Origin of the sequence: Collinsella aerofaciens (assembly GCF_039062365.1) — a bacterium.
In the GTDB taxonomy this organism is placed as follows: domain Bacteria; phylum Actinomycetota; class Coriobacteriia; order Coriobacteriales; family Coriobacteriaceae; genus Collinsella.
Genome location: NZ_JBCJBI010000001.1, coordinates 229,346 through 287,016, shown reverse-complemented (window position 1 = coordinate 287,016; position 57,671 = coordinate 229,346). Strand labels below are relative to the sequence as shown.

The window sequence follows — 57,671 nt, the reverse complement described above, 5'->3', positions numbered from 1 at the left end:
CGCCACCGACCCCAAGCCGCTCTACCACCAGTACTCCATCACCTGGGGCTCCCAGGCCATGCGCGAGGCGCTTGCCGCCAAGCAGGAGCACTTTATGGGCATATCGATCAACCCCAACGAGAACATCGTGGTCACCTGCGGCTCCACCGAGGCCATGATGGCCGCCATGATGACGGTCACAAACCCCGGCGACAAGGTCGTCATCTTCTCGCCGTTCTACGAGAACTACGGCGCCGACACGATCCTTTCGGGAGCGGAGCCCATCTACGTGCCGCTCAACCCGCCCACCTTTGACTTCGACCGTGAGGTCCTCGAGGCGGCCTTCCGCGACAACGATCCCAAGGCGATCGTCCTGTGCAACCCGTCCAACCCCTGCGGCAAGGTCTTTACCCGCGAGGAGCTCACCTTTATCGCCGACCTGTGCAAAAAGTACGACGCCTACTGCATCACCGACGAGGTATACGAGCATATCGTCTATGCGCCCCACGAGCACGTCTACATGGCCACGCTGCCTGGCATGTTCGAGCGCACCATCAGCTGCAGCTCGCTGTCCAAGACCTACTCCGTCACCGGCTGGCGCCTGGGTTACACCATCGCCCCGGCCCAGATCACCGAGCGCATCAAGAAGGTCCACGACTTCCTCACCGTGGGTGCCGCCGCTCCCCTGCAGGAAGCCGTCGTCACCGCCCTCAACTTCGACGACAGCTATTACGAGGAGGTGCTCGACCTCTACACCGCTAAGCGCGATCTGTTCTGCAAGGGACTCGATAGCATCGGACTTGAGCATAACGTACCGCAGGGCGCCTACTACGTCATGATGGATATCTCCGAGTTTGGTTATGACAGCGACCTCGACTTTTGCGAGGACCTCGCGTCCAAGGTGGGCGTGGGCGCCGTACCCGGCTCGAGCTTCTTCCGCGAGCCCGTCAATCATCTGATTCGCTTCCACTTTGCCAAGCGAGACGAGACGCTGAACGCGGCGCTGGAGAACCTCAAGTCGCTACGTGATAAAATCAAGCCGCGCGGGTAAGGACGGCCCGGCAACTAATGCAACCAAAGAAGCCCCGCACCGCCCGCCGCGTTGCGAGGCTTCTTTCTATAGCGCTTTCTTAAATGGTTTAGAGCTCTATACTTTAGTCACGGAGCAACTCGTCCCAGAGAGAGGAATACTATGGCAGAGCAGCAGCTTATCGGAGCGCTCGAGGCCGGTGGCACCAAGATGGTCTGCGCCACGGGCTATGCAGACGGTACGGTCCTGGAGCGTGAGCAGATCGCGACCACGACCCCGCAGGAGACCGTTGAGGCCGTCAACGCATGGTTTGCCGACAAGGGCATCGCCGCACTGGGCATCGGCGCCTTTGGCCCCACCGCAGTCAACCCTGCCTCGCCCCAATACGGCAAGATCCTGGAGACGCCCAAAACGGCATGGCGCTACTTCGACCTGCTGGGCACCATCCAAAACGAGCTCAATATTCCCTGCGGCTACGACACCGACGTCAACGTTGCCTGCTTGGGCGAAGTCACCTTTGGTTGCGCCCAGGGCCTCACTGACGTTGTGTATCTGACCATCGGCACCGGCGTAGGCGCCGGCGTGCTCTCGAGCGGTAAGCTCGTGCACGGCATGATGCATCCCGAGGCCGGCCACATCCTGGTCACGCGCGACCCGCGCGACACCATCGGCGAGCATAGCGCTTGCCCCTTCCATGACAACTGCCTCGAGGGTCTCATCGCCGGCCCCGGCGTTAAAAAGCGCTGGGATGGCAAGAGCGCCGGAGACATGGCCGATGACCCGGAGGCCATGGATCTGCTCGCCGGTTATCTGGCACAGGCGCTCATGACCTACACGCTGTGCTACGCACCGCAAAAGATCATCATCGGCGGCGGTGTGGCCGACCACACCCCCATCGTGCCGCTCGCACGCAAAAAGTGTGCCGAGATGCTCAACGGCTATATCGTCACGCCCGAGGTCAACGACATCGATAACTACATCGTCAACAACAGCCTCGAGGGCAAGCAGGGCATTATGGGCTGCCTGGCCCTGGGCGCACAGGCGCTTCAGTAGCAGACGCACCCACAGGGCGTGGCGCGCCCGGCAAATCCGACCAATGGAACGACGCCACCACGCCTCATATAAGCCCTCAAATAAAAAAGGCCGCCTAGGACCAAACAATACGTCCTAGGCGGCCTTTTTGGCGCGCATCAGCGACCGTAAGAGATATCGGAGCACAACGCCCGTTGCCGCTCCACAGCAGTCGATCATCACATCGGTGATCATGCCGGCGCGTCCCGGCACAAAGAGCTGAATCGTCTCGTCGATCGAGGGAATCAGCAGCAGGAACACCGCCGTGGGCAGCAGCACGTCAAAGGTGCGCCGGCCCTCAAAATCAAAGGCGTGCGTTGCCAAGATGCCGAGCACCATATACTCGGTAAAATGCGCGCACTTGCGAACAACAAAGTTGGTCACCCATTCATATGGAAGTCCCACGCCGTGCAGGAAACCGCGGACCGCTTCCATGACCGTTAGGCTCAGCGAGCCCGAGCCCGAGCCGGGAACCAGCGAATTGCCCCAGATCAAGAGCGCCATCAGGCAGGTTACAACCGCCCATTTTCGATTGATCTTAACCATGCAGAAGTTATGCCTCCGCGCGGAGCGGCGCGAAGCTGGCGGTACCGCCCTCGATAACGCTCAGATAGGCACGGCCCGTACGCTTGGCGGTAGAGGACTGCAGGCGCTCGATCTCTTCCTCGAGGATCTGATTGACGCGCTCGTGACGACGGTTTTCCATAATGCCGGCGGCAATAGCCTCGGCCCGCTCGATGCTCTCGCGTGAGATACGGGCAGTATCCTCGGGGAAAACAGCACTGTGACGGCCGACATAGGCGGGGGCAGCAGGCTGAGGGGCAGCGACGGGAGCGGGGGCTGCAACAGGAGCAGGCTCGTCAATCTCATCCAGAATCGCGGTGGCGGCGGCCCACATGTCCTCGTGGCCCGAGTAATCGGCCATGGGAACATCAACCTCGAGCGAGGCGTCCGGAAGGTCGCCGGTGTCGATGCGATCTTGGGCATCAATCGATGCGGTGATGGCTGCAGGCTCATCGAGGTCATCGAGATCGATGTCCACGGCACCGGAGATGATAGGCATGCTGGCGAGGTTTGCATTGTACGGCGCAGCCTCAGCCGCCTGCTGCTGGGCAGGAGCGCCCCAAAGCGAGCTTTCGGCGGCACGGCGGGCAGCAACGGCCTCCTCGTCCGCAGTCATGGCTTCATCAACGTACGAATTGTCGGCAGAAGCGTTCGCGTCCGCCGAGGTAGCGTTGTAGGCGTTATTGGCTGCCGCGTTGGCAACGAGTGCCACGAAAGCCGCCGTGCTGCCCGCAGGGGCGGCCTGGGAGCCAGACACGGCGCGTGCCGCGGCGGCGATGTCGTCGCGATTGAAGGAGCCGGTCTGCCCGCCGTTGGTGAGCTCGTCGATGGCGACTTGATAGACGTCGCGCGAGTGTGCAGGGTCGCAGCTCACCGGCGAATCGTCGTCGAGCATACTGTCGATCATGGACCAAGCCTCGTCCTCGTCCATAGCATCTGCGGCTCGAGCGATGGTAGGGACACCATCATCGGCATGACGGCGCTGGAACGCACCAGTCAGGCCGGAAAGGAATGCCGAGGTAGACTGCTCCGCCTGAGCCTGAGAAGCAGAAGCCGCAACGTAAGGAGTCGCATCCTGCTGCTGAGCTGGAATCGAGGCGGTCTTGAACTCGCTTTGATGCTGATTGAGATTGGCGGCACCGCCCATGGCATCAGGCTGGAATAGACGCTCTTCACGCTGCGCACGGTACTCGGAAATACCCAGCGAGGCGGCATAGATACCCACGCCCGCCACCGCGCCCACGGCGAAGGGAACCGCACCCGCCACGACCGTCTCGTTCACAGACGAAAACGGCAGCGTCGCGGCATACATAACCACGGGAGCGGCAAGGCCGATCCCGCACGAAAGTCCGGCAAGGACTGCTCGTTGTGTTGCATCAGAAGAAGCCATGAGCTCTCCCCATCTTCCAGCACCCAAATCGCATCATTCAGTTGGCTGCGCGAGAGAAGATGAAGCGGGGCTATGCCCCAAAGCAACGGTATATGGTTCGTTTCATCTGCGTTATCCGTCGCGAAGCTTAAAAGCTATTATGCGAAACCGCCCTGTCGATTGCAAGCGACGATGTCGGATTGAAACGGGAAACCTGCTGCTTGCCAGTCTTATGGTCAAAAAAGCGCGGAGCGGCAATATAGAAAAGGGCCGAGGCTCAAAGCCCCGACCCTTTATTGCACTGATGACTATCGCTGCGCGTGGATGACAACCTAGAACGTCTGCTCGTAGTCGCTGTGCTTTTTGGCCGAACGCACCAGGAACTCCTGGTTGGTGTTGGTGCCCTTAAGACCCTTGATAAACGATGCGGCCGCGCGCTCGGTGTTGTTCATGCCGGCAAGAATGCGACGCAGGCCAAAGACAAACGGACGCATCTGCTCGTCAACCAACAGGTCCTCGTTACGCGTACCGGAGGCAACGGGGTCGATAGCCGGGAAGATGCGGCGGTCGGCCAGGTCGCGGTCGAGCTTAAGCTCCATGTTGCCGGTGCCCTTGAACTCCTCAAAGATGACCTCGTCCATCTTGGAACCGGTGTCGATGAGGGCAGAGGCCAGGATGGTGAGCGAGCCACCGTTCTCGATATTGCGGGCTGCGCCCAGGAAGCGCTTGGGCGGATACAGCGCCGCCGAATCGACGCCGCCCGAAAGGATGCGGCCCGAGGCGGGCGCCGCCAAGTTGTAGGCGCGGGCAAGACGCGTGATGGAGTCGAGCACCACCACGACATCGCCGCCCAGCTCCACGATGCGCTTGGCGCGCTCGATGACGAGCTCGGCCACGCGGGTGTGGTTGTCGGCGGGCATATCGAAGGTCGACGCCACAACCTCGCCCTTGATGGAACGCTGCATATCGGTGACCTCTTCGGGGCGCTCGTCGACGAGCAGGCAGATGAGGTGCACCTCGGGGTTGTTAATCGAGATAGACTGGCAGATCTTCTTGAGGATCGTGGTCTTGCCGGCCTTGGGCGGGGACACGATCAAGCCACGCTGACCCTTGCCGATCGGCGACACGATGTCGATGGCGCGACCGGTAATGGAGTCCTTGCCATGCTCCATGCGCAGCGGCTCGTTGGGATAGACCGGGGTGAGGTCACCGAACTTGGGGCGGTTGCGAATCTGCTCGGGGTCTAGACCGTTGACGGTCGTGATTTTGGCGAGGCCGGCGCGCTTGTCGCCGCCGCGCGAAGGACGAAGCGAGCCCTCGATGACGTCGCCCGTGCGCAGACGCGCGGAGCGGATGAGGTAGGCGGGCACGAAGGCGTCGTCGTTGGACTTCATGTAGCCATGGGCATGGATGATACCGGAGCTGTCCGGACGAATCTGCAGGATGCCCTTGATGTCGCGGAAGCCCTCGGCCTTCGCGGCGGTGACGTAGATCTCCTCGACGAGCTCGGCTTTCTTCTTGCCGGTCGTCTCAATCTCGAACTCCTTGGCCTTCTCGCGCAGCTCGGCGACCTTCATGGCCGCGAGCTCCTCGCGCGAAAGCGTGGGCTCGGTGGGAGCGGCATTACGCTCCTTGTTGCGCTGCTTGCGATCGCGCTGGCGGTTGCGGCGGTCGTTGTTGCGCTCGTCCTTGCGCTCGTTGCGCTCGTCGTTGCGCTTGTGCTGGCGACGGTTGGGGCGAGCGCCGTCTTCGGCCTCGGCGGGCGCGGCGCCATCGGTTGCGGCGGCATCGGCATTGGCCGCAGCGGCGTCATTGCCCTCGGCGCCGGAATCGACTTGCGCTTCGACATCAGCCTGCTGCTCGGACGCCTTGGCCTTAGCGGACTTCTTACGACCGCGCTTGGGCTTCTCGGACGCAGGCCGTTCGACGTCCTGGGGCTCGGCGGCATCAATCGATGCATCGACGGTCGTCTCGGCGGAATCCTCGGACGCACCCTTCTTGGCAGCCTTTGCCTTGGACGTGCGCTTAGCAGCAGTACGATGGCTGCGACCAGGACGGACGTCGGCGGGCTCGACATCGGCGGGAGCGGCCTCGGAAGTCGTAGCATCCTGGACGGGTGCATCGGCAGTGGTTGCAGACTCGGCGGTCGCCGCAGCATCCCGAGCGGCGGCGGCTGCGGCTGCGGCCTTCTCTGCCTCGACGAAGGCCTTGGGCTTGCGACCGCGACGGTGCGGGCGCAAAGCCGGATCGACAACGAGAACTTCGCTGGCCTCGACAGGCGCAGCGGGCTCAGCAGGCGATGTGCCCTCCCCTGCCGCGGAACGGACCGAAGCCTCAGTGAGCTCGGGGGTTGCCTGTTCAGCAACCTGCTCGGCCTTAGCAGCCGTGCGACGGCGTGTGCGCGGTGCCGGCTTCTCGGTCGGCTGGTCGGCGGCAGGCGTCTCGGTGGCGGCAGGCGTCTCGGGCACAGACGGAGCTGCGAGCTCGGTCAGAGCCGCGGCCTCACGCTCGGCAGCACGACGGCGGGCGCGCACCACCTGAGCCTCGCTAATCTGCGCCAACGCACGTGCCTGCGCGACCTCATCGGAAATCGGCGCCGAGGAGTCAGCTACAACGGTGCGCTTGGCACGCGTCGTGCGCGTGGTACGGCGCTTGGGCTTGGTGGCTTCCTCGCCGTCAGCGGCAGGCTTGGCCGTACGGCGCGTGCGCTTGGGCTTTGCCGGAGCAGCCTCCTCACCAGTTGCAGGCACGGCCTTCCCAGCCGTTGCAGGCGTAGGCGTCGAAGCAGCCTTAGGCGTCTCAGGAGCCGAGGTTTGCGCGGGCGCCGCGACCTGGTCCGACGCAACCGGTGCAGCGGGAGCGGCTTGCGTCGTCGTTATTTCGTTTTCTTGCTGTTGATCAGACACAGTGTTTGCTCAACTTTCTTTTCAAGCCCTGTGATCACATGCTCCCTGCATAAACCTTCAGGGCGGCTAAACAGTCTAGTTCCGTTCAAAACGACGGACATCATTGATCTGTATCGAGATGATTGCGTCATATAATCAGCGTTAGTGTAACACAACCGCAACCACCTGCAACTTAGTCATTGGGAACGCTCTTAAACGACTAGTCAAAAGGGGCACTTTTTGGTTTAACACCCACAAATCTGACTGCCTCCGCCAAAACTATGGCGGTTTACTACGATGAATCGCTCAACCGCGACCACTCCGAAACTTGTTGAACTAAAACCGCAGGTAGATGCCTTGCACTTTTTTGCGAAAAGCCGGCGTGGTTGGAATTTCTCATTTCATCGTAGTAAACTGGCATAGTTTCGTATTTCCAGCAGTTCCAAATTCGTCAATACGTCGGCGTTTGCAAAAAGCCCGACCTCCGCATGGAGATCGGGCTTATAGGGCTCAGCAAAGCCGAACCTACACGGTCAAATGACCCGTAGCTTACATCTGCTCGGGAGCGGAAACGCCAACGAGGGTGAGCACTAGGGCGAGCGTCACGCGGACGGCGTCGCAAGCAGCCAGACGGGCGCGCGAAAGCTCGGGATCGACGGGACGGCCCTCGCTCGGCAGAACCTGGCAGGCAGCGTAGAAGCTGTGGAAGTCGCCGGCGAGTTCCTCAGCAAAGTGCGTCAGACGGAACGGGGCGCGGTCGCGAGCGCAGCTGGCGATGAGGTCGGTGAGCTCGTTGAGCTTGCGCGAAAGGGCGAGCTCGGTCGGGTCGGTCAGCAGCGAGTAATCGACGTTCTCACCGATGGCCTTAGCGGCAACGGCCTTCATGCCCATCTCGTCAGCCTGCTCAGGCGTAACGTCAGCGGCACGGCGCAGGATGGAGCACACGCGGGCGTGAGCATACTGCACGTAATAGACCGGGTTGGAGTTGTCGCGCTTCTTGACGGCCTCGATATCGAAGTCGACCATCTGGTTGGAGCTCTTGGAGATGAGCGTGTAGCGGGCGGCGTCGGAACCGACCTCGTCGACGAGCTCCTGCAGGGTCACCATGGTGCCCTTGCGCTTGGACATACGGACGGGCTTGCCGTTGCGCAGCAGGTTGACGAGCTGGCCCAGCAGAACCTCAAACTTGCCGGGATAGCCAAGAGCGTCGCAAACGCAGCGGACGCGCTCGATGTAGCCGTGGTGGTCGGCGCCCCAGATGTCGATGACGTGGTCGACGCGCTGGAACTTATCCCAGTGATAGGCAACGTCGGAGGCGAAGTAGGTGTACTCGCCGTCGGACTTGATCAGGACGCGGTCCTTGTCATCGCCCAGGTCGGTGGAGCGGAACCACAGGGCGCCGTCCTTGGTGTAGAGGTAGCCCATCTTGTCGAGCTTCTCAAAAGCGCGGTCGACGGCGGAGGTGCCGGCGGTCTCGCCCTCGGTGTCCTTCACATACAGTGAGCGCTCGGAGAACCAACGATCGAAGTCGCAGTTAACGGCATGGCAAAGGTCGCGCATGTTGTCGACCATCTTTACATAGCCGCGCTCGCGGAAGCTCTCCATGCGCTCCTGAGGATCGGCGTTGACCCACTTATCGCCGTCAGTGCGCCAGAACTCGGCGGCCTCGTCGATGATGTAGTCGCCGCCATAGGAGTCCTTGCCAAGGGTCTCGGCAAAGTTATCCTGGTACGGATGAGTCTCGGGATGCTCGTCATTCTCGTCGGCAACGAAGGCGTCGCGGTCGGCGATCAGCAGCTTGTGAGCCTCGTCGATATCCACGCCCTGCTTGGCGATGATGTCGGCAAGCTGCATATAGCGCGTGCTGATGGAGTTGCCGAAGGTGTTCATCTGAGAGCCGTGGTCGTTGATGTAGAACTCACGCTGGATGTCGTAACCGGCGTGGTCCATAACACGGCAGAGGGAGTCGCCCAGAGCGGCCCAGCGGCCGTGACCAATGTGCATGGGGCCGACAGGGTTGGCAGAGACGAACTCGACCTGGGTCTTCAGGCCACCACCGACGTTGGACTTAGCGAAGTCCATACCCTTCTCGCGAGCCTCGCCAAAGATGGCATTCTTGACGGCAACGGAGAGGTAGAAGTTGATGAAGCCGGGGCCTGCGATCTCGACCTTCTCGATCGCGGGGTCCTCGGGCATATGGGCAACGATGGCCTCGGCGATCTTGCGCGGGGCGCAGTGGGCCAGCTTGGCGGACTTCAGGGCCATGGTAGAGGTCCACTCGCCATGAGAAGTGTCAGCCGGTCGCTCGATAGCGCAATCGTCAAGTTCAAATGCGGAAAGGTCGCCGGCCTCCTGGGCCGCAGCAAGCGCAGCGCGTACCAGCTCTTCAATCTTCTCGGGCATAGATCCTCCTTGTGTTAAAGCCCCCGAGCTCTTGGTCACTCGTAGGGCAAAAGCCAGAGTTTGTAGCACTCTATCACAAGCGACGGGCACTGTCGCAGGGTAAAGCTAATAGATATTGCATATGCACAAAAATGACTACAGCTTGTATGGAGTCACTCAAAGATGCCGGTCTGCCTGCAGATTATGCAAGCGTTGAAAATGCATAAAGGTGTGAATGAGCTGCGTCTTCTATCGAATACTCTTACCTATCAGAGTTGTGTGCTTTTCCTGCATAAAGTGAGGATTCGCGCACGTCAGCGTGTTATTCTAGACATACGTAAATTCGTATAAGTTGGAGGTAGCATGTTCTCAATCGGTCAACACGTCATTCATCCGGGCCAGGGAGTCTGCACCGTCGTCGGTTTTAGGGACGACACACCGCAGCCCATGCTGCTGCTCGAGACCAAGCAGGGACATGCGCAGACGATCCTCATGTACCCCGTGGCGCAGGCCGACCGTTTGCACGCCGCCATCTCGCAGCAAGATGCCGAGCATCTACTGAGCCACTATGACGAGCTGGAGTGCGACACCTTTACCGAGCGCAACAGCTCGCTTGAGGAGACACACTTTAAGCAGCAGCTCAAGCTGGGCGCGCCCGAGACGGTCCGCGTGGCAAAGACCATGATGCACCGCATTCGCCAGGCCGAGGAAGCTGATAAAAAACCCAGCTCCTACTACATGCGCGTACTCAAGGAGGCCAAGCGCCGCTCCATCGAGGAGTTCGCCGTGGCCCTGGGCGTCACCGAGGAGGCCGCCGAAGCCCGCCTAGCCCAAGCCGCCCTCAACTAACCCATCCGCGCCAAAAACCACCACAAAGGGGACAGGCACCTTTGTGGTGGTTTTCTTGTTCTAGTAGTATTCATTCTTATCGATACCCACGAGCACAAGGAGTCTCTTATGGCAGAGCCGCTTACCGCCGGAATCACCCGCGACCGCGCGTTCGAACTGCTCAACGAGCATAACAAGGACCCGTTCCACATCACCCATGGCGAGACGGTCGAGGGCACTATGCGCTACTTTGCGCGCGAGTTCGACCCCGAGAACGAGGAGTTTTGGGGCATCGTCGGTCTGCTGCACGACCTGGATTGGGAGGAGCATGAGGACGACCCCATGAACCACACCATCTATGCTGCCGAGATTCTTGAGGGTGAAGGTGCGTCTCCCGAGCTCATTCGCGCCATCCAGACGCACACGTCGGACTTCAACACCTCGCTGCCCAAACCCGAGCTGCAGATGGAAAAGATCCTGTTTGCCTGCGATGAGCTCACCGGCCTGATCGGCGCTGCAGTCATCATGCGCCCGAGCAAGAGCGTTATGGACTTTACGACCAAGTCGCTCAAGAAGAAGTTCAAGGACAAGCGCTTTGCCGCCGGCTGCTCGCGCGACGTGATTTCGCAGGGCGCCGAGATGTTGGGCTGGGAGCTCCCCGAGCTCTTTGACCGCACCATCGCGGCCATGCAGTCCTTCGCCCCCGACCGCGATACCTTCCAGGCCTAACCGCCCACGCCACCTAAAACCACCACAAAGGGGACAGGCACCTTTGTGGTGGTTTTTGTTTACGCGGGCGTTAGGGGCGGACCTGGCCGGTGCCGCGGAGCTTGTATTTGTAGGTGGTGAGGGCCTCGGCGGCAAAGGGGCCGCGAGCGTGGAGCTTTTGGGTCGAGATACCGATCTCGGCGCCCAGGCCAAACTCGCCGCCGTCGGTGAAGCGAGTGCTGGCGTTGGCGTACACGGCCGAGGCATCGACCGCATCCAGGAAGTGCTCGCAAGCATCCGTATCCTCGGCAACGATGGCCTCGGAGTGCATCGTGCCGTAGCGGTTGATGTGTGCGATGGCCTCGTCCTCGTTTGCCACGACCTTCACGCTCATCTCGAGCGCCAGGTACTCGCGACCCCAGTCCTCCTCAGTCGCGGCGACGTAGTCATCGCCCTCCACAAGCCCGGCATCGGCGCATGCGGCGCAGGTTGCCTCGTCGCCGTGAATCAGCACGCCGTGGTCATGCAGCACGGTCACGACCGCGGGCAAAAACGCATCGGCCACAGCACGGTCGACCAGCAGCGACTCGGCGGCATTGCACACGCCTACGCGCTGGGTCTTGGCATTAACGATAATGTTGAGCGCCTTATCAAAGTCGGCGGATTCATGCACGTAGATGTGGCAGTTGCCCGTGCCCGTCTCGATCACCGGCACAAGCGACTCGCGCACGCAGCGCTGGATCAGGCCTGCACCTCCGCGCGGAATGAGTACGTCGACAATACCGCGGAGCTTCATGAGCTCGCCGGTGGCCTCGCGGTCGGTGGACTCGATCGTCGACACGGCCTCGCGCGGGAAGCCCTTGGCCTCGAGCGCATCGGCCAGCAGCTCGGCGATCATGGCACACGAGTGATAGGCCAGCGAGCCGCCGCGTAGAATGCAGGCGTTGCCGGTGCGGATGCAGATGCCTGCGGCGTCGGCCGTCACGTTGGGGCGCGCCTCGTAGACCATGGCGACCAGGCCCAACGGCACGCTCACGCGGGTCAGGTCCACACCGCTCGCAAGCACGCGGTGGTCGAGCACGCGGCCGACGGGATCGGGCAGCTCGGCGAGCTTCTCCAAACCGGCGGCCATGCCCTCGACGCGCTCAGGCGTCAGCAGCAGACGGTCGAGCAGACCGGCCGAAGTGCCCGCATCGCGCGCGGCGGACATATCGAGCTCGTTGGCGGCGACGATGGAGTCGACACCGTTGCGCAGTGCTGCGGCCATGGCGCGCACGGCCTCCTGGCGCTGCTCATCGCTCGCCGTGGCAAGCGAGGCCGACGCTGCCTTGGCGGCAACGGCAAGATCGTGGACATACGTGGCTATATCGACCGACATGGGCGGCCCTTTCTCCTAGAAGTTTGCAACCATGGTAGCCGATTTGCGCATGGCCTCGCCCGCGGCGGTAGAATTGGTCAACCCGAAACACCGCAACGAACGGAAGACTCACATGGCCCTCATCACTTCGTACCACGTCCCCGGCCTTTACGTCGAGGACCACAGCATCGACGTCCCCCTTGACTGGCGCGGCCTGGAGCCGATGCTCCTGGCCGTCGGCAGTACCATGCGCCGCGGCGCTATGCCGGCACCCATCGCCGGCGCGCCCGAGAGCATCAAGCTCTTCTACCGCGTGGTTTGCGCGCCCGACCGCATCAACGACGATCTGCCGCTGCTCCTGTTTTTGCAGGGCGGCCCCGGCGGCGAGAGCCCACGTCCGCTGTCGCCCACAAGCGACGGCTGGATCGAGGAGGCCGTCAAACACTTCCGCGTGGTCCTTCCCGACCAGCGCGGCACCGGACGCAGTAGCTGCGTGGACGGACGCACGATCAAGGCACTGGGTGAGCGCGCGACGGCGGCCGGCTCCGATGTCACACGCTCGCAGGCGGATTTCCTCAAGCGCCACCTCGCCAGCTCCATCGTGCGCGATTTTGAGTACCTGCGCCTGGTGGGCTTTGGCGGCAAGCCCTGGGTCACACTCGGGCAGAGCTACGGCGGCTTTTTGACGTTGAGCTATCTGTCGCTCTTCCCCGAGGGCATAGCGGCAAGCTTTACCTGCGGCGGCATCCCCCACGTGCCGGCGAGCGCAAGCGAGGTCTACGCGCACACCTTCCCGCGCATGGCCGCCAAGACGCAGCAGTATTACGACCGCTACCCCGCTGACGTCGACCGCGTGGCAGCCCTGGCCGATGCGCTCGAGGCCCAGAAGCCCGTGCTGCCCGACGGCTCGCCGATGACGGTCGAGCGCCTACAGCTCATGGGCAGCGACTTTGGCATGAAGCCGAGCTTTGAGCGCATGCATTGGATTATCGATCACGCGTTTGTTACTGGCGACGGTACGCTTAGCTGCGGCTCCTCGGTATCCGACAGCTTTTTGATGCGCGCCTTCGAGCGCACCAACACGCGTACAAACCCGCTGTACTGGACGCTGCAGGAGTTTATCTACGCCGACGGCGACACCATGCCCATTCGCTGGGCCGCAGCAGAGGAGAAGGCCCATCGTGCCGAGTTCGACACACTCGCGCGCCCGCTCATGTTTACCGGCGAGGCCATGTTCCCGTGGATGTTTGAGCAGATGCCCGAGCTTATGCCGTTTAAGCCCGCCATGGACCTGCTGATGGAAGACACCAGCTGGGACAAGATCTACGACCCGCAGCGCCTAGCCTGCAACGAGGTGCCACTCCAGGCCGCGGTGTATTTCGACGATATGTACGTCGATTCGGGCATGCAGCTCGATACGCTCAGCCGCGTGGGCAACTCGCATGCCTGGGTGACCAACGAGTTCGAGCACGACGGCCTGCACGGCAGCGTGGTGTTCAAGCACCTCTTCGACGAAGCGCTCAACCGCGGAGACCTGCGCCGGATCTTCTAGCTAAGGAGTGTCCCAAAGTGCCGGCACATAAGGAACGTCCCCAAGTGCCGGCACGAGAAAGACAGCGCTGCAGGAAACGATCCGCAGCGCTGTCTTTCTTTATGCAAATACGATCAAGTTATCCCTGTGTATCGCCGGCTTCTCGGCCAGGTTAGCGAGCAGGCGGTTGCTGGCGATCTGGTCCTGGCGGCGGCCGGCTGCAAGCTCCAGCACGTCCGAATCGGCCTCGGCGATACCGCGGGCGACGACCATACCGCTCGGATCGCACACGTCGAGCACATCGCCCTCGGCAAACTGGCCATCGACCTCGCGAATACCCACCGCAAGCAAGGAAGAGCCACGGCTAACCAGCGCCTTCGCAGCACCATCATCAACCGTCACCGACCCATGTGCCTTGTCGCCCAGCGCGATCCACAGCTTGCGGGGTGCGATGTCCAGACGCTCCGCCGGCGGATCGAACAGCGTGCCCACGCTCTCGCCGCGGGCGAGGCGCACGAGCGCATCGGGCTCCTCGCCCGAGCAAATCACGCTCTGAATGCCCGCCGTCATCAGGATGCGGCTCGCGCGGATCTTGGTAATCATGCCGCCCGTGCCCACCGATGTGGAAGAATCGCCCGCCGAGGCAATAATCTTGGCATCGATCTTATGCACGACAGGAACAAACTCGGCCGTGGGGTCCTCATGCGGATTGGCAGTATAGAGACCATCGATGTCCGAGAGCGTCACGCACAGATCGGCAGATACCAGGCAGCTCACGAGCGCCGCCAGTGTGTCGTTGTCGCCAAACTTGATCTCGTCGACGGTAACGGTGTCGTTCTCGTTGACGACCGGCACCACGCCCAGCTCCACCAGACGCAGCAGGGCGTCGCGCGCGTGCAGGTAGGACGTGCGACGCGCCGTGTCGTGACGCGTGAGCAGCACGAGCGAGGTGAGCAGGTCGCGCGCATGGAACTCCTCGTCGTAGGCCGACGAGATGATGCACTGACCAGCCGAGGCGCAGGCCTGCAGGCTCGGAAGGTCGCCGACCGGCTTGCGGTCGAAGCCCAACACGGGATAGCCACAGGCAATAGCGCCCGAGCTCACCACGACCAGACGCCAGCCGAGCTTGCGCAGCGCTGCGGCTTGATCGGCAAGTCCGCCGATAAAGGCGCGGTTGACCTTGCCATCGGCGCCCACCACCGTGGACGAACCGATCTTTACCACCATCGTTTTATAAGAAGTCGTCATACGTCAAACCAATCAACTGTTCAGCGAACGGCCGAGCTGGCGGCCAAGGGAGCGTGACTCGCCCCTACCGCCCAAGGAATCATTTTGCCCAGGGGAAAGCCGAGGACGCGGCCATGTTCTTGCGCACGAGCTCGTCGCGCACCTGAGCCAGGCCCTGCTCCATGCCCACCACATAGGTCTGCGGGTACAGGAAGCGCTTGAAAGCTGCGTCCAGATGATCGAGCGCCCAAACACAGCGCTCGCGCGCGTCCTGGATGCTCTCACGCGGAGCCACTGCACTGCCATCGCGCACGATCGGCACCAGCAGCTCGCGATACTCAAGCTCCGACACGTCGGTCACCAGGGCGGCATCATTCACGGCCACGAGGGTATTGCCGCGCGCGGCGCCCTCCCCCACCAGATGGTCCTCGTCGTAGATCATGTCGCAGACCGGGCCGCCAAAGCCGTCGTAATAACGGCGCACGCGCTGCACGCCCGGGATCGTGCGCTTGTAGGGCTGTTCGGAGAGCTTGACCACCGGCGTCCACGGGTCGGCCTCGCTCGCACGGCGGGCGGAAAGCTTGTACACGCCGCCCAGCGCCGGCTGGTCGTAGCAGGTCGCGAGCTTGGTGCCCACGCCAAAGCTATCGATGGGCGCGCCCTGGTCGAGCAGCGACTGAATCGTGTACTCATCCAGATCGTTAGAAACCGAGATCCCCACATAGGGCAGGCCCTCGGCATCGAAACGACCGCGGACATACTTGGAGAGCTTGGCGAGATCGCCCGAGTCAATGCGAATAGCCGACAGGCGCTCGCCCACCGCCTCCATCTCCTTGGCGACCGTAATGGCATGCTCGCAGCCCTCGCGCACGTCATAGGTGTCGATGAGCAGTGTACAGTTCTTGGGGCTCGACTTGGCAAAGGCGCGGAAGGCCTCGAGCTCGGAATCGAAGCTCATCACCCAGCTGTGCGCATGCGTGCCAAAGACGGGAATACCGTAGCGGCGGCCGGCGAGCACATTGGACGTAGAGGAGCAGCCGGCAACGTAGCTCGCGCGCGCAACGGCCAGGCCGCCATCGGGACCCTGGGCTCGGCGCAGGCCAAACTCCGCCACGGGGCGACCGTCGGCGGCGAGCACCACTCGCGCCGTCTTGGTGGCGACAAGCGTCTGGAACCCGACGATGTTGAGCAGCGCCGTCTCAAGCAGCTGGCACTCGAGCGCAGGACCGGTGACGCGCACCATGGGCTCGCGTGGAAAGACGAGCTCGCCCTCGGGGACGGCGTCGATATTTACATGCGCACGAAAATCGCGCAGGTAGTCGAGGAATGCAGACTTGAACATCGCGCCACCGGCCGGGGCCTGGAGCGAGGCGAGGTAGTCGATATCCTCGGGCGTAAAGCGCAGATTCTCGACTAGCTCGGGCAGCTCGGCGGTGCCGCACATGACGGCATAGGCGCTGCCAAAGGGATGGTCGCGGTAAAACGCGGTAAAACAACCCTGCTCATTGGCCTTGCCGCTCTCCCACAGGCCCTGGGCCATAGTGAGTTCGTACAGATCGGTGAGCATTGCGATGTCGGTGGGATGAGAGATATCGGTCAAAGCCATGGGGCGACCTTTCGGATGTGTGGTGCAGAATTTGAGGGTTGGACGAGAGCAGAGCATGCGGACATGACGCCCGATGCAAATCGGTTAGAGCAGGCCCATGCTGGTCAGGATCGTGTAGCCCATAAAGATGACAAACGCGATGAGGGCAAGGACAATGATGATTTTTTGAGCCGGCGCCATGCCAGGGATCTCGTTCTCGCCCGTAGGTTCCTTGGAGGTAACCATGCGCTGGGCAAAGGTCATCTCGTCACGGCTCGGCTTGGGCTCGACGGACTTAAGACGAGCGGCCTTTTTAGGCTGAGGTTTGGGCGCGGCAGGTGCAGGCTTCGCAGCAGCGGGCTTGGGTACGGGCGCGGGCTTGCGCTCGGATGCGGCGTTCGAGGCGACCTCCTCGGCCTTCGCACGCTCGGCGCGCAGGGCAGCCAGCTCCTCACGCTCGCGACGGGCCTCTTCCCGAGCCTCGCGGCGGGCCTTCTCAGCGCGGAGCTCTTCCAACTCAGCGCGCTCCTCGTCGGACAATGGTTGGGACTCAAGCTCTGCCATGGTATAGCCCTTTCTTTTAAAAAAAGCCGCCGACACAATGTCAGCGGCTTATCAAATCCAAGGGTGGAGACGAAGGGAGTCGAACCCTCGGCCTCTGCCATGCGACGGCAGCGCTCTCCCAACTGAGCTACGTCCCCAGGACAAGTCGATATTTTACCTACGGCTCGCCAACTGTCAACGCCCAATAACCAGTCTTTTTGGGGCGCGGCTATTTTGGCAACTTTTCGAACAGGCGATCCTCTCGATGATTTTTTATCCCCGTCCCAGAAAAATCATCGACGAACGCACTACTTTGCGCTGGTAAGAACACCGGTGGTGTCGAAGGCCGGGGTGAAGCTCTCGTCTACCGCGCCGCCCTCTTGCCAGAACATCGTCGTAAAACCCAGGTCGTCGGCATGGTCGAGCACCTGCTCGTACTCCTCACGCGTCACGGCGCGTGCCAGGTCGCCGCCCTGCTCGCGCATGAGCGCATTGGGCGTGTACTGGTTCATGACCGAGATCGGCACGTCGCCCACCGTCTGCCACACTAGGTCCAGTACGCGACACGAATCGTCCGCATGCCCCGGAAGCACCAGGTGGCGCACGATCATACCGCGCTTCATAAGCCCGTCCTCGTCCACCAACTCTCCCCCGCGGCGCTCGATCTCGCGCGCCATCTGGGCCAGGCCCGACACGGCCACACACGGATAGTCCTTAATATGAGAAAGCGACTGCGCAAGCTCGGCATCGGCATATTTAAAGTCGGTAAGCCACACATCGACCAGGTCGCCGAGCGCCGCCACGGCACTCGCGCGCTCATAACCGCTCGTGTTGTAGACGATTGGGATGACCAGCCCGCGCGCCCGTGCCGCGGCAATCGCGGCAGGCAACAGGTGCGCATAGTGCGTCGCCGTCACCAAATTGATGTTGTTGGCACCCTGGTCCTGCAGTTCCAGCATAATCTCGACCAGGCGCTCAGGCGAAATCTCAAGGCCAAAATTGCCGGTCGAGATCTCGTGGTTCTGGCAGTAGATACATTTGAGCGAGCAGCCGCTAAAGAAGATCGTGCCCGAACCGGCCTCGCCCGAGATAGGCGGCTCCTCCCACATATGAAGCGCGGCGCGGGCCACCTTGAGCGTGTCGTTAGCACCGCAGACGCCGTGCGCACCCTCATCGCGCGCCGCACCGCAACGGCGCGGACACAAATGGCAGGCGGGCGAAAAAAGTTCGGTCAACGACGTCGGCATAAAACCATGCTCCAAAACAACGATTCAGCAGCTCAAACGTAAAGGGATCAACCCCACAGACGGCTCGAGCCCAAGGCGCCGTAATCGTCCGACACGATTTTTGTAATGTCAAGACTGGAATCGATAAAGTGCCGCTTTATGATGTAGGTATTCCGCCCCCCGCGGAGCAACTGGGTGAACCGTCGCGTTTATTTAGGGAGCCCACACAGTCGTACCTAGTACAGGTATCCTTCGTTGTTAAGGACGCTGGAACAGTCGATGAGGGCACCCACCTGTTTTAGGTGGGTTCATTTTCGTAACGTGGGGGGTGGTTTTCTTTTGCCGAAAATCACCATTACAGTCCATATGGATCCCCGCCGGCATCCCGACAAACCATCGACAACATCCCAATATCTGGTAAGCGCGTGATTATCGCTGCGTGCAATTCCATGCACCCCCCTTGGTCGAGTATTATGGTCCGGCTATGCCCTTTGCGCATGGCGTTCTTCTGACCTTTTCCTTCGACGCTTGGCGGTTTTTAGATTCATGGCTTCATCCCCGAGCTACATACCGTACCTATGCGTGGCAGCGGCGGCCTTTATCACGACCTTCCTCGCGGTGCCCCTGGTCAAGCGCTTGGCAATTAAGCTCGATGCCGTCGACTATCCTTCTAAGCGCCGCATCAACACCAAGCCCATCCCACGTTTGGGCGGAGCGGCGGTGTTTTTGGGCCTGGTCGTTGCCTGCATTGTGCAAATCCTAGGCACCTGGTACCTAGGCTGGCCACCCGTCCTGGTGCCGCACCCGCGCCTTCACATTAGCTATCCCATGCTGGCGCTCTCCTTTACCGTCATCTTTGCGACCGGCGCTATCGACGACGTCTTCCAGCTCACGCCCAAGCAAAAGCTGGCCGGACAAGTCCTCGCCGCGCTTATCGCCTGTATCGGCGGCCTAAAAATCGGCGTCATCGTCAACCCGTTTGCCCCCGGCGAGATCATGCTCGGATGGCTCGCCTACCCCATCACCGTGATCTATCTGGTGGCATTCACCAACATCATTAACCTCATCGACGGCCTCGACGGCTTGGCCACGGGCATCTGCGGCATCGCGTCATTCACCATGTTCTCGATGGCCGTGCTCTCGGGCCGCATCGACGCCGCCGCGCTCTCTATTGCGCTCTTTGGCGCCTGTCTAGCCTTTTTGCACTACAACTTCAACCCCGCAAGCATCTTCTTGGGCGACTCGGGGTCGCTGCTGCTGGGCTTTGCGCTGGGCTCCATCTCGCTGCTCAACGTGAGCCGCACCGCCGCACTCACCTCGCTTATCATCCCGCTCATCGTTGCCGGCGTGCCCATCATCGACACGTTTAGCGCCATTGTGCGCCGCAAGCGCGCCCACATTAGCATCGGGCAGGCCGACAAGGGCCACATCCACCACCGCCTGATCCAAGAAGGCTACAACCAAAAACAGGCCGTGCTGCTCATCTATGCCTGGTGCATCATGCTTTCGGCCGGCGCCGCCGCGATTAACCAGGTCGAGGTGCCCATGCGCGTGCTCATCTTTACCGTGCTCGCCATTGGCTCGGCGGCCTTTGCCAAGCATCTACATCTGTTTGAGCCCGTGCTGCGCCACCATTACAACAAGCGCACGCACGAGGACGAGCTCGTCACCCCCGACGACCCCGCCTTTAAGCAGGAGGAGCAGGCAGCCGAGGAGCGCAAAGAAGAGCGCCACCACAAGCTCTAGGGTAAGCTGCCGAGGATGTGCCAAGGCGTTGGCAGCCGTTCGCGCGAACGCCGCGGCGGACTTGAAAGCCGGCCCCTGGCAGTCCCTCACCCACTCACGCCCACCCCTCTCAATAAACACGCTATCATCAAAACCTGCGAACGAACGTTAGGAGCAATCATGCCAAACGAGAACAGCTACGAAGTCGCGCTGCAAAAGAGCAACGCCATTCGCGAGGGCCTGACCAAGACGCCCGAGAAGTTCACCATGCTTACCGGCGACCGCCCCACCGGCCGTCTGCACCTGGGTCACTACTTTGGCACCCTCAAGGGCCGCGTGGAGCTGCAGAACATGGGCGCCAGGACCAACGTACTCATCGCCGACTACCAGGTCATCACCGACCGCGACACCACCGAGCACATCCAGGACAACGTGTACAACATGGTCATGGACTACCTTGCCTGCGGCATCGACCCCGACAAGACCATGATCTACGCGCACTCCGCCGTGCCCGCCGCCAACCAGCTCATGCTGCCGTTCCTGTCGCTGGTGTCCGAGGCCGAGCTGGCGCGCAACCCCACGGTCAAGGCCGAGATGGAGGCCTCGGGGCACGAGCTCACCGGCCTTCTGCTCACCTACCCGGTGCACCAGGCCTGCGACATCCTGTTCTGCAAGGGCAATGTGGTGCCCGTCGGCCGCGACCAGCTGCCGCACATCGAGCTCACCCGCACCATCGCCCGCCGCTTTAACAACCGCTACGGCAAGGTGTTCCCCGAGGTCGACGCGCTGCTGTCCGAGACCCCGCTGCTGCCCGGCCTGGACGGTCGCAAGATGAGCAAGAGCTACGGCAACGCCATCAACATCTCGATGACCGCCGAGGAGACGGCCAAGCGCATCAAGAAGAGCCAGACCGACTCCGAGCGCATGATCACGTTCGATCCCGAGAACCGCCCCGGCGTGTCCGGCCTGCTTTCGACGGCCGCCATCTGCACCGGCCGTTCCGAGGTCGAGATTGCCGAGGAGATTGGCATGGGCGGCTCCGGCCAGCTCAAGAAGTACGTGACCGAGGCCGTCAACGAGTACTTCGCACCGATCCGCGAGCGTCGCCAGCGCTACGAGAACGATCTGGACTATGTGAAGGACGTCCTTCACGAGGGCAACCGTCGCGCCAACGAGATCGCCGATCAGACCCTGGCAGAGGTTCAGGACGCCATGGGCATGGTGTACTAGACCGATTTGCTGGCTTGAGCTTTCGATTGCTTTAGGGCGGGCGCTACGACGTCCGCCTTTTTCGGAGCCGGACTGCTTCGGCTCCGCCCATTGCACTCCCCCGATAAACAGGAACGGGCCCGCCGGCAGTCAGTTGCCGGCGGGCCCGTTCCCGAAGTACACCGTTGAATCGCACAGAGGGGAGGAATGCGAATCAAACTCAACAGGGCAGGCTTTTTCATCGCCTATTGCCTGCTCCGTTGCTGAAACCAATATAGTTCACCGTGGTTTACTTTGCAGGATCAATATCCGCCGCCATAGCTTCTCCATAAGTTAGCCCCGGTAAACCTGAAACAGAAAACCACCACAAAGGGGACAGGCACCTTTGTGGTGGTTCTGGCCACGGCAGAGCTGTTAGAGTCCGGCAGGCCAACGACAGACGGCCAGGTCGACGTGCATGTCGTCCTTAAACGCCACACCCTCCCCTAGCAAAAGCTCACGTTGAGCATCGGGACCGCCAAAAGCAAAACCCTCGCATATGCGCCCGTCGGCAAACACCACGCGGTGACAGGGAATCTCGCCGGGGCGCGGATTGCTATGCAGGGCATACCCCACATACCGCGCACTTCGTGGTCGACCGGCAAGCAGCGCCACCTGACCATACGTGGCGACCATCCCCTCGGGGATCTGCTCGACCACCTCGTACACCCGTTCAAAAAAGCCCTCAGACGCCATTGCTCGCTCCCTTCCACCCTGAAAAGCATAAACCACCGCAAAGGGGACAGGCACCTTTGTGGTGGTTTATGGCAGGTCGGTTAGTTGGCGGGCTGGAAGAAGGCTACGGCTACGGCGCCAGGGCCTACGTGGGTACCGATGGTGGCGCCGATGGTGTGAACGGGCAACTCGCCCTCGGTGTGGCCAGCCCAAAGTGCCGCGCTGTCCTCGATATACTTCTTGAGCACCGCATCCGAAAGACCCGTATAGCCGAGCGCCAGCGGCATGGAAAAGTCGATGCCGCCCGCCTTTTCGACCTTTTGGTTCAGCAGGTTGCGGCCGTTCTTGGAACCGCGCGCCTTGCCCAGCTGCACGATCAGACCGTCCTCGACAGCCACCACAGGCTTTACGTTGAGCAGCGTGCCCACGGCGCCGGCCGCAGCAGACAGACGACCGCCGCGCACCAGGTACTCCAGCGTCTCGAGCAGGCCGATGACAACCACGCGGTCACGGACGGCCTCGACGGCCGCCGCGATCTGGGCCGCACTACGGCCCTCGTTCACCAGGCGCAGGGCATACTCGACCAGGACACGCTCGCCCAGAGTGACGTTATTGCTATCCACCACGTACACGTCGCCGCCCGGCGCCTCGGCAAGTGCGGTACGGGCACTCTGATTTGTACCCGAAAGCTTAGCGCCCACGGTAATAATCACGGCCTCGTCGCCGGCCTCACGCGCCTCGGCGATGGCCTGCGAAAACGCGTACGGGTTGACCTGGCCGGTCTTGGGCAGCTCATCGCGCTCCACGAGCATCTCGTAAAAGCGCTGGTGATCGATGTCGATGCCATCCATGTACACATCGGTGCCAAAGGTGACGGACAGCGGCAAAACGGCCAGTGCTGGGTGCTCGGCCGGCGACATATCGCTTGCGGAATCGGTAATAATGCGGACGGACATAGCGAATCCTTTCTTGCGCAGGTCCCGCGCAGGGAATTTTGACAGCAAGGCCCCGGCACGGTATACGCGCTCAAACGGGACTATGCAGTTGTTAATGGGAAGCAAATACCTTGGCGGCCTTAGATCTCGCGCAAGGTATTGAGAATCGTGCGCAGCGACGCGTACATCTGCTCGCGCTGCTCCACGCCCATGGCCTTACCGGTGGTGTCGAGCACTTCGCGAATGATGCGATCGGCCTCGCTCATGCTCTCGCCGCCCAGGGCAGTCAGGCGCACCGGGGCACGGTACTTGACGGCCGCATCACCCGAGTCATCGACCTCGACGTAGCCGCCCTCCTCCAGATGTGCCAGTGTGCGCGAAACGGCGGCTCGGGTAACGCCGGCCATGCGGGCGAGGTCGGCGCCAGTCAGGCCGTCCTTGCTGCGCTCAAGATAGTACAGGCACATGACGTCGGAGCCCTTGAGGCCCAGCCTTGCACCTTCGGACGTCTTGATGCGCTGAATCTCCTTGTAGAGCCCGCTGATCAGTCCGACAAAGTCCTCGAAACGTGTCTCGTCGTTCTGCTGCATGGGAGACGACCGCCTTTCGCTTGCATAATGCTTACGGGTAAACATCTTAGTCGCATAAGGCGACACCCGTACCCAAATACCCCATTTGTTAACCCATCAACATAAAAACCACCACAAAGGGGACAGGCACCTTTGTGGTGGTTTGCGTAGTGGTTTGGACCGAGTTACAGTTCTACGCGCGGGTTATCGCGAGTCACAAGCGTCTTAACAAGAACGTTGGCGCCCAAATAGTGCTCAAGAAGCTCGGCCAAGCGATCGATGGCGGCCTGACAGTCCTCCATGCGCTCGGGCTCAACACATTCAATCGCCAAAAACGCGTCGGCCGAATCGTCGGACAGAGCCGTTCGAACGCCGTCGCGCCAGTTCCAGCAGCGGCACACGGCGCCCGCATCGTCGATGTAGGCCAGCTCGCCGGGCAGCGTCGGGTCATCCGCTTCCTCGCCAAGCGGCAAGAACGCATCGCCACCATCGGTCACCTTCAAGCGAAGATCTCCCTCAATCGCATGCAGGTCCTCGCCGCCAACGGGCAGCGCATAAGTCAACGAAATCGTGTTGTAGATATCCACCGCCGGTGTGATGTGGCCGACCGGCTTGCCTTTGAGCACGCGCTTGAGCAGGTTCTCAACTGAGCAACGCGCGCCCTTCTTGGTCTTGAACAGGCGATACGCCTCGCGCCATGCCTTAACCGGCGCGTTCTCGCTGATAGTGTCGCTGGTCAGATGACGCTCCGCATCGATATTGGCGCGGTCGAGCAACGCCGCAATCGCATCCACGTCCTCTTGAGGAATCTGAGCCGTGGGCTTCATGCCCTCCACGACCACAACACCGACCGCTGCCTGCGGAAACAGCTCCCAGAATGAATCCTCGGCAATAAAGCTCTTCATACGCTCTCCCTTCATTGTGCGCGCCCGAGTGAGGGCGCCTAAACAAAAAGCGCCCTTACAACGGCCACCTTCAAAGTCCTACGGTGCCGTCACAAGAACGCTTGCGCTGTCCCCATCCGGAGAAGGGGACGATATGTCAGGCGTATTGTAACCCGAGTCATCCACGCGAGCAAAACCACCACAAAGGCGCCTGTCCCCTTTGTGGTGGATATGGACTCACGGCGAAGCTAGTGGCGAAGTCCCAGCAACCCGCGGCCGCGATGACGGGCGTCGGCGTGTACTTGAGCGTGCGGGCCGGCGGCTTTGACGGACTCGGGCAGGTGCGAGTACTTCTTCTCGAAGTTCTCCTCGAACATCACTGCCAGGTTGTGCGCGGCCTCGTCATAGCGCGCGGTGCTCTGCCAGTATTGGCGCGGCACCAGGATGCCATCGGGCACGCCGTGGCACGTCGTGGGAATGTCGACGTTAAAGATGTCGTCGTGCACGAACTCGCTGTCCTCGATGGTGCCGTCGAGGGCGCGCGCGACCAGCGAGCGCGTGTAGGCAAGCTCGATGCGATGGCCCACGCCGTAGCCGCCGCCAATCCAGCCGGTGTTGACCAGGTACACGCGCGTGCGGCCGTCGGCAATGCGCTCGCCAAGCATCTTGGCGTAAACCATGGGGTCGAGCGGCATAAACGGCTCGCCGAACAGCGAAGAGAACGTGGGCGTGGGCTCGGTGACGCCGACCTCGGTGCCGGGAATCTTAGCCGTAAAGCCCGTCACAAAGTGGTACATAGCGGCATCGGCCGTCAGGCGTGAGATGGGCGGCAGCACGCCAAAAGCGTCGCAAGTCAGGAACAGCACGACACTCGGAGTGGTGCCCATGCCCTTAGTCCACGCGTTAGGAATGTGCTCCACGGGATAGGCCACGCGCGTGTTGTGCGTGATCGAGATGTCGTCGTAGTTGGGTTTGCGGTTCTCATCGAGCACCACGTTTTCGCAAATGGCGCCAAAGCGGACGGCGTTGAAGATCTCGGGCTCGTGGAAGGCGTCCAGGCCCTCGCATTTTGCGTAGCAGCCACCCTCGATGTTGAAGATACCCATGTCGGACCAACCGTGTTCGTCGTCGCCGATCAGCAGGCGCGTGGGATTGGCCGAAAGCGTGGTCTTGCCCGTGCCGGACAGGCCAAAGAACACGGCAGTCTCGTGCGTGACGGGATCCATGCTGGCCGAGCAATGCATGGGCAGCACGTCGTCCTCGACGGGCAGCAAGTAATTCATAACGCTGAAGATGGACTTTTTGATCTCGCCGGAGTAGCCGGTGCCGGCGACCAGAATCACGCGTTCCTGGAAGTTGATGACCACGGCAGCGCTGGAATTGAGGCCCTTGATGGCGGGGTCGCACTGGTAACCGGGCGCTGCGAGCACGCAGAAGTCCGGCTCGCCGGTGCGCGCGATTTCGCGGGCGAGCGGGCGGGCGAGCATCTGCTTAATGAAGAGCGCCTGGCTGGCACGCTCGCAGGCGACGAGCAGGCGGCGCGTGTGGTTGCGGTCGGCGCCGGCCATGCCGCGGGTGACGAACACATCGCGCTCGTTGAGATAGTCGACGATGCCGGCTTTGATGACCTCGTAGCTTTCGACGGACAGCGGGCGGTTGACGGCGCCCCAGGCAATCTTGTCGTGGACATCGGGGGTGTCAACGATAAAGCGATCGTTGGGCGAACGTCCGGTACGCTCCCCCGTCTCGATCACCAGCGCGCCGTTGGATGCCATGCGGCCTTCGTTGCGGCGGATGGCGTGCTCGACGAGCTCCGCGGCGGGTAGATCGACCAGCAGACGGGGCTGATTCTCGGCGGGATCTTCGACCAGCGTAATACCAAAGTTGGACAGAACTTCTGCAGGGGTAACACCAGGCATGGGGCCTCCTTTAAAAACGCGACACGTGGACGCGGCGCGCACTTTACTCACGTAAAGCCCGTTGTACCCGATATGCAAAAACGTTTTTGCGGCAACGGCGAAGCGCCCGCCCAACGGTCAAAAATCGCAGGCAAGCGGCCTAGTCATTGGGGACACTCTTGAACAGGCAACAACCAAGGAGTGTCCCCGGATGCCGGCACTTAGGGACGTTCCTAAGTGCCGACTACTGAATGGCACTGCCGAAAATATTGACCAATCTGTTCAAAAACACGAGCGAACACCGTCGCGTCTATACTAAAGCGCAGCAATAGAAAGGACTCCGCTTTGAGCATCACGCCCCTCGATAGCATTCGCCGCGCCATCGCCCGCCGTAACGGCATCTCCAACCCCGCTGCATCGAAAGACGGCGCCGCGAAGGCCCAGGGCGGCCGCATCGAGAACGGCCTGTTCCCCGCCTCCCACACGGCCGAAGAGCTCGCGCGCATCCAGGAGCTGAGCCAGCGCAACGCCGGCGGACCCGATAGCAGCCAAGCCACACGTCGCCGGCGCGAACGCGATCGGGAGCCCGGCCCCGTCCGCCGCATGGTCAACGCTTGGTGGAACCGTCTGCTCGGCGCCGTCTACGGCGGCGGCTTCTCCATGCAGGAAGCGGAATACGAGGAGCACGCCACCAGCCGCGACTATCTTTGGAACACCCTCGGCACCGCCGTGTGGGGCCTGGCGTTTCCGTTGCTCACCATCGTGTCTACGCAGCTCGTGGGCGCCGAAGAAGCAGGCAAATTCTCCATCGCCTTTGTCACCGGCACGCTCATCATGATCGCGTGCAACTACGGCGTGCGCAATTTCCAGGTCTCAGACATCGACGAAAAGACGTCCTTTGCCTCCTACCAGCTCAACCGCTGGCTTTGTGGAGCGCTCGCCCTAGGCTGCGGCCTCATGTACAGCAGCGCCCGCGGCTATGATGCGCAGATGGCGACGATCGGCCTGGGCGTCTACCTCTACAAGGTGATCGACGGCGTCGCCAACGTGTACGAAGGCCGCCTGCAGCAGGCCGACAAGCTCTACCTGGCCGGCATGAGCCAAACGCTACGCTCCGTCGGCGTCATCGCGGTCTTCAGCGTGGCGCTGTTCCTCACGCGCAGCATGCCCATCGCGGCCATGGCCATGGGTGTCACCGCGATCGCCTCGCTCGTGCTGGTCACCGCGCCGCTCGCCCTGCTCGAGACCGAAAAATCGCGCCGCGTGAGCCTGCGCGAGGTCGGCCACCTGTTTGTCCAGTGCGCCCCGCTCTTTGGTGCACTGTTCCTGTTCAACCTAATTGAAAGCATGCCCAAGTTTGTGATGGAAGGCACGCTGGCATACAAATATCAGCTGTACTTTAATGCCCTGTTCTTTCCGGCGCAGGCTATTTTGCTGAGCATTGGATTTATCTATAAACCGCAGCTTCTGCGCTTGTCGAGCATTTGGGCTAATCCTCGCAAGCGTCATCGCTTTGACCTGATTATTGTTGCCGTTATGGCGCTGATCGTGGTCATCACCGGCGTGTGCGCCGCATTTATGGCAGGTCCCGGTATTCCCCTCATGAGCTTGATGTACGGCCTCAGCTTTGAGCGCTACCGTACGCTGGCGTTGCTGATGGTCGTCGCCGGCGGCGTCACCGCGGCCATCGACTTTATCTACGCCATCATCACGGTGCTACGCCACGCTGGAGACGTCACCAAGATCTACCTGATCTGCTTCGCCGTAAGCGTGGTGCTGCCGGTGATCCTGATTAAGCTGCTGGGTCTGATGGGCGCTGTGGTGAGCTACCTAGCCATCATGGCCCTACTCCTGGTGCTACTGATTATCGAGTACGCCCACATCCGCCAACGCATCGAACGCGACCGCAACCCATACGGCGCCTAATTGCAGCGGTGGGGGTAGCTAATTTGGGACATCATTCGCCCGGGTTGATGTTCGCGTAGAACTCGGCCCCGTCGTCCAGGCGCAGGATGCCCACGCGGCCGAACTCGGAGCCGGTGGCGGCGGCGCAGTCGATGTCGATGCGATCGGGCACACCAGCAGTGTCCTCGCCGCCCAAGCGCACGATCTGCCCGCGTCCCGATTCCTCATCGAGCCCCGCCAGACCACCGACCTCGCAATAGCGCCCAAGCGATACCGTGGGCGTGTGACCGCTCACCACGACCGGGCCCTTGCCCTCGGCAGAAAGCAGCCCGGTCGACGCATCCCAATAGCCATGACGAATCCACAGCAGGTCATCGGACGACTGCACCGCGAGCATCTGCTGCAGCAGCTCGCGATCGGCACCCACCGCTCCAACGCCATCGGCACAATCGACGCCATGCTCAAGCAAAAACGCGCGCGCCGCCTTCATCTCGATTCCAGCATGCACCAGCAGATACGGGCGCTCCTCGGTCTCGGTCACCGCGTAGAGCGGCAGCGCGGCCATCCATCGCACGAGCTCCTCGTATGCCTCAAATTCTATGTCGTTGAGCTGCTCGCGCGTCGTCCAGCCACCGTTGATATCCCAGGTCTCGGCATCGAGCGGATCCTGGCCAATGATGGCATCGAGCATGATCTGCTCGTGATTACCCTTGAGCACGTGGGCGTTGGGCAGCGAGCGCACGAGCTTAATAACGCCGACCGGATCGGGCCCGCGATCGATCATGTCGCCCAGCACGTACAGCGTGTCGTCGGACGTCAACGAGATCCTAGACAGGGCCTCGTCAAGCGCACGCACGTGCCCGTGAGCATCAGATGTCACATAGATCGCCATGGTACGCCTCTCCTTGCATTGCGGCCGAAGCCCGGTGCCGCAACTAAAACTTCAAGTTGAACTTAAACGTTACCCATTGTACTCCGTTGCAATAAAGCTGGAAAGGGTTTCCGAGCAGAGGCAAAGACGGCAGCCGTCTATGACGATATCGCGCACGCCCGCAATCCAACCCCATAAACCCACCATCTTTGGGTACAAATAACCACAGACAATTGACCGTGCCACGCCAACCACCCAGGAGCGGACACTATCCATGAACCAGATCCTTCTCTTTATCGGCCTCGTCATCATTTTGTGCCTGACCATCAAACCCGTCGGCAAAAAACTCCCCTTCCCCACCCTGCTCATCTTTATCGCGCTGGGCATGCTGTTGGGCGTCAACGGCCCGACGCATATCGACTTTAGCGACTACGCACTCACCGAAACCGTCTGCAGCACGGCGCTGCTGTTCATCATGTTCTACGGCGGCTTTAACACCAATATCGACCGCGCCAAGCCCGTCGCTGCGCCGGCGGTGCTGCTGAGCACGCTCGGCGTCGTCATCACTGCCGGCATCACCGGCGTGTTCGCCCACTTCGCGCTGGGGTTCGACTGGATCGGCGGCCTGCTGCTGGGATCGGTCGTGGCATCCACCGACGCGGCGAGCGTCTTTAGCGTACTGCGTGAGCACAGCCTGTCGCTGAGAGGTGGCACCGACTCGCTGCTCGAGGTCGAATCGGGCTCCAACGACCCCGTCGCCTACATGCTCACCGCTGTGCTCGCTACACTCGCGGCCGGCGGCGACATCAACATTCCCGCACTGCTGGCCAAGCAGATTATCCTGGGCGTGGGCCTGGGCCTTGCCATCGGCTGGGCGGCGGGCCGCCTGATTGAACGCGCGCACGCAACGGCCGAGGACGCGCAGACCATCTTTTTGTTCGCCGTGGCGATCGTTGCCTACGCACTACCGAGCTACCTGGGCGGCAACGGCTTTTTGGCTGTATACCTGGCCGGCATTGTGCTGGGTGCCAGCGACATCACCGGCAAAGTCGAGATGGCGCACTTCTTTGACACCCTCACCGAGATGGCAGAGATGACCATCTTCTTTTTGCTGGGCCTGCTCGTTACACCCGCACGCCTGCCGCAAATGCTGCTGCCGGGCCTGGCGCTCATGGCGTTCATGCTCTTCGTGAGCCGCCCCATCGCCGTCGGCGTGCTCCTGGCGCCCTTTAAGACGAACCCCCGCCAGGTCGCGCTCGTAAGCTGGGCGGGCCTGCGCGGAGCAGCTTCGGTCGTCTTTAGTCTCTTTGCCGTGGTGGCCGGCGTTCCCGGCGGACACGACCTGTTTGACCTGGTGTTTGTGATTGCCGTGTCGAGCATTGTGGTGCAGGGCTCGCTGCTGCCGGCGGTGGCGAAGAAGCTCGATATGATCGATGCGACCGGCGACGTGCGCCGCACCTTTAACGACTACCGCGACGAGGACGGCATGTCGTTTGTAAAGCTCAAGGTGGGCGCTGGACATCCGTTTGCCGGACGCTCGCTCGCGGACATTGGCAGCGCCACAGACATGCTCGTGGTCCTGGTGCTGCGCGACGGGGCGCACCCGGTGCTGCCCAACGGCGATACCGTCATCGAGGAAGGTGACCTGCTGGTGATGGCCGCGCCGACGTTTGAAGAGCGTGCCGAGGTTACGCTGCGCGAGGTCACCGTAACCCCCCACGGTCGCCTGGCCGGCCAGCGTCTTCGCGATGTGCCGCAAGGCAAGCATCCCTTTATCGTCGTGATGCTCAAACGCGACGGCCAGACGATCATCCCCGACGGCAACACCCTCATATACGCCGGCGACGAAGCCGTCATCGCCACACTGGCGTCGTAGTGACCAGGAAGTGGCTAATTTGCGACGAAGAGATCAAGCGCCTAGAGAACCTCATGCCTTCGCTCGCAGATTTGGATTTGCTTGAGGAGTAAAGCACCCCTCCCCCATGTAACCATCCTGTAAATCATAGCGGCGCAGTCGAGTTTTACCGTGATACGGTCGCGCCTGGCGCTCCACTGTGCTAAAGTATCCCGAACGTCCAAACGACTACGAGGGGGAACTAGAAGATGGCACGTGTGCACAACTTCTCAGCTGGCCCGGCCGCGCTGTCTACAAGCGTGCTCGCCGAGATCGCCGACGAGATGATGGACTACCGCGGTTGCGGCATGTCCGTGCTCGAGATGAGCCATCGATCTAGCATGTACCAGCAGATCATCGACGACGCCGAGGCAACCCTGCGTCGCCTGCTGAGCATCCCCGACAACTACCGCGTCCTGTTTTTGCAGGGCGGCGCCACGCTGCAGTTTGCGGGCATCCCCATGAACCTCATGTGCCGCGGGCGCGCCGGCTACATCGTGACCGGCAACTTTGCCAACAAGGCACACAAAGAAGCCGCCAAGTACGGCGAGGCCGTGTTGCTCTCGAGTTCCGAGGACACCAACTTCGACCGCATTCCCAACATGGCCGACATCAACGCGTGCATTGCCGACGAGGCCGCGGGCGACGGGCTCGACTACGTCTACATCTGCCAGAACAACACCATCTTTGGCACCATGTACCACGAGCTGCCCGCTTGCGGCGACGTGCCGCTGGTCGCCGATGTCTCGAGCTGTTTTCTGTCGCAGCCGCTCGACGTCGAGCGCTACGGCCTCATCTACGCCGGCGCGCAGAAAAACGCCGGCGCCGCGGGTGTGACCGTGGTCATCGTGCGCGACGACCTCATCGCAGATGGCCCCGCCTTTGCGCAGACGCCGCAGTACATGGACCTCAAGACCCAGGCCGCCAAGGGCTCCATGCTCAACACGCCCAACACCTTTGGCATCTACGTGTGCGGCAAGGTGTTCCATTGGGTCGAGGAGACCGGCGGACTTGCCGCCATGGCCGAGCGCAACTGGGCCAAGGCAAACCTGCTCTACGACCTGCTCGAGCACAGCGAGCTGTTCCATGGCACCACGCAGGCCGACAGCCGCTCCATCGCCAATGTCACCTTCCGCACCGGCGACGCCGAACTCGACGCGGCCTTTGTCGCAGGCGCGGCCGAGCACCAGATTCAAAACGTCAAGGGCCATCGTCTGGTAGGCGGCATGCGCGCCAGCGTCTACAACGCCGTAACCATGGAAGACGTGCAGGCACTGGCCTCGTACATGAAGGACTTCGAAACGCAGCGTAGTTTGAGCCCGCGATCTAACTAGCCCGCAACGCGCGGGCCGACCAGCCACTTCAAACCACCTGTTTAAACCAAACCTGCTAAGGAGTTTTTCCATGCGTAAGATTAAGACCATCGACGACATCACCAAGGACGGCAAAGTCGAGTTTGGCGAGGGCTACGAATTTGTGAGCACCGCCGAAGAGGCCGACGCCATCCTGATGCGCTCGACCGACCTGCACGGCTACGAGCTGCCCGAGGGCATCCGCGCCATCGCCCGCTGCGGCGCCGGCGTCAACAACATCCCCGTCGAGGAGTACGCCAAGAAGGGCGTCGTCGTCTTTAACTCCCCCGGCGCTAACAGCAACGCCGTCAAGGAGCTCGTCCTAGGCATGCTGGTGCTCTCGAGCCGCGGCGTGGTGCAATCGATGAACTGGGTGCGCGACAACGCCGACGACCCCGAGATTCAGGTCGATGCCGAGAAGGCCAAGAAGGCCTTTGTGGGCCGCGAGCTCAAGGGCAAGCGCATCGGCGTCATCGGCCTGGGCAACGTGGGCTCCAAGGTCGCCAACGCCTGCGTCGACCTGGGCATGGACGTTTACGGCTACGACCCGTTCATTTCCGTCGAGCACGCGTGGGTGCTGAGCCGCGAGGTGCAGCGCGTGGGCACGCTCGAGGATCTCTGCCGCGGCTGCGACTACCTCACCGTGCACGTGCCCAGCAAGGCCGACACCATCGGCATGATCAGCACCGAGCAGATTAACCTGCTGGCACCGGACGCCGTGCTCATCAACTACGCGCGCGAAACCATCATTGACGAGGACGCCGTCGACGCTGCCCTGCGCGAGGGCAAGCTCAGCTGGTTTAGCTGCGACTTCGCCACGCCCAAGACGGTCAAGATGCCCAATACGTTTATCACCACGCACTCGGGCGCCGGCACCGGCGAGGCCGAGGCCAACTGCGCCGACATGGCCATCAGCGAGCTCAAGGATTACCTGGAGAACGGCAACATCGCGCACAGTGTCAACTACCCCGCCTGCAGCATGGGCAAGGCGCGCGCCGCAAGCCGCATCGCCTGCCTGCACGCCAACGTGCCCAACATGATCGGCCAGATCACGGCCATTCTCGCCAAGGACAACGCCAACGTGCAGCGTATGACCAACGAGTCCGCTGGCGAGAACGCCTACACCATGTTCGACACCGACGAGCACCTGGACAGCAGCACCATCGAGGCGCTCAAGCAGATTCCGTCGATGTATCGCGTGCGCGTGATCAAATAGCGCCGGCTGATCTGACGGGCAGTTCCCCATGTGGCCTGCCCGTCACTGACATTGAATGCCCGCGGGGGCGCCTTTCGCACGAGAGGCGCCCCCGTTTTTGTGAGCACTCCATTAAATGCACTGAGCCGCTTCTTGGCATACAATCTGTATGTTGACCTAACTATCTGTGAGGTGCCTATGGTTGATACAGATTTTGCTTGGCGGCTTACGCAAGAACTCGTGCGGATCGACAGCTCAGACCCGGGTGCGTATGAGGACGAGATTGAGCGCTATATCAAAGCGTTGGTTGAGGAACGGTTGGCGCAGCTGAGCCATCCGGTGCTCCATGCCGTGCAGGTTGAGGAACTCGAGGTGCTGCCCGGGCGCCGCAACCTTATGGTCACCGTGCCGGGACTGAGCGACGAGCCACGGCTCGTCTATATCTGCCATATGGATACCGTTACGCTGGGCGACGGCTGGGACGCGGACATTCCGCCGCTCGGAGCGATCGTGCGCAACGATAAACTCTATGGCCGCGGTGCCTGCGATATGAAGGGTGGCCTGGCCTGCGCCATTGCCGCACTGGTCAATACGCTCGAGCGCGTGGCAGCAGAAGGCGAGCTGCCCCGCCGTGGCTTCTCACTCATTTGCTCGGTCGACGAGGAGGACTTTATGCGCGGCTCAGAGGCCGCGATCGATGCCGGCTGGGTCGGCTCGCGTGAATGGGTGCTGGACACCGAACCCACCGACGGACAGATCCAGGTGGCGCACAAGGGGCGCACGTGGTTCGAGATTGAAATGGCTGGCGTAACGGCGCATGCGAGCCAGCCGTGGAAGGGCGCGGATGCCGTCGCCGCCATGGCCGAGGTCGTGTGTTCGCTCCGTCGCGCGTTTGTGGCGCTGCCCGCGCACGATGAACTGGGGTCTTCGACCATCACGTTTGGCCAAATCGAGGGCGGATATCGCCCCTATGTCGTGCCCGACCATGCCAAGGTCTGGGTCGATATGCGCCTGACCCCGCCGACCGATACAGCCGCCGCGACGCGCATGGTAGAGCAGGCCATCGCCGGCGCCGAAGCCGCGGTCCCCGGCTGCCATGGAAGCTATACCGTGACAGGCGACCGCCCCGCTATCGAGCGCGACCCGAACTCTCCCCTTCTAGCTGCACTCAAGTGCGCAGCAGACGATGTGACGGGCGCGGACACGACCGTCGGCTTCTTTACCGGCTACACCGACACTGCCGTCATTGCCGGCAAGACGGGTAACCGCAATTGCATGAGCTACGGTCCCGGGTCGCTCGCGCTCGCCCACAAGCCCAACGAATATGTGCCCCACGCCGATATCGTTCGCTGCCAGCAGGTGCTGATCGCGCTCGCCGACAACACGCTCTGGGGCGCGGATAGCCAAGTTGGGGCATAATAAGCCGCGAACAAACCGACTCGCGCGTTAGGACCGTCCATGAAAGCTCTTCCGTTTCCCTGCATCCGCCCGGCTCAGGACCGCGTGCTCGAAGCGCTGCCTGCAATGGGCAGCATTCTGAGCGGCAACGATGCCCTGCGCGGAGCCATTACCGATGGCCTGATGCTTAAGGACCCAGGTGCGGCGTATTACGTGTACGAATGCTCGGGCGAGCCGGGACGTGTGACGGGTGTCGTGGCGATCTGCCCGGTTGGTGCGCTGGCGGGCGGCGACGCGGTTGCCGCCGATACGACCGCCGCTGCGCGCGCAATCGCCGACCTCAAGGTACAGCCCCGTCCTGTAACGCTTGTCTACGAAGCCTCTCCCGTCATGGATATCATCCTCGGCGCCGCAAAAGAGGGCGCCTCGCTCTACGCCGTCACCGACCCCGCGGGTATTACGCACCGCGTGTGGGAGGTCAAGCGCGAGGACGCCGTCGGCGCCATCCGTGCCATGCTCGACCAGGCGCCGGAGCCGGCACTGGCCGACGACCCTGCCTACGCTGCCGCACTAGTCGAGGCATCACAGCTCCTGGCCGATGAGGCCCGTTCCGCCGGAACGTACACCGGCAAGGAGCCGTTCAACTTTACCGTTGCCGTGCTCTTCCCCGCTGCGCAGGTCAGCGGCGGCGCACCGCAGGTTCCGACGGGTCTGCTCGCGCACCAAGTCGCGCGGTTCTAGCAAGACCAGACCGTCCAGCATAAAAATCGGCAGCCCAACAAACAGGGGGCGGAGATGCAGCAGGTACATGCATCTCCGCCCCTTTTGCGTCGAGAAGTTATGCCGACGACCCGTGCCGCCGCGCTCGCGTTATCCGCGCTGCGGACCCGCAGTAGCCACGAGCGGCTCAAGCCCCAGCTCGCGCGCGTAGTCTTCCTGCGTAAAGATCTCAACCAGTTCAAACGCATCCGTCGCATCATCAAACGCAAAGTGCAGCACCGAACAGTTGCCCGGCACGCGCTCGCGCTCGTCTGCCGCCGCGCCCCTCACGTGGTCCAAAAACTCCTTGATAGCCGAGCCGTGGCTTACCGCGAGCACGCACGTATGGTCCGGACGCTGCATAAGCTCGGTCAGCGTCGCCACCATGCGCTCGCGCACCTGCATCTGACCCTCGCCGCCAAACTGACGATAGAAATCGCGCCACGGGCGTTCGGGCATGAGCATCACACGCTCGGCCTCAAAGTCGCCAAAGAACCACTCACGCAGGCCGTCCAGGCGCTCGTACGCCAAGCCCGGCCACAAGTTGGCGATAGTCTGCTCGGTGCGATGAAGTGTGGAAGTGTAGGCATGATCGGGTTCAATGCCGCGCGCACGTAAGAACATGCCGGCACGCGCCGCCTGGTCGCATCCCAGCTGCGTGAGCGGCGAGTCACTCCAACCCTGAATAATGCGCTTAAGGTTGAATATTGTCTGCCCATGACGGACCAGATACAGGTCTTTATTCATAGGGGTCCTTTCGTTCGTTACCAATCAAGGAGCGAAAACGCACCGTCGCAATAGCCAAAATGAAGCACGGCACCGTTGTCGGGTAGCTCTCCCCTGCCAGTCACATACTCAAGAAACTCCTGGCAGGAAGAGCCGTGGGAGACTGCCAGCACACAGTCGTGCTGCGGCCTGGCCATGATGTGGGACAGCGCCGCGACCATGCGCGACTGGAGCTCGCCTTCAGACTCGCCACCAAAGGCCACCGGATAATCACCCCAGGGCTGCGGCGGCATCTCGCGATTTGATGTACCCTCCAGCGAGCCCAAATGCCACTCGCGCAGGTCATCGACCAGCTCTATCGAGCGGCCCTCACCAGCAATTAGCTCAGCCGTATGCCGCGCCCGGCCCAACGGGGAGGAATACACACGGTCAAAGGTCACGCCACGCGCCTCAAACGCCGCGCGCGTCGCCAGCGCCTGCTCGCGCCCGCGCGCCGTAAGCGGCGAATCGTGCCCACCCTGCAAAATGTTCTGCACATTGAGCTCAGTCTGCCCATGCCGCACCAAATACAAATCTGCCACACGTCCTCCCCTCGCACCACCGCAAAGGGGACAGGTACCTTTGTGGTGGTTTACCGCCGGATCACACCGCGGTGACGCTCAGCTACACCAGTACGTCGGCAAGCGGGCGCTTGGGTACGTGGTGCACCTGCGCCTCGTCGCGCCAGTAATTAATTGAGCCGTCGGGGTTGGAATCGATCGCATCGATCACCTGCGTCTCGGCCGGAACGCCAAACGCCATGATCAGCTTGAGCTCATACTTGTCGCTATCGAGCCCCATGGCATCGATCGCGTGGGGCGTAAAGGCCTTGAACATGCAGGCAGCCACCTCGGGCGTGGCGCTGCGGGCGGCGAGCATCATCGTCTGCGCGGCAATGCCCGTGTCGACCTCAGTAATAGGAGCGGCGGGCTTACCCGGAACGGCGCGCTCGGCAAGAATCGCGATGTAGCCGGTCGGGCGCTCGCCCTCGGCAGGACCCGGCCAATCCTTAAGCGCGCCGGCCCACGCAAGCTCATCAAATACGCGCGCGCAGTCCTCTGCACCGCTCACCACATGAAAACGAAGACGCTGAGCATTGGCACCACACGGAGCCAGGTGCGCCAGTTCCGCCAGCTCGAGCAAAAACTCGCGCGGCACGCGCATGGACTCGTCAAATCGGCGGCACGTGCGGGCGCGGCGGACCAGCGCGTCAAACGTGTCCAGGCCGAGCTTTTCGCAACCTTGCTTCGCCATCGACTCAGCGCTTACCGGCGCCGCGGGAACTGTTTCGTTCATAGGGACCCCCAATTTCGGGCAATTGTTCTTAGGAAAATCTAACCTAAAACGTAGGCAATAACGAACAGGGCTGCAATGTTCTACACCTGTTGAATAGAAAATCGCGACGTGGGGAACAACGGAAACAATTCGGGGCCTTTGGGTTACGTTTCGCCCTCCCCGACCCATACGCCAGCGCCTTTAGGCGATACTGGTTGTAACGATCAAGGCTTACGCCGCACAGAAAGGAGACATTATGGGCATCTTTAAGAACGATGACCAAAAAACGAGCCAGTTTGGATTTGACGAGAAAAGCATGGCGGGCAAAGCCGTCAAGGCCGTGCGCTGGATCTACGCCATCACGGGCGTCTTAGCGCTCATTGCTGGTATCGCGCTGCTTTTTGCACCCGCCAAGTCCCTCGTCTTTTTGACGACCGTCCTGGGCTTCTACTTTGTGATTACGGCAGCCATCAGGCTGTTCACTGCCATTTTTGAGCCGCTGCTGCCCACCGGCTGGCGCGTGACGAGCATCATCTCCAACCTACTCATTATCTTGGGCGGCGTCATAATCCTGCGCAACCAGGCCTTCTCGACCGCGACGCTCACCACGATGGTGGTTATCGTGGCCGGCTTTGGCTGGATTGTCGAAGGTGTCATGTCCATTCTGGAGTCCGAGCTTTCGTCCAACCGCGCCCTCGCCATCCTGAGCGGCGCACTCTCCATCATCGCCGGCATGTTCGTGTTTATCTATCCGCTGTGGTCGGCCAAGATGCTCGTCATCTTTAGCGGCGCCGCGCTGCTGGTGTTTGGCGTAACGCTGATTGTTCGTGCTATTCAATTTGGCAAACTGGTGCACTAGATGCCACGAACGCTCTTTATTGATGCAGACGCCTGCCCGGTCACGCGCGAGTCGATTGACTGCGCGCGGCGGGCGGGCGTCGCCGTTGTTATCGCCGGCAACAGCACGCAAAACCTGGAACGGCACATTCGCCGCGACGACCCGCGCGATGCCGAGCACGCGCGACGCGGATTTTGGGTCACGACGCTCGATGTGAGCGTGGGCGCCGACAGCGCCGACTTTGCCATTGTCGAACGCCTGCAGGCGGGCGACGTGGTCGTGACGCAGGACATTGGCTTGGCGAGCATGGTGCTCGGGCGCGATGCCGCCGCCATCGGTGTGCGCGGGCGCGTGTACGACAAGACGACTATCGACATGCAGCTGTTTATTCGCCACGAGGAAAAGAAGGTACGCCGCGCCGGCGGACGCACTCGCGGTCCGGCAGCATTTACCAGCGAAGATCGCGCCCGCTTTAAACGCAACCTCACTGAGCTGCTGCACTAACCAAGGTAGATTTTTGGGACATGCCTAAAAATCTACCTTTTTGTTTTGCCGATTGACGCGCATCCAACGCCCAGGTCATGGCGGTGGAATTTATGGCATGCCCTAGTTTTACGGCACGCCCCAAACATCCACTTAGAACCCAAAGGCGGAAAGGATAAGGCCCCAGCCGGCGCCGATGACGTACATCATGACCAGGATCACGGCGTTTTCGCGAGCGCTGCGGTTGGTGCGGAACAGAACCAGATAGCCCACGCCGGCGGAAATGAGCGTGCCGGCGAGCATCGGCGCCAGCTGTAGCGCGCCCTCCAGGTACAGCTGCGTAATGACCACGCTCGCCGAGCAGTTGGGGATCAGGCCGACGAGTGCCGAGCCCAGGACAGCGAGTGTCTCGTTGCCGCGCAGGAACTGCTCGATCGCGGACTCGCCGAACGTCTCGAGCACGGCGACCAGAATCAGCGTCACCAGAAAAATGAATACCGAGACCTGCACGGTGTGCGAGATCGCGCTGCGGATGATCGACAGGACAGGCGTCCCTTCGTGGGAGTGGGAGTGACCGTGACCATCATGGTGTTCATGCTCGTCCGCGTGACCATGGTCGTGGCTGTGGTCGTGCCCGTGCTCGTCCTCGTCTTCATCACAACCGCAATGGTCGCGCTCGCACAGCTCGTGGATGTGGTCGGCGCTCACGCCCGCCTCGGCCACCTCGTCGATGATGTCACCGCCGCTGTGGTCGTCGTGCGCGCAGTTCACGTGGGCCGGGTTGGCCGCGGTCCCCAGCACGGTACGGCGAATCGCCGCATGCGCGCGAACGTTACGACGCAGGCCGCGAATGGCAGCGTCCACGATAAAACCCGTGACCAGTGCGATCAGCGCTTTCGAAGCCAAAAGCATCGCCATAGTCTGCACGGGAACCTGCTCGGCAAGTAGCAGCGGCAGCATCTCGTCGGAGGTCGAAAGGAACACCGCCACCAACGTGCCCAAGGTCACGACACGGCCGGCGTACAGCGTTGCTGCCATGGCCGAAAATCCGCACTGCGGCACAATGCCCAGCAGCGAGCCAACCACGGGACCCGCAGCGCCGGCGCGCTTGATAGCGCCGTTGACGCGGTCGCCCGCGACGTGCTCCAAGGTCTCGAGGGCCAGATACGTCACCAACAAAAACGGCACCAGCGACAGCGTGTCCTTGCCGGCGTCGAGCAGAATATCAATCAGTAAATCCATGACGGATGGAGCCTTTCGTGTCTTTCGGCAGCATTGTAAAAGTCCTAGCGGTCAACTAGGGTATTGTAGTTGTCCCGGGCGCGGTGCCAATAGTTGCCCATGGTAAACTATCATCTCGCCATAACTCAGTAACCTCGAGCCGCACAACGCGGCCCGTCCAAGGAGTAGCATATGAACGTATCGCAAGCACTCGAATACGAGCGCCAGCCGTTTATCCCCATGTTTATCTACGGCGACCACGGCGCCATGGAGTCCGAGCGCCAGAAGGGCGAGGAGGCCCTCAAGGTGCTCGAGACCGAGTACTTTACCGCCGAGGGCGACCCCGGCTTCGACTTTGCCACCGTGCGCGACCTGGCCGACCGCAACCGCGACCTGTGCGACCAGATTGGCGAGGCGCGTCTGCGCAACGTGACGCCCGCGACGCTCTCGCGCGGCCTGTCCGATGCCGACACCTGCGCCGCCATCGGCAAGATGCAAAAGCGCACCGCCGCGTCCGTTATGCGCGAAATCCGCGGCGACCGCGAAGCGCTCGGCGTGGCGTACGCCCGCAAGCCCATCCAGGGCACCGTGCTCGGTATCGACATCGAGACCACCGGCCGTGCACCCGAGCGCGGCTATATCATCAACGTCGGCTGGGAGATCATGGACCTCACCAGCGACGCCGTTCCGCACGACGCCGAGGCGCACTACTGCGGCCTGCCCGACATCTACCGCGGCGAGGATGTGCCGTTGTCGAATATCCACCACATTACCTGGGACGACATCGACGGCAAAAAGCCATTCCGCGAGAACAAGGAACTGCAGAAGCAGCTGCTCAAGCTTATGAAGAAGTACCCGTACATGGCACACAACGCCGCCTTTGAGGACAGCTGGTTCAAGATCCACCTGGACGGCTACGCCGAGGCACGCCGCGCGGGTAAGATTATCGTCATCGACTCGCGCCAGATCTGCCGCAGCCTGGACGCCGACGTGCGCTCGCTCCCCCGCGAATCCGCGCCCGCCGCGCTCGAGAACTGGGCCCGCCGCCGCGGCACCCTCGCCGCCGACGCCAACGAGCAGCATCTGGGCCTGGACGACACCGACCTCATGCTCCGCACCGTCCAAGCCGAGTTCAACCTCAAGAGCCTATTTGCCAAGTAGAAACGCCTGCGACAAACTCCGGCGTAGATCACGAGCGGCCTCGCAGCGGGAAACCCCGCAGCGGGGCCGCCCTACGTTCCACAGATAGATCTGCCATCACAAATTCTGAACCCTCATTTTGAACGATTTCGGCCAATTCCCGACACGTAATTCGTTGTCGGATGGTGATGCATCACTATCAAATGTGCGGCAATTGAGTATTTATATGCTATAGCTAAGCTGCGAAAACTTTTATTTAGGGCCTACCAACCCATAATTGCGTCAAGCTTTTGGACAGCATTTGGCTAGACCTCTAAAACGACTTTTTCACTCAGCGCCATCAACACGGCATTAGCTGACACGATATATACCATGAGTATCGTATTGTCACATACCACTGCAAAAGCGGTCTACCAGGCCGCGCATTCGGTGTCTGCGAAAGGCATCAAGTCCTGTAACCCTGCCGCGATTTACGGATCATGTCCCACCGGAACGCTCCTTGACGCAGCCGCAGAATGGCTCACCAAACATGATGTTTCCCTCGGCGCAAATGATTCCCTCGAGGTGATGGTGTTTGATCGCAGGAATGCGCGCTATGCAATGAACTGTCAATGCCACGTTTCTTCAAAACGATTCTCGAACTCACGCTTTATAGAGCTCAAAGATGGCATCTTCGTTGTTGGCGTTGAGCTTTGCGCACTTCAGGCCGCCACCTATCTTTCTTTTCGCGAACTAGTGGAGTACTACTTTGAACTGTGCGGCGCTTATTCCCTTGGAACCGACTCTTCCACCTCCTATACCGAGCGTTTCGCGCTCACTTCGACCGAGAGGTTAAAGCAGTTCTTTAATTCCATTACCAGATGCGACGGTTTGGCCCTTGCCCGAAAGGCGATCCAATGTGTACGCGACGGATGCCGGTCTCCTATGGAAACGGCCTTTGTCATGATGCTAACGCTGCCCAAAAGCGAAGGAGGGCTTGGTATTAAGGGAGTTGAGACCGATTACGAGGTGCAGGTCACCGCTGCCGCGAAGAATCTCACGAGACGCAAGAAGTTCTTTATGGATGCGTATCTAAAGAAATCTCGCACAGACATTGAATACAACGGTTTTTATCATGACGCGGAAGGAGACCGCGCCATCGATGAGGAGCGCAAGAATGCACTTGCGTCCATGGGGTACGGAATCATCACCGTCAGCCGTTATTCCTTTATGCATGCCAGCTCTTTTGTTAGGGTCATGGAAGCAATCCAGCGGAAAGAGGGCGTACGCCCCTCGCGTCTGCCAAAAGACTTTCAAATCATGCAAGAGGACCTGAGACAGTTTGTGCTCAGGAGTTTTATAGAAGAGAAAAAGCGAATTCAGAAGCAGCTTCGCCAGGATTCCGAAGAGTGTCAACGAATCGACCTCGAAAAAGCAACACTCGAAGGCATCACGCTGGATGACCCAACAATTAATGAAGTTCCGGCAATCGATGACATGCAGACAGTCGAATCCGACAGCCCATCATTTGCCCAAACAAGCAGCCTCGCGCCCGAGGGCAGGATCTTCGGGGCCGGAAGCTAGACCGGCTAACAAGGTGGGCACCTTAGCGACGTGCAAAATTGCGAGTATTCAGCAGAGCCGGGTGTCTATCACCCTCGAGTGGATCCAAATGTGAAGCGAAATCACTCTTGCGTGAGAGCGTTAGGCAGCATTTGAGGAAGAACTCATCGGATTAACACCCTAAGATAACTCTTGAACTGCATTATATGGCCTGCAATAAATTAACGGACCCCCTATCGTTGCAGAATACTCCAATTTTTGCACGGCTCAGGGGCACCCACCCCGGCATCGGCTATCAAAACCGCTCAGTCCGGAATCTCATCCACTATTCCCCATCATTTTGTGCAACGAATTACCTGAACGTCATTGACATATGAACATACACTCATATAATCGGAAGCAAGTTATATGAGCGCATGTTCATATGAAAGGATATTGCAATGAGCATCCGCGTTGATGAAACGAAACCCGACATCGAGGCCACCGAACCCGCGATTCCCACCACCTGCTCGCCCGAGGACCTTCCCGACGAGGAGCTTCTCTACGACCTCGCCGACCTGTTCAAGGTCTTCAGCGACACCACGCGCATCAAGATCCTCTATGCCCTCATGGGCCGCGAGCTCTGCGTGGCAGACATCGCCGAAGCGACCGAAACCTCGCAGTCCGCGGTGTCGCACCAGCTGCGCACACTCAAGCAGTCGCACCTGGTTAAATTCCGACGCGACGGGCGCAATATCCTATACTCGCTCGCCGACGACCACGTCTACACCATGCTCAACCAAGGCATGAGCCACATCTGCGAATAGCGACCAACCACGGTACCAGCGCGGCCTGCACCCAAGCCGCAAATACAGAGAAAGGAACCCACCATGAAAAAGCAGTTTAAACTCGACGAGATCGACTGCGCCAACTGCGCGCGTGAGCTTCAGGACGAGCTGGCCAAGCTCGAGGGCGTCAAATCCGTGTCCGTCAACTTTATGACCCAGAAGCTGACGCTCGAGGCCGATGATGCTGAGTTCGACGAGGTGCTCAACCGCGTTGTAGAGTTTACGGCCGACGCCGAGCCGGACTGCGAGATCATTCTCTAGCCCAGGTTTACGCCAACCTGCAAGGCCGCGATTGCCGCGGCCTTTGCTCGCGAAATTATATGAGCGAGTGTTCATACATTCAAATGGGAGGATACGAGTCATGGCCACCGCCGACCCCAAGAAGAAAAAGAAGAAGCGCAAGAAGAAAGAGTCACTCGAGCATAAGCGCAACCGCATCCTGGTAGCGCTGGGCATTTTTGCCGTGGTGTACGCCCTCGATGAGCTTGGCACCCTCACCGCCGCATTCGGTACCCCGGGCGACATCTACGCCAGCTTTGTGCTGTTCCTCGTACCGTTTTTGATTGCCGGCTACGACGTGCTGCAAAAGGCATTCAATAACATCCGCCGCGGCAAGGCCTTCGACGAGAGTTTCCTTATGGCAGTCGCGACCATCGGCGCATTTGCCATGGTGCTCTTCCCCGATACCGACCCGCACATGGCCGAAGGCGCCGCCGTCATGCTGTTCTACCAGGTCGGCGAGCTGTTCCAGGCATACGCCGTGGGCAAGAGCCGCAAGTCGATCAGCGCCATGATGGACATCGCGCCCGACTACGCTAACGTCGAGCAGCCCGACGGCACGCTCGAACAGGTCTTTCCCGATGACATCGCCGTGGGCACCGTGATCGTGGTCAAGCCCGGCGAGCGCGTGCCTATCGACGGCGTCATCGTCGAGGGCGAAACCCAGCTCGACACCGCCGCGCTCACGGGCGAGTCAGTCCCCCGCCCCGCCAAGTCCGGCGACGATATCATCAGCGGCTGCATCAACATGACGGGCCTCATCCACGTGCGCACCACCAAGCCCTTTGGCGAGTCCACCGTCGCGCGCGTCTTGGAGCTCGTAGAAAACGCCAGCGAAAAGAAGGCGCGCACCGAAAACTTCATCACGCGCTTCGCCCGCGTCTACACGCCCGCCGTCACCGGCGCGGCCGCAGTACTCGCGCTCGGCGGCGGCTTGGTCACCGGCGCTTGGTCCGACTGGATTCTGCGCGGCCTGACCTTCCTGGTCGTCAGCTGCCCGTGCGCGCTCGTGATCAGCGTCCCGCTCAGCTTCTTTGGCGGCATCGGCGGCGCGTCCAAGCTGGGCGTCCTCATCAAGGGCTCCAACTACCTCGAGACGCTCGCCGATGTGGACACCGTCGTCTTTGACAAGACGGGCACCCTCACCAACGGCACGTTCTCGGTGGTCGCGGTGCACCCCGAGGCTGGATATACCGAGCAGTCGTTGCTCGAGGTCGCAGCCCTTGCGGAGTCGTTCTCCGATCACCCCATCGCGCAGTCCGTGCGTGTCGCCTACCAGGGCGAAGTCGACCCTAAGCGCGTTAGCGACTCCGCCAACGACGCGGGCCACGGCGTGACGGCAACCATCGACGGCAAGCACGTCGTCGTTGGCAACGCAAAGATGCTCGCCGCGGCCGGAGTCGAAGCGCCCGATTGCGAGGTCGTCGGTACGATCCTTCACGTGCTGGTCGATGGCATCTATGCCGGCCACATTGTAATTGCCGACACCGTCAAGGCCGATGCCGAGCAGACGATCAGCGACCTGCACGCCGCCGGCGTCAAGCGCACCGTCATGCTCACGGGCGACCGCGAGGAGGTTGCGGCGTCTGTGGCCAAGCAACTTAGTCTCGACGAGTTCCACGCGCAGCTGCTGCCGGGCGATAAGGTCGAGCGTGTTGAGGCGTTGCTCGCGGCCGAAAGCGGCAAGGGCAAGCTCGCCTTTGTCGGCGACGGTATCAACGACGCACCCGTGCTTACCCGCGCAGACGTTGGCATCGCCATGGGCGCTATGGGCTCGGACGCCGCAATTGAGGCGGCGGACGTCGTGCTCATGGATGACAAGCCGTCCAACATCTCCCGCGCGATCCGCGTGGCGCGCAAGACCATGACGATCGTTTGGCAGAACATCATCTTTGCACTGGGCATTAAGCTGCTGATTCTGGTGCTCGCGGCGCTGGGCATCGCCAATATGTGGCTTGCCGTCTTTGGCGACGTGGGCGTGGCGATCATCGCCATCCTAAACGCCATGCGCGCGATGGGTGTCAAGAACCTGTAGCGTTCGTGGGCTGTCCGGCCGGGGCCGGGTTTGGTTTTGAAAACGTCCTCGCGCATGAGGCCCGTCTTTCCTGCTCCTGCGGAGCAGCGGAAAGGCGGGCCTCGCGCTGCGGAGTGTTTTCAAAACCAAGCCCGGTCCCGGCCTGCGGTGACGTTGCTGGCGGTTCTTGGGCATCGCTTGCTGGCGGGGTTCCTTGTCTGAGTTGGAGTTAGTTGATGGGGCTACTGGTCCCGATCGCTGTCCCGCGCCTTTGGCGCGGGAGGCGCGCCGCTGCGGGAATGCTAGTCGGTCATTGTTGGCGCCGAAGCACCATCCCGCCTCAGCATCGACCTTAGCTTCTCGAAGCTCTCCTCGCTCAGGCAATGTTCCAGGTGGCAGCCCTCTTGCGAGGCAACCTCAGGCGCTACGCCTGCGTCCTCGAGCAGCCCTACAAAAAAGCAATGGCGCTCCCACATTTGGCGAGCGACCTCCAGACCGCGTTCCGTCAGATGCACATCGCGTTTGCCCATCTCCACGTAGCCGTTGCTCTCCAAGGTCGCCATGGCCTTGGAAACGCTCGCCTTGGTTACGCCCAGGTATTCGGCAACGTCAATCGATCGAACGATGCCTTGGTGCTTCGAGAGCACATAAATAGATTCGAGATAGTCTTCTCCGGATTCACGCAGGGCCATGGGCCGCCTTTCGCGATGGCTTCTAGTTAGCCTTTGGATACTTTCCACGGCTAACTTTACCGCAAAAGTTGCCCATGTCTTACTACTTTGTCTAAAAGTTAGCCGTGTTTCACAAAACGTGCGGGACGAAAACAAAATGGGGACGCCCCGCAAGGAGTGTCCCCAGGCGCCGGGTGCCGGCCCGCAGTTACATCAATCCAAAGTGCTTCGCGGCGTTGTAGATGCCGTCGTCGTCCACGGCAGTCGTCACATAGGTCGCCGCAGCTTTCACCGTGTCCTGTGCGTTGCCCATGGCCACGCTCGTGCCCACGGCGGCAAACATCGACAGGTCGTTCTCGCCGTCGCCAAAGGCAATCGCCTCGCTCGCGTCGATACCAAGCCGCTCGAGCGTCGCCGCCACGCCCAGGTCCTTGCCGCCGTTAGCGGGAATAATGTCGCAGAACAGGTCGCACCAGCGCGTGGTGAGCGAATGCGACACGGCGTCGGTCACGATATGTTCGTCGGCCGGGTCCACAAAGGCGCAGAACTGGTAGACCGGTGCGTCAAAGGCGTGCTCAAACGGCTCCTCGTGGTAGACGATTCCCGCGTTGCTGCCAGCCGTCACCACGCGCTCGGACAGGCGGTTCACAAACGAGTTCTCGCCCTGCATGCACAGCGAGTCGTAGCGTCCCTGCTCCACCTGGTTCACAATCACCGCGACGTCGTCCGAATCGATCGGGCAGCTGCGGTAAACCCCCTCGGCATCAAAGCAGTGCTGGCCCGAAAGCGTAATGTACGCATCCCAGCCCAGGTCGAACAGCCAGTCCGGCATCTGGTAGGTCGGACGGCCCGTGGCGATCACGCATGCGATCCCCTGCTCGTGAAAGCTGTCGAGCACCTGCTGCGCCGACGCCGGAATCCGGTGCGTCTTAAAGCTCAGCAACGTACCATCGATATCGAAAAACGCGGCTTTGATCATCCTCGTCTACTCATCGCCCTCGAGCTTTTCGCTCGCCTCGAGCCACGCCATCTCCAGCTCGTCCATGGCGGCGTGGGCCTCGTCGATCTTTGTCTGCTGCTCGCCCAGCGCCGTGTAGTTGGTGGGGTCGACCTGAGCCATCGCTGCCTCGGCCTCCTCCACGCGAGCGCGCTGCGTCTCCATCTTGCGCTCGAGCGAGCTCACCTCGCGGCGGAGCTTCTGGCGCTCGGCGTTGGACAGGCCGTTGGGCTGACCGCTCGACTTGGGCTTGTCGGCCGAAACCGCCGCGGCGCCGGTGTCGAACGTGCCGGTTTTGGCGCTCGGCGCGCCCACGGGCTCGCCCTCGGCCGTGGCGTTGCACAGGCGCAGGTACTGGTCGACGCCGCCGGGCATATGCGTCAGATGACCGTCAAGCAGCGCCCACTGCTGGTCGGTCACGCGCTCCATGAGGAAACGGTCGTGCGTCACCAGAATCAGCGTGCCCGGCCAGCCATCGAGCAGGTCCTCGACAATCGCCAGCATGTCGGTATCGAGGTCGTTGCCCGGCTCGTCCAGGATAAGCACGTTGGGCTCGTCCAGGATCGTCAGCAGCAGCGACAGGCGACGGCGCTGGCCGCCCGAAAGATCACCGATGCGGCTCCAGAGCTGCTGCGTCGTAAAGCCCAGGCGCTCGCAAAGCTTCTCGGGCGAGGTCTCCTTGCCGTCAATGACGTAATACTTCTTATAGTTGCTGAGCACCTCGCGGATCGTGTCGCCCATGTAGGGCTCGAGCTCCTCGAGCTGCTGCGACAGCACGCCAAAGCGCACCGTCTGGCCAATCTTCACGCGGCCGCGCAGGGGCGCGATCTTGCCCTGAATCACGTCGAGCAGCGTCGACTTGCCGGCGCCGTTCTCACCCAAAAGACCATAGCGGTCGCCCGCACCAATGAGCCAGGTCACATTGGAGAGCACCTGCTTGGGCGCGCCGCCGGCATCCGCATAGCCGGCGTCCACGTCGATCACGTCGATGACCTGCTTGCCCAGGCGGCTCACGGCGAGGCGCTTGAGCTCCAGTTCGTCACGCACGGGCGGCACGTCGGCGATGAGTTCGCGAGCGGCATCCACACGAAACTTGGGCTTGGTGGAGCGCGCCTGGGCACCGCGGCTCAGCCACGCGAGCTCCTTGCGCGCCATGTTGCGACGACGCTCCTCGGTGACGGCGGCCATGCGGTCGCGCTCCACGCGCTGCAGGATGTAGGCCGAGTAGCCGCCCTCGAAGGGGTCGACCCGGCCGTCGTGAACCTCCCACATGCTGGTGCAGACCTCGTCCAAGAACCAACGGTCGTGCGTGACCACGAGCATGGCGCCCTGACCGCGCTGCCAGCGGGCCTTTAAGTGACGCGCAAGCCAGTTGATGGTGCGCATGTCCAGGTGGTTGGTGGGCTCGTCGAGCATGAGCACGTCGTAGTCGCCGATCAGCAGGCGCGCGAGGTCCACGCGGCGGCGCTGGCCACCCGAAAGCTCGCCCACCGTGCCCTCCCAGGGCACATCGCTGATGAGGCCGGCGAGGATCTGGCGCGTGCGGGGGCTCGACGCCCACTCGTACTCGGGCGTGTCGCCGACGACGGCATGGTGCACGGTGTCGGTGTCGACAAGCTGGTCCTTTTGGCCGAGCAGACCGATCGTGGTGCCGCGGCGATGCGTCACGCGGCCATCGTCGGGCTCCAGCGTGCCGGCGAGCACGCTCAGCAGCGTCGACTTGCCGTCGCCGTTTTTACCGACGATGCCAATACGGTCGCCCTCGCCCACGCCGAGCGTTACGCTATCGAAAATATGCTTGGTGGGAAACTCTAGGCTGACGGAATCGCATCCCAAAAGAATCGCCATATGCCCTGCTCCTTCGTAGAAATTCAACGTTGTCCATGATAGCAGCGAAAAGGCGGGCCGCACACGACACAAAAAGGCGGGCCATCTCGCAAAAGAGATGACCCGCCCCTCCAATCAGTCCCGTGGCGACCGTGGCCACCGCGGGCCTCAAGCATGTCCCGGACTAGGAGAACATGCCGGTGAGGTAATCATTCAGCCGCTTATCCTTGGGCCGCTGGAAAATCTCGTCGGTCTCGTCGTACTCGACCATATCGCCCATGTAGAAGAACGCCGTGCGGTTGGATACACGCGACGCCTGCTCCATGTTGTGCGTCACGATGACGATGGCGCGCTCTGCCACAAGCGACGACATAAGGTCCTCGATCGCCAGCGTCGAGATGGGGTCAAGCGCCGAGCAGGGCTCGTCGAACAGAATCACGTCGGGGTTGAGCGCCAGCGTGCGTGCAATGCACAGGCGCTGCTGCTGACCGCCCGAAAGCGCATAGGCACTCTTGTCGAGCTTGTCCTTGACCTCGTCCCACAGCGCCGCGCCGCGCAGGCTCTCCTCGACCATGCGGTCGAGCTCGTCACGGTCGGTGATGCCGTGGCGCTTAGGCGCAAACGTGATGTTGTCGCGAATGGACTTGCGGAAAGGGTTGGGCTGCTGGAACACCATGCCAATGGAGCGACGCAGCTCATAGGTGTTCTCGGCCTTGGTGTTCACGTTGCGCCCGCGGTAGTTGATCTCGCCCTCCACGCGGCAGCCGCGAATCTCGCGATTCATCAGGTTGAGGCTACGCAAGAAGGTCGACTTGCCGCAGCCCGAAGGCCCGATGAGCGCCGTGATCTCGCCCTTGTGAAAGTCGAGCGACGTATCGTGCAGCGCATGGTGGTCGCCATAGTACACGTTGACGTCCTTGGTGGAGAGCACGACCTCGTCGCTCACGGCCTTGCCGCTTACGCGCACGCGCTTCTCGCTCTCCCCCACGCTCGACAGAAAATCCTGAGTCTCGGACGATGTCGCTTCGGTTGCGGGCGTTGCATTCATCTCGCTCATTCGGCCGTCATCTTCCTTGCCAGTTGCTTGCCCACGATACGGGCGACTACGTTAAACAGCAGCACGCAGATCATCAGCAGTGCGGCGGTGCCCCAGACGATCTGCTGTGCCTCGGGGCTGCCCTCGCCGTAAATCTTGTAAATATGCACGGCGAGCGACTCACCGGGGCGGAACACGTTCCAGGCGCAGGTGGGGCTCGAAAGGTTAAAGCTCAAGAAGTTCAGCCGCACCGGCGAGCTCATGCCCGAGGTAAAGAGCAGTGCCGCGGCCTCGCCAAAGACGCGGCCGGCCGAAAGCACGATGCCGGTCACGATGGCGGGCATGGCCTCGGGGATCAGGATGTGCAGTGTGGCCTCCCAGCGAGTGAGGCCCATGGCCAGGCACGCATCGCGCTGGGCCTGCGGCACGTCCTCGAGCGCCTGCTGAATCACGCGCACCAGGATGGGGATGTTGAACATGGTGAGCGCGACGGCGCCGGAGATGATGGAGTACTTCCAGCCCAGCTGCACCGAGAATACCAGGAATCCGAACATGCCGACGACAATGGAAGGCAGCGAGGACAGCGTCTCGATGGCGGTGGAAGCGATGTCGCGGATGGGGCCGTCCGGCGCGTACTCAACCAAAAAGACCGCGCCGCCCAGGCTGATGGGCACCGAGATGATCAGAGTGATCAGCAGCAGATAGAACGAGTCGAACAGCTGGTAGAGTACGCCGCCCTGAGTTCCGTTGGCGCGCGCGGGCTGCGTGAGGAAGCCCGGCTGGAACAGCGTCGAGATACCCTCGAACAGGATATAGGCCACCATGGAAACGACGATGAGCATGACGATGGCGGCGATCGCCGTCAGCACGCCCGTGGCGATGCGGTCCTGTTTTTGGACACGCCCGAGTCTCGCCTCGTCGATGTGGATGTGCGTGCTAGCCACGAGCCTTCGCCCCCTTGCGGCCAATGAGATGGATGATCAGGATGAAGATGAGGCTCATGCCCATCAACAGCAGACCAAGCGCCCACAGAACATCGTCCTGGGCCGAGCCCTCGGCATAGACCGCCATGGACGTGGTGAGCGTGATGGTGATGGTCGAGGCCGGCGACAGCAGCGACGTCGGCATGGCCTCAATACCGCCGATGACCATGCGCACGGCGAGCGTCTCGCCAAAGGCGCGCGTCATGCCAAGGATGACCGCAGTCATGAGCGACGGCATGGCGGACTTGAGCACCACGTGCCAGATGGTCTGCCAGCGGGTGTAGCCCAGCGCGAGCGAGCCCTGACGGTAGCCGTCGGGCACGGCGCGCAGGCCATCGACCGAAAGCGTGGTCATCGTCGGCAGGATCATGACGGCCAGCACGATGGCGCCGGGCAAGATGCCCAGACCCGTGCTCACATGGAAAACGCTCTTCATAAGGCCGACGACCACGTGAAAGCCAATAAGGCCAAAGACGACCGAGGGAATACCGGTCAAAAGCTCAATAAGCGGCTGAAAGATCTTGGAACCAAACTTAGGGCTAATCTCGACCGCAAAGATGGCAGAGCCGATGGCGATGGGCAGCGCGATGAGCGTGGAGAGCACCATGACCGCAAACGAGGTGACGATCAGGGGCAGGGCGCCGGTGTAGGGCAGGCCGTTTTTGGCCGTGTTGGCCAGGTCCCACTTGGTGCCGGTGAAGAACTCGACGACCGAGACGCCGTCCTTGATAAAAGCCGAGAGGCCCTTTTGGGCGACCATAAAGATGAGCGCGGCAACGACAAGCGTCACGAGCGCAACGCACGCGCCCGTGACGCCCAGGCCCACGTTCTCAAGGTCGCGCTTTGGCAGCTGTTTTGCCATTGCAAACCTTTCCGGGGCGATTACTTATTTAGCGGAGACCTTGCCGCTGGCGTCCTTGACGACCTTCATGGCAGAGACGGGGATGAAGCCCTGCTCCTCGACGAGCTTGCCCTGGACGTCGTCGGAGAGCATAAACTCCAGGAAGGCCTTGGTGGCCTCGTCGGCGTCCTTGGAGCAGTACATGTGCTCGGTCGCCCAGATCTTGAAGGAGTCGTCGGTGACGTTCTTGCTCTTGGGCTCGACGCCCTCGACCTTGATGGCGTTGAACTTGGAGTCATCGAAGTGCGAGAAGTCGAGGTAGGAGATGGCGTTGTCGGTACTGCCCATCTGAGTCTGGACATCGCCGGACTTGTCGAGCTCGGCGTCGCCCTTAAAGTCGACGGCCTCGTCGCCAAAAACGGCGGCCTCGAAGGTGGCACGGGTGCCGGAGCCAGCCTTGCGGTTGAGAACGACGATCTTGACGTCGTCGCCGCCGACCTCCTTCCAGTTGGTGATCTGGCCGGAGAAGATACCCTTGAGCTGCTCGAGGGACAGGTCGTCGACCGTCACGTTCTTGGAGACGACGGGACCCATGCCAACGACGGCGACCTCGTGGTCGACGAGATTCTTGACCTGGTCGGCCTCGAGCTTGGTCTCGGCGAAGACGTCGGAGTTACCGATGGTGACGGTGCCAGCGGCGACAGCGGTCAGACCCTTGCCCGAACCGTTGCCCGAGCCGGAGATGGAGACGTCGGGGTTGGCATCCATGAACTTCTCGGCAGCAGCCTCGACGAGAGCCTGGAACGAGGAGGCACCGTCGTAGGTCACCTCGCCGGAGACGGACTCGGCAGCGGCGGCGCTACCCTTGTCGGCGGCACCGGAGGCACCTGAGCCGCCGCACCCAACGAGACCGAGACCGACGATGCTGGCAAGACCACCAGCGAGGCCGAGGAACTGACGACGAGAATAAGCCTGATCGAGCATGATCTTCCTTTCATACATGCGACTCGCGGGCACCCTGCCCGCTTTGCTGTTTGGAAAGATACGGCCTCGATCGGGCGACGACCGCCTTATCTGCGGTTTCTTACGGCCATTTGATAGACCCTTACCGCAAGCGCGGCCCAGCCTTTACAAACGGATAACAATCCCGCTGACAAGCATGGCCCGCCTTTTACACCGATAAAAAAGAAGTTGCGGTGAAATAGTTCCTGTTTGGCTGTTAGGCAGCCGATTCTAGGAACTATTCCACCGCAACTTAGATTGGCAAAACGCCGCAACCTTAAAGCTCGAGCTCGTTGAGCCTTAAGATCGCAACAATATAGATCTTGAGCGCTTGCTTGAGCTGTTCCTCGTTGGCGCACTCGTTGGGGCCGTGCATCTGGCCGCCCCATGCGGGCAGCTCCAGGCCGGTTTCCTCGGGGCCAAATGAGACGGCGCGGGCAAAGTTGCGTGCGTACGTGCCACCGCCCATGGCGAAGGGCTCGGCGTGCTTACCCGTAAACTCGTTATAAGTGTCAATCAGCGCCTTTACGGCCGGATCGTCAGCAGAGACCGAGAACGGCACCTTGGTACGACCCACGCGATACGTCACACCAAAGCGGCCCACGAGCGGCTCGAGCTGCTCGCAGATGGTATCGGCGCTCGTGCTGTCGGGGAAACGCACGTCGATGACCTGCTCAATGTGGCCATCCGCCACGCGGATGACGCCGGGGTTGCAGGTGAGCGGGCCAAACGCGGGGCTCGTCGCGTCGATACCCAGGCCGCGGCCATAGGCGTCCGCATGCACAAAGGCCAGAAACTTGACAAACTCGTGCTCGGCAGGCGTCAGCAGGCGCTCGTCGCGCGCACCAAACGCGTCCTCGGCCTCGCGCAGGTACGTCACGATCAGGCCGACGGCATTGATCGTTCCCTCAGGCATCGAGGCATGACCGCCAATGCCGTGGGCGAAAATCTGCGCATGCCCGTTATCGAGTGCCGTAATCTCCAGGCGGTCGGCGTTCTCAACGGGCGCCGGCAGCTCATCGGCGGCAATCGCAAGCTCGCAGGTAGACTGCGACGGAATGGCGTTGCTCGCCTCGGCACCGCTCCACGACACAATGCGCCCGCCGTCAATCTTGGAGCTCACAAACGTCGCCCCAAACTGGCCCTTCTCGGCATTGCAGACCGGGAACTCGGCATCGGGTGTAAACAGAAAGTCGGGGTTTGCATAGTTCTCCAGATAATGGTGAACGTCGGACATGCCCACTTCCTCATCGCAGCCCAGCAGCGCGCGGAAGGTATAGCGCGGCACGATGCCGTGCTTGAGCAGATAGGCACCGGCGTAGAGCGACAGCACCGCCGGACCCTTGTCGTCGATCACGCCGCGACCGAGCAGCCAGCCCTCGCGACGCTCCATCGCAAACGGGTCGGTGTTCCAACCAGGGCCGGCGGGCACCACGTCCACATGGCAGATGGTCGCGAGCTGTTTGTCGCCGCGGCCCGGAATATCGGCAATGCCCACATAGCCCTCGTCGTCGCTCGTCTGGTAGCCGAGCTTCTGCGCGATGCCGAGCGCGCAATCGAGCGCGTCACGGACCGGGCGGCCAAACGGCGCGCCGGGCTCCGCATCGGCGGAAACTGCCACGGACGGATAACTCACCAGCCGCTCGATATCGGCGACGACATCCTCCCAGACCTCGTCGACATACTCGGTAACGCTCTGCTCCACCTGATTCATGGACGACCTCCTTACCAATGAGGGGCGAACGTGCCCGCCCCTCACATCACATACTTATATAGCGAAAAGTTTAGCAAGCTCGGCCACCGAGTGCACCACCGCATCGGCGCCCGCGGCCTCGTGCTCCCCCGGCGCCGCCGCGCCCGAATAGATGCCGATGCACGGCACACCCATCGCGTGCGCGCCCTCCACATCGTTAAAGCGGTCGCCGATCATCACGGCCTCGTCGGCCGTCGCACCGAGCGCCGCCAGCGCATCGCGGACCGAATCTGCCTTGGTCTCGCGCCCCTGCGGCGGATTCATGCCAACCACGGCTTCGAACTGGCAAAGCCCCAGCTCATGCACCATGTCAATGCACTTTGCTTCCATGCGCGACGTCGCGACCGCCATGCGATGCCCCTGCGCGGCAAGGCCGTCGAGCAGCTCAGGGATTCCATCGAACACGGGGTACTCTTCCGGTCCCAGCTCATCAAAAAAGGCACGGTACTCGTCGGCCACCACAAGCGACTCCTCGCGCGTAAAGCCGTAAAAGTCGTGGAAGCTCTTCCACAGGGGCGGCCCGATCATGCGGCGCAGGTCACCTATCTGCGCCTCCGAAAACCCGCGCGCAGCCAGCGTCTTGCGCGTCGAGGTCATCACCGCCCGGCCCGTATCGGCTACCGTGCCATCAAAATCAAGCAGCACAATCGGCCGCCTGCATATCTCCAGTGCCTCCATCGGCATCCCTCTTCCCCAGTTGATGATTTCCACACCGACACTTCAAACTGTTGACTATTCAACAATTGAACCTAGTAATGTGGAATGACTCTACTATACTTGTCGCACTTTGCTCTCAGAAGGCGGCGCGCAAACGCCCCAACGAAAGGTGCAATTATGTCTTTTGCCATCATAACCGACTCCACGTCGGACATCTCCCCCGCCCGCGCCCAAGAGCTCGGCATTTACGTGATTCCACTGCATGTGATTATCGAGGGCGAGGACCTGCTCGACCAGGTACAGATCACCGCCGAGGAGTACGTCGCCCGCATGGCCGGCTCCGAGCAGCTGCCGCACACCTCGCAGCCGAGTGCCGGCGAGTTCAAGGCGCTGTTTGACCGCGTGCGCGCCGATGGCCACGACAGCGCGATCTTTATCTCGCTGTGCAGCGAGTGGTCCGCCTGCTATTCCAACGCATGCCTGGTGGCTGACACCCACGAGCTCGACGTGCGCTGCATCGACTCGCGCACCGGCTCGGGTGCCGAGGGCCTGCTGGTGGAGTACGCGCTGGCCATGCGTGAGAACGGCCGCAGCCTGGACGAGACCGAGGCGCAGATCCGAGCGACACTGCCCGACGCCCACCTGCTGCTGATTCCCCGCACACTCGAGAACCTCGTTAAGAACGGCCGCGCCCCCAAGCTCGCCGGCCAGCTGACGCAGATGCTCAACATTCGCCTGGCCGTTTCGCCGGAGTGGCAGTCGGGCGAAATCAAGGCCATCAAGAAGGGTCGCGGCGCCAAGCGCATCGTCGCCAACACCATGGCAGACTGCCTCGCGTTTTTGGTCGAGCATCCGGGCTCGAGCGTACGCGTGCTCACGACCGGCGCCGCCGAGGAGCAGGAGCTCGTCAACGAGGCGCTCGCGGGCCAGGACTACGTAGACGCCGGCACCGGCCCCATCGGCTGCACCATCGCCACCCATGTAGGCGTCGACGCCATCGCCATCAGCTACTGCCCCCGCTACCAGCCAACTCGCTAGGGACGCCCACATCAGTTGCGGTGAAATAGGGACTGTTTTTGGCTTATCAGCCGCAAATCAATCCCTATTCCACCGCAACTTTTTAATGTGCCATCCACATACAAGATATTTATTGGCGATCGGCACATTCCCAGCTGCTTGGGGAGCTTTGATTGGCTCCGAACGATACCCGGTGGGCAAAAAATGGCAAATATGAGTACTGTTACCGATTTAGTATCAGCAAAATCTGGCTGGATTTGCCATCTTCCACCGATTTCAAGCGCCATAAAGCACCGAATCGTCGCGTTTAGGGAGTTGGATATACTAAATCTCAGTCAATTGGTTTTAAATACTTTAAAGATGATATGTTGCTAACCAAGCAACAGTACTCATATTTGCCATTTTTTGCCCACCGGGTTTATTTGAGGGCAGCCCCCGCGTCTCCAACCCGCCTCATAGCTGCTAAAACCCATTCAGCAACAGCTGTCACACATTTTGGCAGAAAGCGAACGCCGCTCACGGAGCTGCACCCCACTATCACCGAACCAAAATGAGAGCCGGGTATCCCAAAAAACAAAATAGCGTACCCTCTTTCCAATGAGCCCTGACAAGAACGGCATCTACATGAGCAACGTCACATATCAATACGCCCTCATCGGGGACAAGTTATTCCAATTCAAGAGAACAGTCGCTCACGTATCGGAGCCGTACAGTCAAATTGTCATCTGCAGCAGCGGTCCAGACATCCGTTACACAACGCTGGAAGAATGGGAGAAAGCTGGCGATCTTTTCGATAGACGGGCGCAGGCCGAAGGTATCGTCACCAGCGCAAGCCCAGCGCGCGACAAACTCGAGCTCTTCCGCAATCTCTTTACTGGCCGCAAAGATGTTTACGCTCATGGGTACCGCA

The 57,671-nt window shown here is 61.4% G+C and carries 50 protein-coding genes and 1 tRNA gene (2 of these 51 running past the window's edge); 22 read left to right on the top strand and 29 right to left on the bottom strand.

Translation table 11 applies throughout. From position 1 onward, the window contains the following. Positions 1-1,030 carry the 3' portion of a pyridoxal phosphate-dependent aminotransferase gene (locus ABCN01_RS01210; RefSeq protein ID WP_342996997.1) on the top strand. The gene continues 152 nt to the left of window position 1, outside the view, so only the last 1,030 of its 1,182 coding nucleotides appear in the window; the start codon falls outside the window, past its left edge; the stop codon is at positions 1,028-1,030. A 141-nt stretch (positions 1,031-1,171) separates the two neighbouring features. After that, positions 1,172-2,062, top strand: a complete 891-nt coding sequence (locus ABCN01_RS01205) for an ROK family protein (protein ID WP_342996998.1) — start codon at positions 1,172-1,174, stop codon at positions 2,060-2,062. Positions 2,063-2,176: 114 nt separating this feature from the next. Here ABCN01_RS01205 and ABCN01_RS01200 read toward each other — a convergent pair whose 3' ends face one another. From ABCN01_RS01200 to argS, 4 genes are all read right to left on the bottom strand, one after another. Beyond that, positions 2,177-2,626 (bottom strand): VanZ family protein, encoded by a 450-nt coding sequence (locus tag ABCN01_RS01200; RefSeq protein WP_342996999.1) that lies wholly within the window; start codon positions 2,624-2,626, stop codon positions 2,177-2,179. A gap of 7 nt (positions 2,627-2,633) precedes the next feature. Further along, a complete protein-coding gene (locus ABCN01_RS01195) occupies positions 2,634-4,034 on the bottom strand; it encodes a hypothetical protein (protein WP_342997000.1) in 1,401 nt (466 codons plus the stop codon). 311 nt (positions 4,035-4,345) lie between these two features. After that, complete coding sequence (gene rho, locus ABCN01_RS01190; protein WP_343014149.1) at positions 4,346-6,919, bottom strand: transcription termination factor Rho; 2,574 nt, start codon at positions 6,917-6,919, stop codon at positions 4,346-4,348. A 528-nt stretch (positions 6,920-7,447) separates the two neighbouring features. Further along, positions 7,448-9,301 (bottom strand): arginine--tRNA ligase, encoded by a 1,854-nt coding sequence (gene argS / locus ABCN01_RS01185; protein WP_055286535.1) that lies wholly within the window; start codon positions 9,299-9,301, stop codon positions 7,448-7,450. A gap of 342 nt (positions 9,302-9,643) precedes the next feature. On the opposite strand from argS, the gene ABCN01_RS01180 reads away from it, so the two are divergent. Both ABCN01_RS01180 and ABCN01_RS01175 read left to right on the top strand, forming a co-directional pair. Further along, positions 9,644-10,129, top strand: coding sequence for a CarD family transcriptional regulator (locus tag ABCN01_RS01180; protein WP_006235480.1), 486 nt, complete (start codon positions 9,644-9,646; stop codon positions 10,127-10,129). A gap of 108 nt (positions 10,130-10,237) precedes the next feature. Then, positions 10,238-10,837, top strand: a complete 600-nt coding sequence (locus ABCN01_RS01175; protein ID WP_089572031.1) for an HD domain-containing protein — start codon at positions 10,238-10,240, stop codon at positions 10,835-10,837. A 70-nt stretch (positions 10,838-10,907) separates the two neighbouring features. Here ABCN01_RS01175 and ABCN01_RS01170 read toward each other — a convergent pair whose 3' ends face one another. Continuing rightward, positions 10,908-12,194: a glutamate-5-semialdehyde dehydrogenase gene (locus ABCN01_RS01170; protein ID WP_342997002.1), complete on the bottom strand. Its 1,287-nt coding sequence runs from the start codon at positions 12,192-12,194 to the stop codon at positions 10,908-10,910. Between the two features lie 112 nt (positions 12,195-12,306). Between ABCN01_RS01170 and ABCN01_RS01165 the strand changes: the two genes are divergently transcribed. Beyond that, complete coding sequence (locus ABCN01_RS01165) at positions 12,307-13,725, top strand: alpha/beta fold hydrolase (RefSeq protein WP_342997003.1); 1,419 nt, start codon at positions 12,307-12,309, stop codon at positions 13,723-13,725. 99 nt (positions 13,726-13,824) lie between these two features. Here ABCN01_RS01165 and proB read toward each other — a convergent pair whose 3' ends face one another. The 5 genes from proB to ABCN01_RS01140 all read right to left on the bottom strand — a co-directional run bounded on the left by proB (position 13,825) and on the right by ABCN01_RS01140 (position 18,306). Beyond that, on the bottom strand, positions 13,825-14,952 hold the full coding sequence (proB, locus tag ABCN01_RS01160; RefSeq protein WP_035137237.1) for a glutamate 5-kinase: 1,128 nt from the start codon (positions 14,950-14,952) through the stop codon (positions 13,825-13,827). 79 nt (positions 14,953-15,031) lie between these two features. Then, positions 15,032-16,537, bottom strand: a complete 1,506-nt coding sequence (locus ABCN01_RS01155; RefSeq protein WP_342997004.1) for a nicotinate phosphoribosyltransferase — start codon at positions 16,535-16,537, stop codon at positions 15,032-15,034. 84 nt (positions 16,538-16,621) lie between these two features. Then, a complete protein-coding gene (locus tag ABCN01_RS01150) occupies positions 16,622-17,080 on the bottom strand; it encodes a hypothetical protein (protein ID WP_342997005.1) in 459 nt (152 codons plus the stop codon). A 64-nt stretch (positions 17,081-17,144) separates the two neighbouring features. Next, positions 17,145-17,217, bottom strand: a tRNA-Ala gene (locus ABCN01_RS01145). Positions 17,218-17,367: 150 nt separating this feature from the next. Beyond that, the gene (locus ABCN01_RS01140) at positions 17,368-18,306 is read right to left on the bottom strand and encodes a radical SAM protein (protein ID WP_342997006.1); all 939 of its coding nucleotides are present in this window, start codon (positions 18,304-18,306) and stop codon (positions 17,368-17,370) included. A gap of 525 nt (positions 18,307-18,831) precedes the next feature. On the opposite strand from ABCN01_RS01140, the gene ABCN01_RS01135 reads away from it, so the two are divergent. Beyond that, positions 18,832-20,031 (top strand): MraY family glycosyltransferase, encoded by a 1,200-nt coding sequence (locus ABCN01_RS01135; RefSeq protein WP_138112821.1) that lies wholly within the window; start codon positions 18,832-18,834, stop codon positions 20,029-20,031. A 159-nt stretch (positions 20,032-20,190) separates the two neighbouring features. Next, complete coding sequence (gene trpS, locus ABCN01_RS01130) at positions 20,191-21,240, top strand: tryptophan--tRNA ligase (RefSeq protein ID WP_217107927.1); 1,050 nt, start codon at positions 20,191-20,193, stop codon at positions 21,238-21,240. A gap of 393 nt (positions 21,241-21,633) precedes the next feature. Here the strand turns inward: trpS and ABCN01_RS01125 are convergent, their stop codons facing one another. The 5 genes from ABCN01_RS01125 to pckA all read right to left on the bottom strand — a co-directional run bounded on the left by ABCN01_RS01125 (position 21,634) and on the right by pckA (position 26,240). Continuing rightward, entirely contained in the window at positions 21,634-21,954 is a 321-nt protein-coding gene (locus tag ABCN01_RS01125; RefSeq protein ID WP_217107928.1) for an MGMT family protein, read from the bottom strand. Between the two features lie 80 nt (positions 21,955-22,034). Further along, positions 22,035-22,889, bottom strand: a complete 855-nt coding sequence (locus ABCN01_RS01120; protein ID WP_217107929.1) for a DegV family protein — start codon at positions 22,887-22,889, stop codon at positions 22,035-22,037. Between the two features lie 119 nt (positions 22,890-23,008). After that, positions 23,009-23,458 carry a MarR family winged helix-turn-helix transcriptional regulator gene (locus ABCN01_RS01115; protein ID WP_022093866.1) on the bottom strand — a complete coding sequence of 150 codons (450 nt, stop codon included), beginning with the start codon at positions 23,456-23,458 and terminating at the stop codon, positions 23,009-23,011. 164 nt (positions 23,459-23,622) lie between these two features. Beyond that, a complete protein-coding gene (locus tag ABCN01_RS01110; RefSeq protein ID WP_217107930.1) occupies positions 23,623-24,342 on the bottom strand; it encodes a B3/B4 domain-containing protein in 720 nt (239 codons plus the stop codon). 227 nt (positions 24,343-24,569) lie between these two features. After that, positions 24,570-26,240 carry a phosphoenolpyruvate carboxykinase (ATP) gene (gene pckA, locus ABCN01_RS01105; protein WP_342997007.1) on the bottom strand — a complete coding sequence of 557 codons (1,671 nt, stop codon included), beginning with the start codon at positions 26,238-26,240 and terminating at the stop codon, positions 24,570-24,572. Between the two features lie 324 nt (positions 26,241-26,564). On the opposite strand from pckA, the gene ABCN01_RS01100 reads away from it, so the two are divergent. After that, positions 26,565-28,145, top strand: coding sequence for a lipopolysaccharide biosynthesis protein (locus ABCN01_RS01100; protein ID WP_343014147.1), 1,581 nt, complete (start codon positions 26,565-26,567; stop codon positions 28,143-28,145). Between the two features lie 31 nt (positions 28,146-28,176). On the opposite strand, the gene ABCN01_RS01095 is transcribed toward ABCN01_RS01100, so the two are convergent. Further along, positions 28,177-29,016, bottom strand: a complete 840-nt coding sequence (locus tag ABCN01_RS01095) for a metallophosphoesterase (RefSeq protein WP_342996951.1) — start codon at positions 29,014-29,016, stop codon at positions 28,177-28,179. A gap of 253 nt (positions 29,017-29,269) precedes the next feature. Between ABCN01_RS01095 and ABCN01_RS01090 the strand changes: the two genes are divergently transcribed. From ABCN01_RS01090 to ABCN01_RS01070, 5 genes are all read left to right on the top strand, one after another. After that, positions 29,270-30,871 (top strand): potassium/proton antiporter, encoded by a 1,602-nt coding sequence (locus ABCN01_RS01090; protein WP_342996950.1) that lies wholly within the window; start codon positions 29,270-29,272, stop codon positions 30,869-30,871. 227 nt (positions 30,872-31,098) lie between these two features. Next, a complete protein-coding gene (serC, locus tag ABCN01_RS01085; protein WP_342996949.1) occupies positions 31,099-32,223 on the top strand; it encodes a 3-phosphoserine/phosphohydroxythreonine transaminase in 1,125 nt (374 codons plus the stop codon). A gap of 70 nt (positions 32,224-32,293) precedes the next feature. Then, entirely contained in the window at positions 32,294-33,457 is a 1,164-nt protein-coding gene (locus ABCN01_RS01080; protein ID WP_006235446.1) for a phosphoglycerate dehydrogenase, read from the top strand. 177 nt (positions 33,458-33,634) lie between these two features. After that, positions 33,635-34,855: a M20 family metallopeptidase gene (locus ABCN01_RS01075; protein WP_342996948.1), complete on the top strand. Its 1,221-nt coding sequence runs from the start codon at positions 33,635-33,637 to the stop codon at positions 34,853-34,855. Positions 34,856-34,894: 39 nt separating this feature from the next. Next, entirely contained in the window at positions 34,895-35,575 is a 681-nt protein-coding gene (locus ABCN01_RS01070) for a DUF1015 family protein (protein WP_342996947.1), read from the top strand. Between the two features lie 129 nt (positions 35,576-35,704). Here ABCN01_RS01070 and ABCN01_RS01065 read toward each other — a convergent pair whose 3' ends face one another. The 3 genes from ABCN01_RS01065 to ABCN01_RS01055 form a co-directional block, all read right to left on the bottom strand. After that, entirely contained in the window at positions 35,705-36,340 is a 636-nt protein-coding gene (locus ABCN01_RS01065) for a histidine phosphatase family protein (RefSeq protein WP_342996946.1), read from the bottom strand. Between the two features lie 17 nt (positions 36,341-36,357). Beyond that, complete coding sequence (locus ABCN01_RS01060; RefSeq protein WP_022095009.1) at positions 36,358-36,900, bottom strand: histidine phosphatase family protein; 543 nt, start codon at positions 36,898-36,900, stop codon at positions 36,358-36,360. An 82-nt stretch (positions 36,901-36,982) separates the two neighbouring features. Then, positions 36,983-37,654: a nitroreductase family protein gene (locus ABCN01_RS01055; RefSeq protein ID WP_342996945.1), complete on the bottom strand. Its 672-nt coding sequence runs from the start codon at positions 37,652-37,654 to the stop codon at positions 36,983-36,985. 235 nt (positions 37,655-37,889) lie between these two features. Between ABCN01_RS01055 and ABCN01_RS01050 the strand changes: the two genes are divergently transcribed. Together ABCN01_RS01050 and ABCN01_RS01045 are read left to right on the top strand one after the other, a co-directional pair. After that, complete coding sequence (locus ABCN01_RS01050) at positions 37,890-38,492, top strand: HdeD family acid-resistance protein (protein WP_342996944.1); 603 nt, start codon at positions 37,890-37,892, stop codon at positions 38,490-38,492. Further along, the gene (locus ABCN01_RS01045; RefSeq protein ID WP_342996943.1) at positions 38,493-38,975 is read left to right on the top strand and encodes a YaiI/YqxD family protein; all 483 of its coding nucleotides are present in this window, start codon (positions 38,493-38,495) and stop codon (positions 38,973-38,975) included. A 132-nt stretch (positions 38,976-39,107) separates the two neighbouring features. Here ABCN01_RS01045 and ABCN01_RS01040 read toward each other — a convergent pair whose 3' ends face one another. Then, positions 39,108-40,196 carry a putative manganese transporter gene (locus ABCN01_RS01040; RefSeq protein ID WP_342996942.1) on the bottom strand — a complete coding sequence of 363 codons (1,089 nt, stop codon included), beginning with the start codon at positions 40,194-40,196 and terminating at the stop codon, positions 39,108-39,110. A 171-nt stretch (positions 40,197-40,367) separates the two neighbouring features. On the opposite strand from ABCN01_RS01040, the gene ABCN01_RS01035 reads away from it, so the two are divergent. The 5 genes from ABCN01_RS01035 to ABCN01_RS01015 all read left to right on the top strand — a co-directional run bounded on the left by ABCN01_RS01035 (position 40,368) and on the right by ABCN01_RS01015 (position 45,998). Further along, positions 40,368-41,336: a 3'-5' exonuclease gene (locus tag ABCN01_RS01035; RefSeq protein WP_342996941.1), complete on the top strand. Its 969-nt coding sequence runs from the start codon at positions 40,368-40,370 to the stop codon at positions 41,334-41,336. A gap of 351 nt (positions 41,337-41,687) precedes the next feature. Next, complete coding sequence (locus tag ABCN01_RS01030) at positions 41,688-42,878, top strand: hypothetical protein (protein ID WP_342996940.1); 1,191 nt, start codon at positions 41,688-41,690, stop codon at positions 42,876-42,878. Positions 42,879-43,297: 419 nt separating this feature from the next. Further along, on the top strand, positions 43,298-43,663 hold the full coding sequence (locus ABCN01_RS01025) for an ArsR/SmtB family transcription factor (RefSeq protein WP_055285819.1): 366 nt from the start codon (positions 43,298-43,300) through the stop codon (positions 43,661-43,663). Positions 43,664-43,726: 63 nt separating this feature from the next. Beyond that, positions 43,727-43,945 (top strand): cation transporter, encoded by a 219-nt coding sequence (locus ABCN01_RS01020; RefSeq protein ID WP_035137286.1) that lies wholly within the window; start codon positions 43,727-43,729, stop codon positions 43,943-43,945. A gap of 100 nt (positions 43,946-44,045) precedes the next feature. Next, the gene (locus ABCN01_RS01015) at positions 44,046-45,998 is read left to right on the top strand and encodes a heavy metal translocating P-type ATPase (RefSeq protein ID WP_342996939.1); all 1,953 of its coding nucleotides are present in this window, start codon (positions 44,046-44,048) and stop codon (positions 45,996-45,998) included. A gap of 281 nt (positions 45,999-46,279) precedes the next feature. On the opposite strand, the gene ABCN01_RS01010 is transcribed toward ABCN01_RS01015, so the two are convergent. From ABCN01_RS01010 to ABCN01_RS00970, 9 genes are all read right to left on the bottom strand, one after another. Beyond that, entirely contained in the window at positions 46,280-46,669 is a 390-nt protein-coding gene (locus ABCN01_RS01010; RefSeq protein WP_342996938.1) for a metal-dependent transcriptional regulator, read from the bottom strand. 187 nt (positions 46,670-46,856) lie between these two features. Next, positions 46,857-47,627, bottom strand: coding sequence for a Cof-type HAD-IIB family hydrolase (locus ABCN01_RS01005; protein ID WP_342996937.1), 771 nt, complete (start codon positions 47,625-47,627; stop codon positions 46,857-46,859). 6 nt (positions 47,628-47,633) lie between these two features. Then, entirely contained in the window at positions 47,634-49,493 is a 1,860-nt protein-coding gene (locus ABCN01_RS01000; RefSeq protein ID WP_342996936.1) for an ABC-F family ATP-binding cassette domain-containing protein, read from the bottom strand. 163 nt (positions 49,494-49,656) lie between these two features. Continuing rightward, positions 49,657-50,529: a phosphate ABC transporter ATP-binding protein PstB gene (gene pstB / locus ABCN01_RS00995; protein ID WP_342996935.1), complete on the bottom strand. Its 873-nt coding sequence runs from the start codon at positions 50,527-50,529 to the stop codon at positions 49,657-49,659. Next, complete coding sequence (gene pstA / locus ABCN01_RS00990) at positions 50,526-51,452, bottom strand: phosphate ABC transporter permease PstA (protein WP_342996934.1); 927 nt, start codon at positions 51,450-51,452, stop codon at positions 50,526-50,528. The genes pstB and pstA overlap by 4 nt, the downstream gene beginning before the upstream one ends. Continuing rightward, positions 51,445-52,353 carry a phosphate ABC transporter permease subunit PstC gene (gene pstC, locus ABCN01_RS00985; RefSeq protein ID WP_342996933.1) on the bottom strand — a complete coding sequence of 303 codons (909 nt, stop codon included), beginning with the start codon at positions 52,351-52,353 and terminating at the stop codon, positions 51,445-51,447. The genes pstA and pstC overlap by 8 nt, the downstream gene beginning before the upstream one ends. Before the next feature lie 24 nt (positions 52,354-52,377). Then, the gene (locus ABCN01_RS00980; protein WP_343014146.1) at positions 52,378-53,316 is read right to left on the bottom strand and encodes a phosphate ABC transporter substrate-binding protein; all 939 of its coding nucleotides are present in this window, start codon (positions 53,314-53,316) and stop codon (positions 52,378-52,380) included. A gap of 295 nt (positions 53,317-53,611) precedes the next feature. Next, complete coding sequence (locus ABCN01_RS00975; RefSeq protein WP_342996931.1) at positions 53,612-55,048, bottom strand: M20 family metallopeptidase; 1,437 nt, start codon at positions 55,046-55,048, stop codon at positions 53,612-53,614. Between the two features lie 54 nt (positions 55,049-55,102). Further along, the gene (locus ABCN01_RS00970) at positions 55,103-55,765 is read right to left on the bottom strand and encodes an HAD hydrolase-like protein (RefSeq protein ID WP_343014145.1); all 663 of its coding nucleotides are present in this window, start codon (positions 55,763-55,765) and stop codon (positions 55,103-55,105) included. A 156-nt stretch (positions 55,766-55,921) separates the two neighbouring features. Here ABCN01_RS00970 and ABCN01_RS00965 point away from each other — a divergent pair, with 156 nt between their 5' ends. Continuing rightward, the gene (locus ABCN01_RS00965) at positions 55,922-56,782 is read left to right on the top strand and encodes a DegV family protein (protein WP_342996929.1); all 861 of its coding nucleotides are present in this window, start codon (positions 55,922-55,924) and stop codon (positions 56,780-56,782) included. A 603-nt stretch (positions 56,783-57,385) separates the two neighbouring features. Then, a protein-coding gene (locus ABCN01_RS00960; protein ID WP_342996756.1) for a TOTE conflict system archaeo-eukaryotic primase domain-containing protein crosses the window boundary here: on the top strand, positions 57,386-57,671 show its 5' portion. The gene runs 668 nt beyond the window's last position; the window shows 286 of its 954 coding nt (coding positions 1-286); it begins with the start codon at positions 57,386-57,388; the stop codon falls past the right edge of the window.

Excerpts from the sequence above, each read along its gene's own strand:
- ABCN01_RS01205 (WP_342996998.1), top strand. The coding sequence starts at position 1,172 with ATGGCAGAGCAGCAGCTTATCGGAGCGCTCGAGGCCGGTGGCACCAAG.
- ABCN01_RS01200 (WP_342996999.1), bottom strand. The coding sequence starts at position 2,626 with ATGGTTAAGATCAATCGAAAATGGGCGGTTGTAACCTGCCTGATGGCG.
- ABCN01_RS01195 (WP_342997000.1), bottom strand. The coding sequence starts at position 4,034 with ATGGCTTCTTCTGATGCAACACAACGAGCAGTCCTTGCCGGACTTTCG.
- argS (WP_055286535.1), bottom strand. The coding sequence starts at position 9,301 with ATGCCCGAGAAGATTGAAGAGCTGGTACGCGCTGCGCTTGCTGCGGCC.
- ABCN01_RS01180 (WP_006235480.1), top strand. The coding sequence starts at position 9,644 with ATGTTCTCAATCGGTCAACACGTCATTCATCCGGGCCAGGGAGTCTGC.
- ABCN01_RS01175 (WP_089572031.1), top strand. The coding sequence starts at position 10,238 with ATGGCAGAGCCGCTTACCGCCGGAATCACCCGCGACCGCGCGTTCGAA.
- ABCN01_RS01170 (WP_342997002.1), bottom strand. The coding sequence starts at position 12,194 with ATGTCGGTCGATATAGCCACGTATGTCCACGATCTTGCCGTTGCCGCC.
- ABCN01_RS01165 (WP_342997003.1), top strand. The coding sequence starts at position 12,307 with ATGGCCCTCATCACTTCGTACCACGTCCCCGGCCTTTACGTCGAGGAC.
- proB (WP_035137237.1), bottom strand. The coding sequence starts at position 14,952 with ATGACGACTTCTTATAAAACGATGGTGGTAAAGATCGGTTCGTCCACG.
- ABCN01_RS01155 (WP_342997004.1), bottom strand. The coding sequence starts at position 16,537 with ATGGCTTTGACCGATATCTCTCATCCCACCGACATCGCAATGCTCACC.
- ABCN01_RS01150 (WP_342997005.1), bottom strand. The coding sequence starts at position 17,080 with ATGGCAGAGCTTGAGTCCCAACCATTGTCCGACGAGGAGCGCGCTGAG.
- ABCN01_RS01140 (WP_342997006.1), bottom strand. The coding sequence starts at position 18,306 with ATGCCGACGTCGTTGACCGAACTTTTTTCGCCCGCCTGCCATTTGTGT.
- ABCN01_RS01135 (WP_138112821.1), top strand. The coding sequence starts at position 18,832 with ATGGCTTCATCCCCGAGCTACATACCGTACCTATGCGTGGCAGCGGCG.
- trpS (WP_217107927.1), top strand. The coding sequence starts at position 20,191 with ATGCCAAACGAGAACAGCTACGAAGTCGCGCTGCAAAAGAGCAACGCC.
- ABCN01_RS01125 (WP_217107928.1), bottom strand. The coding sequence starts at position 21,954 with ATGGCGTCTGAGGGCTTTTTTGAACGGGTGTACGAGGTGGTCGAGCAG.
- ABCN01_RS01120 (WP_217107929.1), bottom strand. The coding sequence starts at position 22,889 with ATGTCCGTCCGCATTATTACCGATTCCGCAAGCGATATGTCGCCGGCC.
- ABCN01_RS01115 (WP_022093866.1), bottom strand. The coding sequence starts at position 23,458 with ATGCAGCAGAACGACGAGACACGTTTCGAGGACTTTGTCGGACTGATC.
- ABCN01_RS01110 (WP_217107930.1), bottom strand. The coding sequence starts at position 24,342 with ATGAAGAGCTTTATTGCCGAGGATTCATTCTGGGAGCTGTTTCCGCAG.
- pckA (WP_342997007.1), bottom strand. The coding sequence starts at position 26,240 with ATGCCTGGTGTTACCCCTGCAGAAGTTCTGTCCAACTTTGGTATTACG.
- ABCN01_RS01095 (WP_342996951.1), bottom strand. The coding sequence starts at position 29,016 with ATGGCGATCTATGTGACATCTGATGCTCACGGGCACGTGCGTGCGCTT.
- ABCN01_RS01090 (WP_342996950.1), top strand. The coding sequence starts at position 29,270 with ATGAACCAGATCCTTCTCTTTATCGGCCTCGTCATCATTTTGTGCCTG.
- serC (WP_342996949.1), top strand. The coding sequence starts at position 31,099 with ATGGCACGTGTGCACAACTTCTCAGCTGGCCCGGCCGCGCTGTCTACA.
- ABCN01_RS01080 (WP_006235446.1), top strand. The coding sequence starts at position 32,294 with ATGCGTAAGATTAAGACCATCGACGACATCACCAAGGACGGCAAAGTC.
- ABCN01_RS01075 (WP_342996948.1), top strand. The coding sequence starts at position 33,635 with ATGGTTGATACAGATTTTGCTTGGCGGCTTACGCAAGAACTCGTGCGG.
- ABCN01_RS01070 (WP_342996947.1), top strand. The coding sequence starts at position 34,895 with ATGAAAGCTCTTCCGTTTCCCTGCATCCGCCCGGCTCAGGACCGCGTG.
- ABCN01_RS01065 (WP_342996946.1), bottom strand. The coding sequence starts at position 36,340 with ATGAATAAAGACCTGTATCTGGTCCGTCATGGGCAGACAATATTCAAC.
- ABCN01_RS01055 (WP_342996945.1), bottom strand. The coding sequence starts at position 37,654 with ATGAACGAAACAGTTCCCGCGGCGCCGGTAAGCGCTGAGTCGATGGCG.
- ABCN01_RS01050 (WP_342996944.1), top strand. The coding sequence starts at position 37,890 with ATGGGCATCTTTAAGAACGATGACCAAAAAACGAGCCAGTTTGGATTT.
- ABCN01_RS01045 (WP_342996943.1), top strand. The coding sequence starts at position 38,493 with ATGCCACGAACGCTCTTTATTGATGCAGACGCCTGCCCGGTCACGCGC.
- ABCN01_RS01040 (WP_342996942.1), bottom strand. The coding sequence starts at position 40,196 with ATGGATTTACTGATTGATATTCTGCTCGACGCCGGCAAGGACACGCTG.
- ABCN01_RS01035 (WP_342996941.1), top strand. The coding sequence starts at position 40,368 with ATGAACGTATCGCAAGCACTCGAATACGAGCGCCAGCCGTTTATCCCC.
- ABCN01_RS01030 (WP_342996940.1), top strand. The coding sequence starts at position 41,688 with ATGAGTATCGTATTGTCACATACCACTGCAAAAGCGGTCTACCAGGCC.
- ABCN01_RS01025 (WP_055285819.1), top strand. The coding sequence starts at position 43,298 with ATGAGCATCCGCGTTGATGAAACGAAACCCGACATCGAGGCCACCGAA.
- ABCN01_RS01020 (WP_035137286.1), top strand. The coding sequence starts at position 43,727 with ATGAAAAAGCAGTTTAAACTCGACGAGATCGACTGCGCCAACTGCGCG.
- ABCN01_RS01015 (WP_342996939.1), top strand. The coding sequence starts at position 44,046 with ATGGCCACCGCCGACCCCAAGAAGAAAAAGAAGAAGCGCAAGAAGAAA.
- ABCN01_RS01010 (WP_342996938.1), bottom strand. The coding sequence starts at position 46,669 with ATGGCCCTGCGTGAATCCGGAGAAGACTATCTCGAATCTATTTATGTG.
- ABCN01_RS01005 (WP_342996937.1), bottom strand. The coding sequence starts at position 47,627 with ATGATCAAAGCCGCGTTTTTCGATATCGATGGTACGTTGCTGAGCTTT.
- ABCN01_RS01000 (WP_342996936.1), bottom strand. The coding sequence starts at position 49,493 with ATGGCGATTCTTTTGGGATGCGATTCCGTCAGCCTAGAGTTTCCCACC.
- pstB (WP_342996935.1), bottom strand. The coding sequence starts at position 50,529 with ATGAGCGAGATGAATGCAACGCCCGCAACCGAAGCGACATCGTCCGAG.
- pstC (WP_342996933.1), bottom strand. The coding sequence starts at position 52,353 with ATGGCAAAACAGCTGCCAAAGCGCGACCTTGAGAACGTGGGCCTGGGC.
- ABCN01_RS00980 (WP_343014146.1), bottom strand. The coding sequence starts at position 53,316 with ATGCTCGATCAGGCTTATTCTCGTCGTCAGTTCCTCGGCCTCGCTGGT.
- ABCN01_RS00975 (WP_342996931.1), bottom strand. The coding sequence starts at position 55,048 with ATGAATCAGGTGGAGCAGAGCGTTACCGAGTATGTCGACGAGGTCTGG.
- ABCN01_RS00970 (WP_343014145.1), bottom strand. The coding sequence starts at position 55,765 with ATGGAGGCACTGGAGATATGCAGGCGGCCGATTGTGCTGCTTGATTTT.
- ABCN01_RS00965 (WP_342996929.1), top strand. The coding sequence starts at position 55,922 with ATGTCTTTTGCCATCATAACCGACTCCACGTCGGACATCTCCCCCGCC.